37 protein-coding genes and 1 pseudogene are annotated in these 40,700 nt (G+C 45.8%); 16 read left to right on the top strand and 22 right to left on the bottom strand.

Annotated elements, in window-relative coordinates:
• Nucleotides 1-127: 127 nt before the first annotated feature.
• From K0778_RS18540 to K0778_RS18505, 8 genes are all read right to left on the bottom strand, one after another.
• Nucleotides 128-1,954, bottom strand: a complete 1,827-nt coding sequence (locus K0778_RS18540) for an AAA family ATPase (RefSeq protein ID WP_001239419.1) — start codon at nt 1,952-1,954, stop codon at nt 128-130.
• A gap of 563 nt (nt 1,955-2,517) precedes the next feature.
• Nucleotides 2,518-2,817 (bottom strand): helix-turn-helix transcriptional regulator, encoded by a 300-nt coding sequence (locus tag K0778_RS18535; RefSeq protein ID WP_001097216.1) that lies wholly within the window; start codon nt 2,815-2,817, stop codon nt 2,518-2,520.
• A 352-nt stretch (nt 2,818-3,169) separates the two neighbouring features.
• Nucleotides 3,170-4,096 (bottom strand): hypothetical protein, encoded by a 927-nt coding sequence (locus K0778_RS18530; protein WP_000262423.1) that lies wholly within the window; start codon nt 4,094-4,096, stop codon nt 3,170-3,172.
• Between the two features lie 11 nt (nt 4,097-4,107).
• Nucleotides 4,108-5,664 carry a TnsD family Tn7-like transposition protein gene (locus K0778_RS18525; protein WP_001324699.1) on the bottom strand — a complete coding sequence of 519 codons (1,557 nt, stop codon included), beginning with the start codon at nt 5,662-5,664 and terminating at the stop codon, nt 4,108-4,110.
• A 40-nt stretch (nt 5,665-5,704) separates the two neighbouring features.
• Nucleotides 5,705-7,153, bottom strand: coding sequence for an ATP-binding protein (locus K0778_RS18520; protein WP_001049180.1), 1,449 nt, complete (start codon nt 7,151-7,153; stop codon nt 5,705-5,707).
• Entirely contained in the window at nt 7,153-9,276 is a 2,124-nt protein-coding gene (locus K0778_RS18515; protein WP_000351437.1) for a transposase, read from the bottom strand. Before K0778_RS18515 ends, K0778_RS18520 begins: the two co-directional genes overlap by 1 nt.
• Nucleotides 9,263-10,105 (bottom strand): TnsA endonuclease N-terminal domain-containing protein, encoded by an 843-nt coding sequence (locus K0778_RS18510; RefSeq protein ID WP_000090707.1) that lies wholly within the window; start codon nt 10,103-10,105, stop codon nt 9,263-9,265. The genes K0778_RS18515 and K0778_RS18510 overlap by 14 nt, the downstream gene beginning before the upstream one ends.
• 142 nt (nt 10,106-10,247) lie before the next feature.
• Nucleotides 10,248-11,450: an NAD(P)/FAD-dependent oxidoreductase gene (locus tag K0778_RS18505; RefSeq protein ID WP_000439172.1), complete on the bottom strand. Its 1,203-nt coding sequence runs from the start codon at nt 11,448-11,450 to the stop codon at nt 10,248-10,250.
• A gap of 231 nt (nt 11,451-11,681) precedes the next feature.
• Here K0778_RS18505 and pitA point away from each other — a divergent pair, with 231 nt between their 5' ends.
• Nucleotides 11,682-13,181, top strand: a complete 1,500-nt coding sequence (gene pitA, locus K0778_RS18500) for an inorganic phosphate transporter PitA (RefSeq protein ID WP_000902780.1) — start codon at nt 11,682-11,684, stop codon at nt 13,179-13,181.
• A gap of 243 nt (nt 13,182-13,424) precedes the next feature.
• On the opposite strand, the gene uspB is transcribed toward pitA, so the two are convergent.
• Nucleotides 13,425-13,760, bottom strand: a complete 336-nt coding sequence (gene uspB, locus K0778_RS18495) for a universal stress protein UspB (RefSeq protein ID WP_000626187.1) — start codon at nt 13,758-13,760, stop codon at nt 13,425-13,427.
• A 390-nt stretch (nt 13,761-14,150) separates the two neighbouring features.
• On the opposite strand from uspB, the gene uspA reads away from it, so the two are divergent.
• Nucleotides 14,151-14,585 carry a universal stress protein UspA gene (gene uspA, locus K0778_RS18490; RefSeq protein WP_000323571.1) on the top strand — a complete coding sequence of 145 codons (435 nt, stop codon included), beginning with the start codon at nt 14,151-14,153 and terminating at the stop codon, nt 14,583-14,585.
• A gap of 66 nt (nt 14,586-14,651) precedes the next feature.
• Here uspA and K0778_RS18485 read toward each other — a convergent pair whose 3' ends face one another.
• Together K0778_RS18485 and K0778_RS27745 are read right to left on the bottom strand one after the other, a co-directional pair.
• Nucleotides 14,652-14,705, bottom strand: coding sequence for a hypothetical protein (locus K0778_RS18485; RefSeq protein WP_223200729.1), 54 nt, complete (start codon nt 14,703-14,705; stop codon nt 14,652-14,654).
• Nucleotides 14,683-14,736: a protein YriB gene (locus K0778_RS27745; protein WP_211180512.1), complete on the bottom strand. Its 54-nt coding sequence runs from the start codon at nt 14,734-14,736 to the stop codon at nt 14,683-14,685. The genes K0778_RS18485 and K0778_RS27745 overlap by 23 nt, the downstream gene beginning before the upstream one ends.
• Before the next feature lie 165 nt (nt 14,737-14,901).
• Between K0778_RS27745 and dtpB the strand changes: the two genes are divergently transcribed.
• Nucleotides 14,902-16,371, top strand: coding sequence for a dipeptide/tripeptide permease DtpB (gene dtpB, locus K0778_RS18480; protein ID WP_001098652.1), 1,470 nt, complete (start codon nt 14,902-14,904; stop codon nt 16,369-16,371).
• Between the two features lie 48 nt (nt 16,372-16,419).
• Here the strand turns inward: dtpB and rsmJ are convergent, their stop codons facing one another.
• A complete protein-coding gene (gene rsmJ, locus K0778_RS18475; RefSeq protein ID WP_000686620.1) occupies nt 16,420-17,172 on the bottom strand; it encodes a 16S rRNA (guanine(1516)-N(2))-methyltransferase RsmJ in 753 nt (250 codons plus the stop codon).
• Nucleotides 17,173-17,179: 7 nt separating this feature from the next.
• A complete protein-coding gene (gene prlC / locus K0778_RS18470) occupies nt 17,180-19,222 on the bottom strand; it encodes an oligopeptidase A (RefSeq protein WP_001298719.1) in 2,043 nt (680 codons plus the stop codon).
• Between the two features lie 202 nt (nt 19,223-19,424).
• Between prlC and rlmJ the strand changes: the two genes are divergently transcribed.
• Both rlmJ and gorA read left to right on the top strand, forming a co-directional pair.
• A complete protein-coding gene (gene rlmJ, locus K0778_RS18465; protein ID WP_001300574.1) occupies nt 19,425-20,267 on the top strand; it encodes a 23S rRNA (adenine(2030)-N(6))-methyltransferase in 843 nt (280 codons plus the stop codon).
• 71 nt (nt 20,268-20,338) lie between these two features.
• Entirely contained in the window at nt 20,339-21,691 is a 1,353-nt protein-coding gene (gorA, locus tag K0778_RS18460; protein ID WP_000160808.1) for a glutathione-disulfide reductase, read from the top strand.
• A gap of 53 nt (nt 21,692-21,744) precedes the next feature.
• On the opposite strand, the gene dinQ is transcribed toward gorA, so the two are convergent.
• Nucleotides 21,745-21,828 (bottom strand): damage-inducible type I toxin DinQ, encoded by an 84-nt coding sequence (dinQ, locus tag K0778_RS18455; RefSeq protein ID WP_001295215.1) that lies wholly within the window; start codon nt 21,826-21,828, stop codon nt 21,745-21,747.
• Between the two features lie 739 nt (nt 21,829-22,567).
• Here dinQ and arsR point away from each other — a divergent pair.
• From arsR to arsC, 3 genes are read left to right on the top strand one after another with little or no spacing between them, the layout of a single operon-like run.
• On the top strand, nt 22,568-22,921 hold the full coding sequence (gene arsR / locus K0778_RS18450) for an As(III)-sensing metalloregulatory transcriptional repressor ArsR (protein ID WP_000008957.1): 354 nt from the start codon (nt 22,568-22,570) through the stop codon (nt 22,919-22,921).
• A gap of 53 nt (nt 22,922-22,974) precedes the next feature.
• Nucleotides 22,975-24,264 carry an arsenite/antimonite:H(+) antiporter ArsB gene (gene arsB, locus K0778_RS18445; protein WP_000922639.1) on the top strand — a complete coding sequence of 430 codons (1,290 nt, stop codon included), beginning with the start codon at nt 22,975-22,977 and terminating at the stop codon, nt 24,262-24,264.
• A 12-nt stretch (nt 24,265-24,276) separates the two neighbouring features.
• Entirely contained in the window at nt 24,277-24,702 is a 426-nt protein-coding gene (gene arsC / locus K0778_RS18440; RefSeq protein ID WP_000065769.1) for a glutaredoxin-dependent arsenate reductase, read from the top strand.
• A 133-nt stretch (nt 24,703-24,835) separates the two neighbouring features.
• Here the strand turns inward: arsC and K0778_RS18435 are convergent, their stop codons facing one another.
• Nucleotides 24,836-25,132, bottom strand: coding sequence for a helix-turn-helix transcriptional regulator (locus K0778_RS18435; RefSeq protein ID WP_001175589.1), 297 nt, complete (start codon nt 25,130-25,132; stop codon nt 24,836-24,838).
• Nucleotides 25,133-25,238: 106 nt separating this feature from the next.
• Between K0778_RS18435 and K0778_RS18430 the strand changes: the two genes are divergently transcribed.
• From K0778_RS18430 to K0778_RS18415, 4 genes are all read left to right on the top strand, one after another.
• Nucleotides 25,239-26,240, top strand: coding sequence for a permease (locus K0778_RS18430; RefSeq protein WP_000100276.1), 1,002 nt, complete (start codon nt 25,239-25,241; stop codon nt 26,238-26,240).
• 579 nt (nt 26,241-26,819) lie between these two features.
• Nucleotides 26,820-28,043, top strand: a complete 1,224-nt coding sequence (locus tag K0778_RS18425; protein ID WP_063084490.1) for a hypothetical protein — start codon at nt 26,820-26,822, stop codon at nt 28,041-28,043.
• A gap of 246 nt (nt 28,044-28,289) precedes the next feature.
• On the top strand, nt 28,290-28,856 hold the full coding sequence (gene slp, locus K0778_RS18420) for an outer membrane lipoprotein Slp (RefSeq protein WP_001057453.1): 567 nt from the start codon (nt 28,290-28,292) through the stop codon (nt 28,854-28,856).
• Nucleotides 28,857-29,011: 155 nt separating this feature from the next.
• A complete protein-coding gene (locus K0778_RS18415) occupies nt 29,012-29,542 on the top strand; it encodes a LuxR C-terminal-related transcriptional regulator (protein WP_000478619.1) in 531 nt (176 codons plus the stop codon).
• A gap of 41 nt (nt 29,543-29,583) precedes the next feature.
• Here K0778_RS18415 and K0778_RS18410 read toward each other — a convergent pair whose 3' ends face one another.
• The 3 genes from K0778_RS18410 to hdeA form a co-directional block, all read right to left on the bottom strand.
• Complete coding sequence (locus K0778_RS18410) at nt 29,584-30,231, bottom strand: MgtC/SapB family protein (protein ID WP_001296814.1); 648 nt, start codon at nt 30,229-30,231, stop codon at nt 29,584-29,586.
• Nucleotides 30,232-30,294: 63 nt separating this feature from the next.
• Nucleotides 30,295-30,621: an acid-activated periplasmic chaperone HdeB gene (hdeB, locus tag K0778_RS18405; RefSeq protein ID WP_001298717.1), complete on the bottom strand. Its 327-nt coding sequence runs from the start codon at nt 30,619-30,621 to the stop codon at nt 30,295-30,297.
• A 115-nt stretch (nt 30,622-30,736) separates the two neighbouring features.
• Nucleotides 30,737-31,069, bottom strand: a complete 333-nt coding sequence (gene hdeA, locus K0778_RS18400; RefSeq protein WP_000756550.1) for an acid-activated periplasmic chaperone HdeA — start codon at nt 31,067-31,069, stop codon at nt 30,737-30,739.
• Between the two features lie 254 nt (nt 31,070-31,323).
• On the opposite strand from hdeA, the gene hdeD reads away from it, so the two are divergent.
• Nucleotides 31,324-31,896 carry an acid-resistance protein HdeD gene (gene hdeD, locus K0778_RS18395; RefSeq protein ID WP_000965672.1) on the top strand — a complete coding sequence of 191 codons (573 nt, stop codon included), beginning with the start codon at nt 31,324-31,326 and terminating at the stop codon, nt 31,894-31,896.
• A gap of 798 nt (nt 31,897-32,694) precedes the next feature.
• Nucleotides 32,695-33,222: an acid resistance transcriptional activator GadE gene (gene gadE / locus K0778_RS18390; protein ID WP_000576690.1), complete on the top strand. Its 528-nt coding sequence runs from the start codon at nt 32,695-32,697 to the stop codon at nt 33,220-33,222.
• On the opposite strand, the gene K0778_RS18385 is transcribed toward gadE, so the two are convergent.
• The gene (locus K0778_RS18385; RefSeq protein ID WP_001205329.1) at nt 33,223-33,501 is read right to left on the bottom strand and encodes a hypothetical protein; all 279 of its coding nucleotides are present in this window, start codon (nt 33,499-33,501) and stop codon (nt 33,223-33,225) included.
• Nucleotides 33,502-33,608: 107 nt separating this feature from the next.
• Here K0778_RS18385 and mdtE point away from each other — a divergent pair, with 107 nt between their 5' ends.
• On the top strand, nt 33,609-34,718 hold the full coding sequence (mdtE, locus tag K0778_RS18380; protein ID WP_001340474.1) for a multidrug transporter subunit MdtE: 1,110 nt from the start codon (nt 33,609-33,611) through the stop codon (nt 34,716-34,718).
• A gap of 24 nt (nt 34,719-34,742) precedes the next feature.
• A complete protein-coding gene (mdtF, locus tag K0778_RS18375; RefSeq protein WP_000024872.1) occupies nt 34,743-37,856 on the top strand; it encodes a multidrug efflux pump RND permease MdtF in 3,114 nt (1,037 codons plus the stop codon).
• A 362-nt stretch (nt 37,857-38,218) separates the two neighbouring features.
• Here the strand turns inward: mdtF and gadW are convergent, their stop codons facing one another.
• The 3 genes and pseudogenes from gadW to K0778_RS18360 all read right to left on the bottom strand — a co-directional run.
• Nucleotides 38,219-38,947: an acid resistance transcriptional activator GadW gene (gadW, locus tag K0778_RS18370; RefSeq protein WP_000149999.1), complete on the bottom strand. Its 729-nt coding sequence runs from the start codon at nt 38,945-38,947 to the stop codon at nt 38,219-38,221.
• 367 nt (nt 38,948-39,314) lie between these two features.
• Complete coding sequence (gene gadX / locus K0778_RS18365; protein WP_063084489.1) at nt 39,315-40,139, bottom strand: acid resistance transcriptional activator GadX; 825 nt, start codon at nt 40,137-40,139, stop codon at nt 39,315-39,317.
• Nucleotides 40,140-40,508: 369 nt separating this feature from the next.
• A pseudogene (locus tag K0778_RS18360) lies at nt 40,509-40,700 on the bottom strand (glutamate decarboxylase); the annotation flags it as partial.

Below are 40,700 nucleotides of genomic sequence, written 5' to 3'. Positions count from 1 at the left end.
GCGGCGTTTACTGGAAAACTCACTGTCGGCAAAAGTCAGTTGCTGGCTCATCCGGTTACTCATTCTGGGTTCAGGTTACAACACGATGATCTCACATCTCGGACTTATTCGCACCTTCCTTAATACATTATCTCGTCATGGATACAATGTCGCTCAGGATCTCAACCAGCTCGCTTCTCTCCTGCGTTCCGTCATGATAGGTTGATCTTGAGATGATTCTTTCTGATGTCATCTGAGGCCAGAATTTATCTAGTACATTATCGGGTTTCATTCCCACAGCCCGGCCGATTATTTTTTTAGCGTCACAGGTGTCCGTAAACGTGACGGCTACACCAGTAATTTCCTCGATAAGATCCGGGCACAGATAGTTTTCTATCTCACGTTTGCGCGTAGCGAAAAATACCTTACCGGCCTCCTCTACTTCTTTTTTACGCTTCTGGATGGACAGAACCTGTGCAGGGTCTCCCCCAATATCGGAGTCCAGAAATACGCACCAGGGAAGCCCCAGATCTTTGGCCAGATTCAATGTAACCCAGTGTTTGACGCTACCACACCCTCCTATGAGGACTGGCACTATTTTCACGTCCTCCAGAGAGGCTGGCAGCGCACCTGACTGTTTTAATGAACTGGCCGCATGCCTCAGGAAAGTAACATCCGACTTTCCCTCTACCAGAACAATCCCCTGCGCCCTTTCCATACCGGTCTCTGGCAGCACCCCCAGGCTTTCAGTGGCTTCCTTCAGCACTGCGTCATCCGGCATTTTTACTACGGGTTCACCCGCCTCATTTCGGGTAACATAACGTACGCCTTCGACAGGGATTAATCCGGCCAGCGCCGGGACATGGGTGGTGACGATAATCTGACGGTGCGGCTGGCCTGCCAGTGCCAGTAACGCTTTCATCAGCATCATCTGATAGTTCGGATGCTGTGACGTTTCAGGCTCCTCTATGGCATAAATCACATTTCTGGGCGTCCCCGCGACATTCTTTTCAGCCTCAGCCCGAAAAAAATTCAACAGGATAAGCCTCCTTATCCCGCTGCCGCGCTTATTGATGGGGATGCCATTTTCCCCGTCCAGGGTGAAATTGAAGGTCCACTTGGGTTTCTCCTTAAATCGTGGAGTCAGTTCACTGGCGAGTTCGGGGGCCATTTCACGTAATTTATCCAGCGTTCTCTGTGCGACATCCAGGACGCTGTCCTGAATCTCATTTTCCAGCGCTGTAATTTTGTCCTGCAGCGCAGCCTGAGCGTCTTTTACGGCCTGCTGTAAGGGGTTTTTAGCTTCGGAATCCCCGTCGCTGCTTTCCCTGTCGGCTTTGAAAATCGCATACGTGGGCAGCAAATCGAGGATCTTACCCCATAATGATTTTGTGTCGGTTCCGAACTCTTTATCGACATCCAGCATAATTTCCGAACAGGTATAGGGGGCTGCGGCTTCCCTGATGGCCTGACGCCATAACGATGCAGTGCGTTTATCCGCCACATTTTTTTCAACTTCTTTTCCCACCGCCTTGAGCTCAGAAATTTTCATGCCCAGTAAATTTCTCAGGGGCTCCTCATCCGGGTGGATGCAGCGGATGCAGGTCTGCTCCGGTTTTCCTGAGGTCGTTGCTTTAAACGTTTTGACGATTTCAAAATTGCCGTCCTCATTCAGCAGATGTTCTGAGGCGAGCGTGGTCTGCACCCTGTCGTCGATCATGATAAAATCGGGCAGGTCATCAAATTCACAGGCTATTTCAAAACGGCCGTCCCCTTCTCTTAGGCTGAAACAGTTCATGTCATTCTTGTCAGCCTTCATTCCTTCTGTTTCAAAAAAAATAGCCAGCGCTTCCAGAAGCGTTGATTTCCCAAAGTCATTACGACCGACAATACCCGTCATGCTTTCATCAATAATGATTTCAGTAGAGTTTCTGTAGCCTCTGAAGTTTTTCAGTTTTAATTTTCTGAGCCGCATATGAAGTCCTGTGTGTAAGAAAGCGTTTTGCTGCAACCTGAATACAAAATATATTTTCAAATGCCTGCCAACAAGCAGGGATAACCGTTATTCAGAATATCTTAACGACATTTCGGGATTATGATCTGGTCGCGCTTTCAGAACTTTACTGCCCCTCAAAACACCGGAAACTAACTTGTGGTTGGTTACATGGCAAAGTTAAAACTCCAGAATCACGGGTAATGATTTCAATGCTTATTATATTTTTTGGAATTGACTCATGAGCTTTATAATTTAAATGATAATAATAACCATTCTTTTATGCGTAATATTTGCTACTGACACTGATGAATTTAAAAGAAGATAGATTTTCATTTACGGATTATTTCCTAAATTCATCGATAATGTGATCGACATAAAATTTTCACTGAAGAATGAAGAGATAATTTAAGGCCGAGCGAAATAGCTCAAAATGGTGTATTTAACATAACAGAAGAAATGAAAGGCTCTATCGCAACCTGATACTTCAGGCCGCTAAGGGGTTAATCTTGTTGAAGAAAAATTAGACCGGGAAGCGCCAGGCGTCACCATTTCTCCCGCCTGGCTGGAAGTGAAGAATAATTGTGCATAGCTCCGTATTCGGGCTTTGCATCTGACAATGGTTCCCTGGATGAAAGTACGATCTCCACTCCAAGGACGCTGAACACCCTAAACAAACGCTCAAAACCCGCACTTGCAGGGTTGGCCTCTAGTCGGGCATAAGTTTGCTGTGTTATACCCAAACGTTCAGAAACATCTTTTTGCGTCAGTCCATTGGCTTTGCGAAAGCCGATTAAAACAGGACGTAACTGATTCAAAGTCTTCAAAGCGTATTGAGTGTTCATAAGTGACCTTCCGTATCGACGAGTTAACAAGCATAACGCAGGGATTTACAGCATATAGGCTGTAATGCTCATTAACAGACTATAGGCTGTAATACGAATCCTGCCAAGATGCGGCATCTTTCAAATACAAGGCCGTATTGGGTAAGCAGTACACCGTTATATAGCACCCCTTGCCCCTTTGCTGGAGAGGGACCCACGTGATCGCAGGTCTTTTAGACGTTGTTGCTAACCGGCATCATACACAGGTGGTAACCCCCAGGGAAACTCTATGAGTGATAATTTATTCCTGCCCCAGTCAAAATATAAAACCTTATCTAACTAGCTTTCTTAGTATTTTATAAATGAAGTGAAATTAGCGAAGAAGTTTTACATTGTAAAGTGAGCAAAAATATTTACCATTCAACTGGCAAAATTTACAATCTGCAGCCCTTAGCCTGAGAAAATGCACATTAACAGAATAATCATCAAGTCCGATAGAGGCATAACTTACGTCCTCAAAAATATCAGAAATAAATGAGTTGAAATTACAAAAATTAACTTCACTTAACATCTTGAACACCGCAGAAATATATCTATCATGCATTATCTTGACTTCGATAACCTTAGATAAACTTGAATGCGACTTACATTTGAAGAGATCAAAGAGAAAGTAAATCAGCATATTTTTATTGTCCGAAATCCATTTTAAAATTTTATTACGTGCACATGGTAATATATACACTGGATTTTTGAAAGGGTTTGAAACGTCAACCACAAGGGAACAATAACCATGAGGATTTATTCCACTTATAATTAAGTCACTAAGTCCTTTCACTGCATTCAAATAGTTATCAAAACAAACCTCATATAAACTGGTACTATGAACTGCACATTTAGATTCAAACAACCATCTATGACGCAGATAACCAATGCCTTTAGAGTGTATATCTTCAACAATACATTTGTGACAGTAACGAATGTTTGAGATGTTTACCAATGGATATGAATTAGTTATGTGAAAATTTTTCCGACAGGCATCTTCAACAGCGTTAAAATACCCGTAAACACCAGAAGATAACGACACTATATTGGAAGTTAGTATATAACCATTTCTAGTGGCAAGAATGTCATATATATCCTGCAAGCTATGCAATTTGTACATATCAATCAGTTCGAAACGAGGAAAGGCATCGTACCTTAGTGCGCCATGCTTTGATATTATGTTCCTGCAATTGGATAAGTTATACATTATCTGTGAACGCAGAAGAAAACTGTGCCACAATTCATTTTCGTAAACCATATAACTCCCTCTTATTTAATTAGTTCCATTTTTCTGAGAAGTATCATTGTCATTGGTAGTTTATCTCTGTATTTCAAAAGCCAGCCATGCCCTCCCAGTAAAGCATCTAGACTTGTAAGTGACATCGAGTACTGCCCCTGAGATAAAACATCATTTATTAATGATGATGAGATAATATCTCTCTCGCTCCAGTCTACTCTTTTATTTTTATAGCATCGTATTGTTTTAGGAAGACAGGAATTAAGCCAGTCACATTCATGTTTATTTAGCCAATAGAAACTTGCATAACAACTTTCTTTGACTAACTTTCGTGTTATAGAAACGGATTGATTATGTATAAATCTTAATATTTTCTGCTTATGACGCCGTCTTAAAGAATCTTTTTTACATTTTTTACGCCATGAGCATAAACCGTAACAAGATGAAATTACAGAGGATACAGCTCCTTCCGATAATGAGTTTTTCTCAGCTATGGATGCCAGACTAAACCCCCTTACAGCCATAGACTTGATAAGCAATTCAGTGAATATATTAATTTTTGTGTTTCGCTTAAACGCCCTCAGGTATTTTTTATAAATAAGTGTTTTAATGTAACATCTGCTGCGACTAAATTCCTTCCCAAGGTTGCTAACACTAGTATTATTTTCAACTATATGAAAACTGTATTTCTTATGACTTTTAAAGATTTCTTTCTTTTTATTAGTACGACTTCCTGCATACGTTGGCCAGCAAGTATTTAACAAACAATAACAAAGCAAAAGATGCTTTGTGGGATGCTGACAACATTTGTCTTTGAGTATAGGCTCCCAGTAATGATAATCAGTTAGGGATGTTGGTATAAGTCCCGATGAACCCTCCCCAAATAACTGGCACTTAGCATAAACATGTGCGTAGAATACATTTTTCTTTAAATTTCCATCCAATGATAATAAATTCAACTTTTTAAGTACATCCATGTAATTGGGGTGTGTAATATCTTTTCTTCTGATTATATTTAGGGACTCATAACAAAACTTAGCAAAATCGAAGTCTATCTCATTGCTAAGTTGTTCTGTATACGAAACAGGAGGCATCAGTCCAATACGTATGTGCGGTGAAGAAGGGACATGGATGCTTTCAAGCGCTACCGGATGCCGATGGCAGGTTGTAACCCCATGAAGCTGATGCGCCAGATGCCAATAAGTAACACCATAATGAAAAGTATCTTCACGAGCGCAAACCGGGCAAAACTTCAATAGTGTGCGCTGCCCTAGTGAAAAATTACTAAGGCGGCACAATCGATTAAGCCTGGCAGGGGTCGTGTTGAAATCCATAATTTCATTACGACTGATTGGTAGTGCCCAGGCAAAAAGAGGGAGTAAAGTCTGTTCATGCCAGAGCTGATCTGCACTTTCGGATGTATGAAGAGAAATAGCCTTTAATCCTGAATTGAGAATTGGATGGACGTTCATATCAGGTTTGTTGAAAATGATCGTTAACAGAGAAGATGGGGACATACCGTACACGGTAGTTGTCCGACAAAACCGGCTGAACAAGGATTCATCAGGCAAAACAGGCAACATTCTCATTTCCCACACCTCTCTTTGACCGTTACGAACTGTTACCTCATTACAATTTATTAAGTGGATCTATATTTATAAGCCCGCAACGCTGAAGAGCATCGTAGGTATTTTTCTTTTCAGCTGTTCTGTTGATAACAAGATCGTGGTCAAGAGACAGTATTTTCTCGTCGAAATTGCGCAAAACCTCGTCTATTTTTCCTACGAATTCCTTGTGCTGTGGCCTGTCTATATCCCCAGGGATCAAAGACTTTAGGGACTTCTCTGCCATGATTTTAGCCGAAGCATCACCCTCATTAGATGCAGAGAGCCATTTAGCTTCCTCATCTTCAGTCGCGGCCCCCGGGAGTGGAGTATCCTTATATTCCTCCGTATGACTCACGAGTACCGGTACAGAGGCCGACAAGACTGCGCCAGTGATGATTTCATTGCCGCTACCGATAACCTTTAATTGTGCCCCCCGATAAATCATCTGAGCCAATCCAATATTGCCTTTAGATAAAATGAATAATTTTTCGTTTAACTCATCATTTAATGGAGTTTCAACATTTGTCCATTGTAATGGCCATAAATAATGAATAAACGATTGCCAGTCTTGTGAATCGTATCTAACATTCTTAATTTTCATGTAACCACCAGACTCTGCCCGCCTGGCAATTCTCATTTTCTTTGTCAGCGTCTCGTCAAAAGGATGATTTCCACAAAAAACCATAGATACCCCCATGGAATCTACAATTTCATGTAAAAAATCAATCAACTTACTCTCACCCCCGGTTCTTGAAAATTTAAGCCTCTGCATTTCATCAATAACAAGGATACCCAAAAATGATGATTTAATTCTTTGTGCAATCTGGCGAGCCAGAGCACCATTTCTAATCTCAGGTGTAGTTCGTTCAATACCAATTGCATCATCTAATTTTTGTAAAATCTCTTCACAAAGGTCTCTCACACTTGAATTGTATGGACAATTAATCTTTACCCATACAATTTGCTTACTGAAGCCGGGAAAAACTCCTTTATAGCTGCTGTGTTCTATAATCTGAGGGAAATGATCCATGACTTGCTCAATCATGGTAGTTTTTCCAGAACCACTCATTCCAACTATCGTAATAGTTTCAGCCTGGGATTTAAAATATCCACTTTCTGGCTCAATATCAGGACGCTCATTTCCATAGTAATGAAGATATTGAATTGTTCCGCTTTTTAAAGGATTACGAGCTGCATAGCTTTCCCTAAGTGCCCGTAAGATCATCTTATAAGCCTGGATAAGATTGGTTTGAGGGCAACGGAATTTCTTTATACGTTCGACATACTGCTCTCTAACATTCGCCGGGGCAGTCCAGCGGATTTTTTCGTCAATTTCGGGGAAATAACTCATTTCCAGAAGTACTTCATCTTCCGTAAGCGCTTCAGGAAGTGCTTCAATTAAGGGATTGCCACGATACTCAGGTAACTCCTGTTCTTTATATATCGCTGAAACGCGCCGTATAAGATTCATTATTCTGCGTCCTCAGTCTTCTTCTTACCTTTTAACCATCTTTGTTTCTCCTCCCGGCCAGGCAAAAGCAGAACATTACTGGATGAAGGAAGTAGGGGTTCAGATCTTCCATTAGCAACATGAGTTCGCCCTAATGAATCAAGTTCATTTTTCCTGTTCTTTTTAATATCTTTACCATGTACCCGGCGAGATTCGTATATTTCATTTAATCTTTCGTTACCTTTCCTGTTAAATTCATCTTTATTATTGATATTGCTGAGCGAATCCAGAGTAAATAAATTAATTTCTTTTTGAGTATCTACCCAATCAGCCATTACATCTGTATCAAGATGAGCTTTCCCTTTAAATACATCTCTTTTCTTAAGTAGGTAATGTTTTTTGAAAATGCTATTTTTGTCAAATCTTACATATATATAATCTACGCAATTGTCATCTATTCTTGCTTCACAAGTGGTTCTTCCAAATACTCTGACACCTGATGCAATTTCAGGATCACATTCATAAAAAAGATTATTGTACTGAATCCCACCGGCGGTAATGTTAGCGTTCACAGGGATTAACAATCGTGCGATCACTTCGTCGGCCCCAACGGCTCTTGCGCTGAATCTCCCGTGCTTTAAGCTTATCATCCAACTATTTTTTGGTGATATTACGAGATCATTTTCAATCAGTAAGGGATTGATATAAGCCAGTTCCTCATACGTTCTCTGATTATGTGCAAGTATCTCCCGAATCAGTAAAGACGTGACCTCCTGAATCGTTAAACAAGCCCTGGATTGCGGTGTTGGCTCTCCTTTAACAATCTTTCCCCTTCGTGTTGTTCCAATAAGCCTATGAATAACCTCATCATTCAGAATGCCGAAACAGCGTTCAACAATGCTTTTTCTGTCGCCTCTACCGACTGGCGCAAACTCAAGTTTTGTCAGGGGGGTCATCTCTTCCTGAGGTTTAAGACCAATCATCTCCCCGTTGTCACACATCAATGTTAATGGAATGTGAGAACAAGGCCAATCATCATCAGTAATAGAGATTCCAAATAATCTACAATATTCTTTTTTTGGCATAAAGCAATTTGCTAACGCTTGTCGGGCGGCTCGCCATGAAGCATGGTATAAAGAAACATGAAGGCCAACAATCATTCTTGTTGCACGATCCACCACTGTATAAATAGTAGGACGCCCAATGACTTTTCGTCTGTTTAAACTCGAAATAAGATGTACATCAGCGACAGTTGAGTCTATTTCGAAAACATCACCCGGCAAAACAGTTGTATTAGCCACACTACCTAAAAGCGCCCGCATTTTGAGGTCTATTTCTTTTTTCGTGTTCTTCTTATTTATCGAGAAATCTTTAGTGAAGAGTTTTTTATTCCAGTATGAAAATTGTTTTAAAGAAGGAACATATGGAGCTCTATTTTCTAGGTTTGCTGTTTTAATTTCATCCCTAAAATACAAATCAATATGTCTCTCTAATGTTTTCTTTATCGTATCTCCGTTAACTTTATAATGATACGTAATGAGAGATTTTCTAATATTATTTATATCTCTTTCATTAAGAATGAAAACACGTGATCGTTCATTAGGTAATGCTCTGTTTTTTTTGGAATTCCCAAGTTTAATTTCATGTTTGATTCTACTTTTCCCAGCGGCGCCACAGTTCGAGAATGCGGGTAGCAATGCATAAATATCCTGCCCATGTCGCCAATACAACGCCAGAAGCGTTCTGATAGTATATTGTGATATTTTTTTATTTCTTGAGTAATCCATTAAAAGGTGCGACTTTTTATGTAATGCATAGTCGAACAGAAACATTCTGTCATCTACAAGATCTTTAATGATATTGTAATTTTCATCTCGCCTTCCTCTGTCTTTATCTGTTAATTCTTTCTCATCTACTAACATATATGAAGGATATATATAATCTTTACAAGTTATGCTATTTGATTCAATATAATATTTAAACATTGAAAATGAGAAAGGGATTGGCTTACCCGTTCTTTCTGATTTTATTTTAAACAAAATTAACAAATCGACCTTTCTGTCAAAATCCAAAACACGGTAAAGTCCCTCTGCAAGCAAATCAGTGCCTTGAGAGAGCCAGACTGAATTCCTAATAATATCCATTTGCGTTCAGTCCTATATAGTGGTCATTGGAAATTATCTTTATCAGACCGGTTTCGAGTATTGGATATGATAAATCAACATTTATCATTTTTAATCCAATCATTGCCTGCAATAACATCATCGCTTCTTGTGCATCTACCCCAAAGATTGATGAAATCATTGCACGTAGTCCTACTATGGGATAAACATCTGGTTTAAGCTTCCATAGGATTTTATCAAGAGGATATTTATCATAAAATTCAGAACCATCTCTTAATACAGAAGTAGCCCAGCAAATGTTTTTACCGACGACGTTATTGAGTTCCGAGCCAACATAAATTTGAAACTCAACATCAATCAACTGCCAAAACATCCTCTCTATTTCAAGTTTTTGGGCTTCGCGTTCAGGTATGCTCTCGTTATGTTTTACTGCTATAGCTTTGTATCGAAGTCCGCCTTCAGGAGTTCTCAAGGTCAGTAAAAAATCGGTTGTCATAACATTCAGAACTTCGACAGGTACTCCTCTTACTCCCCTCACCATAGGATGTTGAAAATGTAGATGATTTGCTATTTGTTGGGTAAGCCGGAGAGGAAAGAGTGGGAATTGTTCCCGGATATCAATCACCGAGTCATTAAACTCAGCCAGATAGAAAAAGTTACTTTCGACAGAAGAAAGGAGATGATGGTTTCGAAACGTCTTAAGGCCAAAGACTATCGAACGGTTTCCACGGGATTTAACGTCCTGAGCTCTAAGCCAGGGCTGATAACTTTGGCCATAGCCCACTCCTATGCCGTCACCTAGCGCATTTTCATAATCCAAATAGGATTTGAGACGCCTACCCCTAGCCATGATCGTACCCTAAAAACGACATTGATACGTACCTATATGTGCATTTTATAGTCTCCAACCCTATAACCACACATTCAGTAAGTATACAACATTAGCGTCGTTTTTTGAGAATGGTTACAACTTTAGTGCTTTGTGTACAACTTTATTGTCCTCGGACAGCAATCAAATCCTGCGCACAAGCCCACGCACTCGACCACGCCCACTGGAAGTTATAGCCCCCCAGCCAGCCGGTGACGTCCATCACTTCGCCGATGAAGTACAGCCCAGGCACTTTGCGCGCTTCCATCGTCCGTGAAGAGAGTTCGTTGGTGTCCACGCCGCCGAGCGTCACTTCGGCAGTGCGATAGCCTTCAGTGCCGTTGGGTTGTACGCGCCAGTCGGTCAATGTGCTAATCAGTGCCTGTTGGTCACGCACGTTGAGCTGTTTTAGCGAAACATCCGGGATTTGCCCGAGTTGCTGTAAGCGTTCAACCAACCGCTTCGGTAGATGAACCGCCAGTGTGTTTTTCAGGCTTTGATTCGGATGTGCGTTACGCTGCTCATTCAGGAAGGTTTCGAGGTCCACATCCGGTAGCAGATTGATGCTGACAAATTCCCCCGGTTGCCAGTAGCTTGAAATCTGCAACACCGCCGGTCCAGACAAGCCGCGGTGGGTGAAGAGTAAGTTCTCACGGAAAACGGTGCCGTTTTCAGCGGTAATCACGGAAGGCACCGCCACGCCCGCCAGCACCTGTAACTCTTCGAGCAACGGTTTATGCAGAGTGAATGGCACCAGACCCGCGCGGGTCGGCAGCACGTTGAGGCCAAATTGTTCGGCAATCTTATAACCAAACGGCGACGCGCCCAGCCCCGGCATTGACAGCCCACCAGTCGCGATGACCAGCTTTTCGCAACCGACAGTCATGCCGTTCAGATCAAGCGTGAAGCCTGTTTCATCCTTCGCCACACTCAGCACTTCGCTACGCAATCTGAAGGTCACATTGCCCTTCTCGCACTCATCCACCAGCATGTCGACAATCTGCTGCGCGGAGTCATCGCAGAAGAGTTGCCCTAACGTTTTCTCGTGCCAGGCGATGCCGTGTTTATTGACCAGATCAATGAAATCCCACTGGGTAAAACGTGCGAGTGCAGACTTACAAAAATGCGGATTCTGGCTCAGATAAGCGCCTGGTTCGACATAAAGGTTGGTAAAGTTGCAGCGCCCACCGCCAGACATAAGGATTTTGCGCCCTGGTTTTTTACCATTATCGATCAGCAGAACCCGGCGTCCTGCCTGACCTGCCAGCGCAGAACAGAACATACCCGCCGCACCAGCGCCTATAATAATGGCATCAAACCTTTCCACGTTGCGCTCCTCTTAGAAAAAACGGGCGTGAATTGTAAAGATTCCTCAGTGGTCGCACCAGCATCAATATTACTAAAAGGAAGTATTTGCCTGAATTATATAAGATAATTATTTTTTGAGTGAAATCCATACAGGGGGCAAATCAAAAAAAGTCTATATTTCACTTTGCCCGCGCCGCGAAAGTCACTGATAATGCGCCGCGTTCATGTCCTCAAAATGGCGTAACGTCCTATGCTACATTTGTTTGCTGGCCTGGATTTGCATACCGGGCTGTTATTATTGCTTGCACTGGCTTTTGTGCTGTTCTACGAAGCCATCAATGGTTTCCATGACACAGCCAACGCCGTGGCAACCGTTATCTATACCCGCGCGATGCGTTCTCAGCTCGCCGTGGTTATGGCGGCGGTATTCAACTTTTTGGGTGTTTTGCTGGGTGGTCTGAGTGTTGCCTATGCCATTGTGCATATGCTGCCGACGGATCTGCTGCTTAATATGGGATCGTCTCATGGCCTTGCCATGGTGTTCTCTATGTTGCTGGCGGCGATTATCTGGAACCTGGGTACCTGGTACTTTGGTTTACCTGCATCCAGCTCTCATACGCTGATTGGCGCGATCATCGGGATTGGTTTAACCAATGCGTTGATGACCGGGACGTCAGTGGTGGATGCACTCAATATCCCGAAAGTATTAAGTATTTTCGGTTCTCTGATCGTTTCCCCTATTGTCGGCCTGGTGTTTGCTGGCGGTCTGATTTTCTTGCTGCGTCGCTACTGGAGCGGCACCAAGAAACGCGCCCGTATCCACCTGACCCCAGCGGAGCGTGAAAAGAAAGACGGCAAGAAAAAGCCGCCGTTCTGGACGCGTATTGCGCTGATCCTTTCCGCTATCGGCGTGGCGTTTTCGCACGGCGCGAACGATGGTCAGAAAGGCATTGGTCTGGTTATGTTGGTATTGATTGGCGTCGCGCCAGCAGGCTTCGTGGTGAACATGAATGCCACTGGCTACGAAATCACCCGTACCCGTGATGCCATCAACAACGTCGAAGCTTACTTTGAGCAGCATCCTGCGCTGCTCAAACAGGCTACCGGTGCTGATCAGTTAGTACCGGCTCCGGAAGCTGGCGCAACGCAACCTGCGGAGTTCCACTGCCATCCGTCGAATACCATTAACGCGCTCAACCGCCTGAAAGGTATGTTGACCACCGATGTGGAAAGCTACGACAAGCTGTCGCTTGATCAACGTAGCCAGATGCGCCGCATTATGCTGTGCGTTTCTGACACTATCGACAAAGTGGTGAAGATGCCTGGCGTGAGTGCTGACGATCAGCGCCTGTTGAAGAAACTGAAGTCCGACATGCTTAGCACCATCGAGTATGCACCGGTGTGGATCATCATGGCGGTCGCGCTGGCGTTAGGTATCGGTACGATGATTGGCTGGCGCCGTGTGGCAACGACTATCGGTGAGAAAATCGGTAAGAAAGGCATGACCTACGCTCAGGGGATGTCTGCCCAGATGACGGCGGCAGTGTCTATCGGCCTGGCGAGTTATACCGGGATGCCGGTTTCCACTACTCACGTACTCTCCTCTTCTGTCGCGGGGACGATGGTGGTAGATGGTGGCGGCTTACAGCGTAAAACCGTGACCAGCATTCTGATGGCCTGGGTGTTTACCCTTCCGGCTGCGGTACTGCTTTCCGGCGGGCTGTACTGGCTCTCCTTGCAGTTCCTGTAATCGTACGCACCAAAACGAGCGGGTCAGCTGGCCCGCTTCAGATTGTGACATAGTGCGCTTTGTTCATGCCGGATGCGGCGTGAACGCCTTATCCGGCCTACAAAAACATGCAAATTCAATAGATTGCAGAGATTATGTAGGCCTGATAAGCGTAGCGCATCAGGCAATTTTGCGTTTGTAATCAGTCTCGAGCGGGTCAGTTTACTGGCCCGCTTTTTTTATGCGTTATTATTGCTGAAGTGCTTAATGCCAAATCATCAATGCAATCAGGCTGACCACCACCAGACCACACAATGCGCTGGTCAGAATAAACTGCCGACGCACCCGCTCACAGCGGCGAATAAATTCATCATCGTGATGATCGCGATAACGTTGGGCATAGATATACCAAACGAGACGCACCTGTTTGTTGGGTTGGCCATGTGAGGTAAAAAAGCCCCCTCCATCAACATATTGATAGAGCAATGGATCGCAGTTACGCAGTACCACTAACAACGCGCGTAGTGATGAGAAATAGCGCGCCATGTTAACAATGCAAACGACACATAAAGCCCAAAATAATGCGACGGTGCTTATCATACCTCCTCCCCGGCGACCTGCCCGCGGAGTTCCACCCCGGGGCTACCGCTCCCGATACGCTGCCAATCAGTTAACACCAGGTCCTGGAGAAACCGCTTTTGTGGTGACCAACATACGAGCGGCTCTATAGATAGTGTAGGAGATCAGGTTGTTTTTTTTCCAGAAGGTTAACCACTATCAATATATTCATGTCGAAAATTTGTTTATCTAACGAGTAAGCAAGGCGGATTGACGGATCATCCGGGTCGCTATAAGGTAAGGATGGTCTTAACACTGAATCTTTACGGCTGGGTTAGCCCCGCGCACGTAGTTCGCAGGACGCGGGTGACGTAACGGCACAAGAAACGCTAGCTGGCCAGTCATCGACAACTTTATGGAAGGAGTAACACTATGGCTTATAAACACATTCTCATCGCGGTCGACCTCTCCCCGGAAAGCAAAGTTCTGGTAGAGAAAGCAGTCTCTATGGCTCGCCCCTACAATGCGAAAGTTTCTCTGATCCACGTAGATGTAAACTACTCTGACCTATACACCGGGCTTATTGATGTGAATCTGGGTGATATGCAGAAACGCATCTCTGAAGAGACACATCATGCACTGACCGAGCTTTCCACTAATGCAGGCTACCCAATCACTGAAACCCTGAGCGGCAGCGGCGACCTGGGCCAGGTTCTGGTCGATGCAATCAAGAAATACGATATGGATTTGGTGGTTTGTGGTCACCACCAGGACTTCTGGAGCAAACTGATGTCTTCCGCACGTCAGCTGATCAACACCGTTCACGTTGATATGCTGATTGTTCCGCTGCGCGACGAAGAAGAATAATCTTCCCTCTACGACGTGTTCCTGAACGCCCGCATATGCGGGCGTTTTGCTTTTTGGCGCGCCTTGTTACCTGATCAGCGTAAACACCTTATCTGGCCTACGGTCTGCGTACGCAATCAAAATCCCCAGCCAATACAACATTTAACACCATCATATTTTCCATCATTAGTGTGATCATCTGGTTATTTTCTTTTGTAATAGTGTATTAATCTATTCACCGCATCAATATTAAGAATCTCTGACAGATGTAAACTTTTTCGCGCGTTATCCCTTACGCGTTCATACTTTTCAGGATGGTATTGGAAGGTTAATAAATATGAATACAACAACACCCATGGGGATGCTGCAGCAACCTCGCCCATTTTTCATGATCTTTTTTGTCGAGTTATGGGAGCGATTCGGCTACTACGGCGTGCAGGGCGTACTGGCGGTTTTCTTCGTTAAACAGCTTGGATTCTCGCAAGAGCAGGCTTTTGTCACTTTTGGTGCTTTTGCTGCGCTGGTCTATGGCCTCATTTCCATTGGCGGCTATGTCGGCGACCACCTGCTGGGGACCAAACGCACCATTGTTCTTGGAGCACTTGTGCTGGCGATTGGCTACTTCATGACCGGCATGTCGCTACTTAAGCCTGACCTGATTTTCATCGCCCTGGGGACTATCGCTGTCGGTAACGGCCTGTTTAAAGCTAACCCAGCCAGCTTGCTTTCGAAGTGCTATCCGCCGAAAGATCCGCGGCTTGATGGCGCATTCACCCTGTTCTATATGTCGATCAACATCGGCTCGTTGATAGCGTTATCGCTGGCCCCTGTGATCGCTGATAGATTCGGTTATTCAGTCACCTACAACCTGTGCGGGGCGGGGTTAATTATCGCATTACTGGTTTACATCGCCTGTCGTGGAATGGTGAAAGACATTGGTTCTGAACCCGACTTCCGGCCAATGAGCTTCAGCAAACTGTTGTACGTGTTACTTGGCAGCGTGGTGATGATCTTCGTATGCGCATGGCTGATGCACAACGTAGAAGTCGCCAATCTGGTGCTGATTGTTCTCTCCATCGTCGTCACCATCATCTTCTTTCGTCAGGCATTCAAGCTGGATAAAACCGGGCGCAATAAAATGTTTGTCGCCTTTGTCCTGATGCTCGAAGCGGTGGTGTTTTACATTCTCTACGCCCAGATGCCAACATCGCTGAACTTCTTTGCCATCAACAACGTGCATCATGAAATTCTCGGTTTTTCCATCAACCCGGTCAGCTTCCAGGCGCTTAACCCGTTCTGGGTGGTACTCGCCAGCCCAATACTGGCAGGCATTTACACGCATCTGGGTAACAAAGGCAAAGACCTCTCGATGCCGATGAAATTTACTCTCGGCATGTTTATGTGCTCACTGGGCTTTTTGACGGCGGCAGCTGCGGGAATGTGGTTTGCGGATGCACAAGGGCTGACATCGCCATGGTTTATCGTGCTGGTGTACTTATTCCAGAGCTTAGGTGAACTGTTTATTAGCGCCCTTGGCCTGGCGATGATTGCTGCCCTGGTGCCGCAGCATTTGATGGGCTTTATTCTCGGGATGTGGTTCCTGACGCAGGCTGCCGCGTTCTTGCTGGGCGGCTATGTGGCAACATTTACCGCGGTGCCGGACAACATTACCGATCCGCTTGAGACGTTGCCCGTCTATACCAACGTGTTTGGTAAGATTGGTCTGGTCACGCTGGGCGTTGCAGTAGTGATGCTGTTGATGGTGCCGTGGCTGAAACGCATGATTGCGACGCCGGAAAGCCATTAATTATTCTTGCAGAAAGCAGGGTAGCGTTATCGCTACCCTGTTTTAGTTTTACACTGGCGTACCTGCATAGATATCAAAGCGATGCCCTTTAGTGACTACCGCGTTTGGCGTGGCGACATTCGCCAGCGGTGGCGCGTAGTCCGGGCGCTTTACCACCACGCGTTTGGTCGCCAGCAAGCGTGCAGGCTCCAGTAATCCATCGGCATCAAGATCCGGTCCCACCAGCGACTGAAAGACACGCATCTCTTTTTTCACTAGCGCGCTTTTCTGCTTATGCGGGAACATCGGGTCGAGATAAACCACCTGCGGGCGCGGGGTAATATCAGTCAGCGCCGTCAGGCTGGAGGCGTGAATTAACTGCAACCGCTCCTGCAACCAGCCGCCGATTTCCGCATCCGCATAACCACGCGCCAGGCCGTCGTCGAGTAGCGCGGCAACCACTGGATTACGCTCCAGCATCCGCACGCGGCAGCCGACTGAAGCCAGTACAAAGGCATCGCGCCCAAGTCCTGCAGTGGCATCCACCACATCCGGCAAATAATCGCCTTTAATGCCCACCGCTTTCGCCACCGCCTCACCGCGACCACCGCCGAATTTGCGTCGGTGCGCCATCGCTCCGCCAACAAAATCAACAAAGATGCCGCCAAGTTTTGGCTCATCACGCTTGCGCAATTCCAGATGTTCCGGCGTTAACACCAGCGCCATCAGGTTGTCTTCATCGTGCTCCAGCCCCCAGCGGGCCGCCAGAACAGATAAGGCACCGTCTCCGGTGCCTGTTTCATCAATTAAGCAGATTTTCACTGAATGATCAGCCCTTAATGCCGTAATGCTCCAGCATCGCATCCAGCTGCGGTTCACGACCACGGAAGCGTTTGAACAGATCCATCGGCTCTTCTGAACCGCCACGGCTCAGAATGTTGTCGAGGAACGACTGCCCGGTTTCACGGTTGAAAATGCCCTCTTCCTCAAAGCGCGAGAAAGCATCTGCCGCCAGTACGTCAGCCCACAGGTAGCTGTAGTAACCTGCGGCATAACCACCGGCGAAAATATGGCTGAAAGCGTGCGGGAAACGGCCCCAGGACGGAGATGGCACCACGGCAACCAGTTTCTTGATTTCTGCCAGAGTTTCGAGGATTTTTGCCCCCTGATCCGGGCGGAACTCGGCATGAAGGCGGAAATCAAACAGGCCGAACTCCAGCTGACGCAGAATAAACAGCGCCGCCTGGTAGTTCTTCGCCGCCAGCATTTTATCCAGCAACTCTTTCGGCAGCGGTTCGCCGGTTTCATAGTGACCAGAGATAAACGCCAGCGCCTCCGGCTCCCAGCACCAGTTTTCCATAAACTGACTCGGCAGTTCGACCGCATCCCACGGCACACCGCTGATACCGGAAACACCAGCGGTTTCGATGCGGGTCAGCATATGGTGCAGGCCGTGACCGAACTCGTGGAAGAGGGTGATCACTTCGTCGTGAGTGAACAGCGCCGGTTTACCATTTACCGGGCGGTTGAAGTTACAAGTCAAATACGCGACCGGTTTTTGCAAAGAACCATCAGCTTTACGCATCTGGCCTACGCAGTCATCCATCCACGCCCCGCCGCGCTTGTTTTCACGGGCATACAGATCGAGGTAGAAGCTACCGCGCAGTTCGTTATTTTCGTCATACAGTTCGAAGAAACGTACATCCGGATGCCAGACATCAACATCTTTACGCTCTTTAGCGGTGATGCCGTAAATACGCTTAACCACTTCAAACAGGCCGTTAACCGCTTTGTTTTCCGGGAAGTACGGACGCAGCTGTTCGTCACTGATGCTGTAGAGGTGCTGTTTTTGTTTTTCGCTGTAGTAAGCGATATCCCACGGCTGCAACTCATCGACGCCAAATTCGGCTTTGGCAAAGGCACGCAATTGCGCCAGCTCTTTTTCGCCTTGTGGACGCGCGCGTTTTGCCAGATCGGTTAAGAAATCCAGCACCTGCTGCGGGTTTTCTGCCATTTTAGTGGCAAGGGATTTAAAGGCGTAGTTTTCAAAGCCCAGCAGTTGCGCCAGTTCGTGACGCAGCGCGAGGATCTCTTCCATCACCTTGCTGTTATCCCATTTACCGGCGTTTGGGCCTTGATCGGAGGCGCGGGTGCTGTAAGCGCGATACATCTCTTCACGCAGAGCCTGGTTGTCGCAGTAGGTCATTACCGGCAAGTAGCTTGGGATATCCAGCGTCAGCAAATAACCTTCCAGCTCTTTCGCTTCGGCCTGGGCTTTTGCCGCAGCCAGCGCGCTTTCTGGCATCCCCGCCAGCTCCGCTTCGTCGGTAACGAGTTTGGTCCAGCCCATTGTCGCATCGAGGACGTTGTTGCTGTACTGGTTGCCCAGTTCAGAAAGACGGGTCGCAATTTCGCCGTAACGCTGCTGTTTCTCTTTCGGCAGACCTATGCCAGAGAGTTCAAAGTCGCGCAGTGCGTTATCAACCGCTTTCTTCTGCGCCGTGTTCAGCGTGGCGTAATGATCGCCATCGCGCAGGTCGCGATACGCTTTATACAGCCCTTCATGTTGCCCTACCCAGGTGCTGTATTCCGACAGCAGCGGCAGGGTTTGTTCGTAGGCTTCACGCAGTTCCGGGCTATTTTTCACCGAGTTCAGGTGGCTGACCGGGGAGAAGATACGCCCCAACACATCGTCCACTTCCGCCAGCGGCTGGCAGAGATTTTCCCAGGTGTACGGTGCCCCTTGCGCTACTACGCGCTCCACGTTTTCGCGGCAGTCGTTCAATGCCTTAGTCACGGCTGGAACGACATGTTCCGGGAGAATTTTAGAAAACGGAGGCAATTCAAAGGGAGTCAGTAACGGATTCGTCATTCGCGCAGTCCTGGTTAAAGAGGTTAAGGAAGCGCTCAACAGGCGCTTTACATAATGTGTGTAGCATGGGGTTAAGTGTAGTGAATTTCAATGAGAAACGTTACGCTTTCGCGGCGGCGGCCTCTTTTCGGTATACTGTCCTGATACGCTTTTGTGCGCCCCGAATACGGGCCGATTTTTACTTACCGGAACACCTTTACCCATGCTCAGTTATCGCCACAGCTTTCACGCTGGCAACCACGCCGACGTCCTTAAACATACCGTTCAGAGCCTGATCATCGAGTCGCTGAAAGAGAAAGATAAACCGTTTCTCTATCTCGACACCCACGCAGGGGCCGGGCGTTATCAGTTAGGCAGCGAACATGCCGAGCGTACCGGCGAATATCTCGAAGGCATCGCCCGTATCTGGCAGCAGGACGATTTGCCCGCAGAACTGGAGGCGTACATCAATGTGGTAAAACACTTCAACCGTAGCGGTCAGTTGCGTTACTACCCCGGTTCGCCGTTGATTGCTCGCCTGCTACTGCGTGAACAGGACAGCCTGCAACTGACCGAACTGCACCCGAGCGATTACCCGTTGTTGCGTTCTGAATTTCAGAAAGATAGCCGTGCGCGTGTCGAAAAAGCCGACGGTTTCCAGCAGCTTAAGGCCAAACTGCCGCCGGTTTCCCGCCGTGGTTTAATCCTTATCGACCCGCCGTATGAAATGAAAACTGACTATCAAGCGGTGGTCAGCGGGATAGCAGAAGGTTACAAACGTTTCGCCACTGGTATTTACGCACTGTGGTATCCGGTGGTGCTGCGTCAGCAAATTAAGCGCATGATCCACGATCTGGAAGCGACCGGTATTCGCAAAATTCTGCAAATTGAACTGGCGGTACTGCCAGACAGCGATCGCCGTGGCATGACCGCTTCCGGCATGATTGTGATTAACCCGCCGTGGAAACTGGAACAACAGATGAATAACGTGCTGCCGTGGCTGCACAGCAAACTGGTTCCGGCAGGCACCGGGCACGCCACCGTAAGCTGGATCGTGCCGGAGTAATTGCAGCCATTGCTGGCACCTATTACGTCTCGCGCTACAATCGCGGTAATCAACGATAAGGACACTTTGTCATGACTAAACACTATGATTACATCGCCATCGGCGGCGGCAGCGGCGGTATCGCCTCCATCAACCGCGCGGCTATGTACGGCCAGAAATGTGCGCTGATTGAAGCCAAAGAGCTGGGCGGCACCTGCGTAAATGTTGGCTGTGTGCCGAAAAAAGTGATGTGGCACGCGGCGCAAATCCGTGAAGCGATCCATATGTACGGCCCGGATTATGGTTTTGATACCACTATCAATAAATTCAACTGGGAAACGTTGATCGCCAGCCGTACCGCCTATATCGACCGTATTCATACTTCCTATGAAAACGTGCTCGGTAAAAATAACGTTGATGTAATCAAAGGCTTTGCCCGCTTCGTTGATGCCAAAACGCTGGAGGTAAACGGCGAAACCATCACGGCCGATCATATTCTGATCGCCACAGGCGGTCGTCCGAGCCACCCGGATATTCCGGGCGTGGAATACGGTATTGATTCTGATGGCTTCTTCGCCCTTCCTGCTTTGCCAGAGCGCGTGGCGGTTGTTGGCGCGGGTTACATCGCCGTTGAGCTGGCGGGCGTGATTAACGGCCTCGGCGCGAAAACGCATCTGTTTGTGCGTAAACATGCGCCGCTGCGCAGCTTCGACCCGATGATTTCCGAAACGCTGGTCGAAGTGATGAACGCCGAAGGCCCGCAGCTGCACACCAACGCCATCCCGAAAGCGGTAGTGAAAAATGCCGATGGTAGCCTGACGCTGGAGCTGGAAGATGGTCGCAGTGAAACGGTGGATTGCCTGATTTGGGCGATTGGTCGCGAGCCTGCCAATGACAACATCAACCTGGAAGCCGCTGGCGTTAAAACTAACGAAAAAGGCTATATCGTCGTCGATAAATATCAAAACACCAATATTGAAGGTATTTACGCGGTGGGCGATAACACGGGTGCAGTGGAGCTGACACCGGTGGCAGTTGCAGCGGGTCGCCGTCTCTCTGAACGCCTGTTTAATAACAAGCCGGATGAGCATCTGGATTACAGCAACATTCCGACCGTGGTCTTCAGCCATCCGCCGATTGGTACTGTTGGTTTAACGGAACCGCAGGCGCGCGAGCAGTATGGCGACGATCAGGTGAAAGTGTATAAATCCTCTTTCACCGCGATGTATACCGCCGTCACCACTCACCGCCAGCCGTGCCGCATGAAGCTGGTGTGCGTTGGATCGGAAGAGAAGATTGTCGGTATTCACGGCATTGGCTTTGGTATGGACGAAATGTTGCAGGGCTTCGCGGTGGCGCTGAAGATGGGGGCAACCAAAAAAGACTTCGACAATACCGTCGCCATTCACCCAACGGCGGCAGAAGAGTTCGTGACAATGCGTTAAATGTTAAAGGGCTAAGAGTAGTGTGCTCTTAGCCCTTAATTACGTTTCCGCTATCAGTTCAGAAGCTGAAGCAGAAAGCGGATCAGTTCCAGCAGCGCAATTAACGCCCCAAGAACGATGATTGCTTTATCAATCACCCGTTTTCTCCATGCGATGGAGTGAGAATGCATCCGCTTACTCATCCACTGCCTGTCACGGCGCATGCCCTATTGTTAGATAATGGCATTCTCACTCCGGCCAGAGCATCAGTTAACGGCACCACCCGTACTTCTGACCAGGACTTTGAAAGCGTTTATGCGCATTACCAGAGTGAAAATGCCTCAGAGCTAACTGGATAATCATACAGTACATTCAGGTTATAAAACCAGCATGTCCTTGCAATAGTTTCAGTATGGTATTAGCATTGATGCGTTAGATAATGGCATTCTCACTCCAGCCAGTGCCACCAACTCAGGGCTGGAAAGTAAAAAACCGACGCAAAGTCGGTTTTTTTACATCCGGATTCGGACAAGGCTTAATATGACGATGACCCAGTGAAAGTATATAAATCGTCATTGCGATATATACCGAAGTGCCCCCTCCGCCAGCTGAAGAAATCGCTAATTCTTGCAATGTTAGCCACTGGCTAATAGTATTGAGCTGTTAGATAAGAACTCTCTCACTCCAGCCAGAGCCACCAACTCAGGGCTGGAAAGTAAAAAACCGACGCAAAGTCGGTTTTTTTACGTCCTGATTCAGACCTCCTTTCAAATGAATAGCCAACTCAAAATTCACACCTATTACCTTCCTCTGCACTTACACATTCGTTAAGTCATATATGTTTTTGACTTATCCGCTTCGAAGAGAGACACTACCTGCAACAATCAGGAGCGCAATATGTCATTTCTGTTACCCATCCAATTGTTCAAAATTCTTGCTGATGAAACCCGTCTGGGCATCGTTTTACTGCTCAGCGAACTGGGAGAGTTATGCGTCTGCGATCTCTGCACTGCTCTCGACCAGTCGCAGCCCAAGATCTCCCGCCACCTGGCATTGCTGCGTGAAAGCGGGCTATTGCTGGACCGCAAGCAAGGTAAGTGGGTTCATTACCGCTTATCACCGCATATTCCAGCATGGGCGGCGAAAATTATTGATGAGGCCTGGCGATGTGAACAGGAAAAGGTTCAGGCGATTGTCCGCAACCTGGCTCGACAAAACTGTTCCGGGGACAGTAAGAACATTTGCAGTTAAAAATTTAGCTAAACACATATGAATTTTCAGATGTGTTTTATCCGGGAGGCATTATGTTACTGGCAGGCGCTATCTTTGTCCTGACCATCGTATTGGTTATCTGGCAGCCGAAAGGTTTAGGCATCGGCTGGAGTGCAACGCTCGGCGCAGTACTGGCGTTAGTTACGGGCGTGGTCCATCCGGGTGATATTCCGGTGGTGTGGAATATCGTCTGGAACGCGACGGCTGCGTTTATCGCCGTCATTATCATCAGCCTGCTGCTGGATGAGTCCGGCTTTTTTGAATGGGCGGCGCTGCACGTCTCACGCTGGGGTAATGGTCGTGGTCGCTTGCTGTTTACCTGGATTGTCCTGCTCGGTGCTGCCGTTGCCGCCCTGTTTGCCAATGATGGCGCGGCGCTTATTTTGACACCGATTGTCATCGCCATGCTGCTGGCTTTAGGGTTCAGTAAAGGCACTACGCTGGCGTTCGTGATGGCGGCCGGATTCATTGCCGATACCGCCAGCCTGCCGCTTATTGTCTCCAACCTGGTGAATATCGTTTCCGCTGATTTCTTTGGCCTCGGCTTTCGCGAATACGCCTCGGTGATGGTGCCGGTGGATATCGCCGCGATTGTTGCCACGCTGGTGATGTTACATCTCTATTTTCGCAAAGATATTCCGCAGAACTACGATATGGCGCTGCTGAAATCTCCCGCAGAAGCGATCAAAGATCCTGCTACGTTCAAAACTGGCTGGGTTGTTTTACTGCTTCTGCTGGTGGGATTTTTCGTCCTGGAACCGCTCGGCATTCCGGTGAGCGCCATTGCAGCTGTGGGCGCGCTGATATTATTTGTCGTCGCTAAACGCGGTCATGCGATTAATACGGGTAAAGTCCTGCGCGGAGCCCCCTGGCAGATTGTCATCTTCTCGCTCGGCATGTATCTGGTGGTTTATGGCCTGCGCAATGCCGGATTAACGGAATATCTTTCTGGCGTACTCAACGTGCTGGCGGATAACGGCCTGTGGGCCGCGACGCTCGGCACCGGATTCCTCACCGCCTTCCTCTCTTCTATTATGAACAATATGCCGACGGTACTGGTTGGCGCGTTGTCCATTGATGGCAGCACGGCATCTGGCGTTATCAAAGAAGCGATGGTTTATGCCAATGTGATTGGCTGCGATTTGGGACCGAAAATTACCCCAATTGGTAGCCTGGCTACGCTACTCTGGCTGCACGTACTTTCGCAGAAGAATATGACTATCAGCTGGGGATATTACTTCCGTACAGGGATTATCATGACCCTGCCTGTGCTGTTTGTGACGCTGGCTGCGCTGGCGCTACGTCTCTCTTTCACTTTGTAATGAGATACTGATATGAGCAACATTACCATTTATCACAACCCGGCCTGCGGCACGTCGCGTAATACGCTGGAGATGATCCGCAACAGCGGCACAGAACCGACCATTATCCATTATCTGGAAACTCCGCCAACGCGCGATGAACTGGTCAAACTCATTGCCGATATGGGGATTTCCGTACGCGCGCTGCTGCGTAAAAACGTCGAACCGTATGAGGAGCTGGGCCTTGCGGAAGATAAATTTACTGACGATCGGTTAATCGACTTTATGCTTCAGCACCCGATTCTGATTAATCGCCCGATTGTGGTGACGCCGCTGGGAACTCGCCTGTGCCGCCCTTCAGAAGTGGTGCTGGAAATTCTGCCAGATGCGCAAAAAGGCGCATTCTCCAAGGAAGATGGCGAGAAAGTGGTTGATGAAGCGGGTAAGCGCCTGAAATAAAGCGGCGATATCCACTGCCGATAGTTGGTAAAGTGCGCTTTGTTTATGTCGGATGCGACGCTAACGCGTCTTATCCGACCTACAAAACCGTGCAAATTCAATATATGGCATGAAATATGTAGAGCGTAGCGCATCAGGCAATTTTGCTATTTACGCAGCACTCCTCGCGTAAGAATTCAATTATCGCTTCCAGCATTGCGTATTGCGAAACACACATCAGCGTCCGACTCTCACGGTTTTGTTTGACCAGTCCTACCGATACCAGTGCTGATATATGGTGGCTGAGTGTGGAGCCAGGTATCCCAAGCTGCTTTTGCAACTCACCGACCGGCAACCCTTGTTCCCCGGCTTTGACAAGATGTTTAAATATGAACAAACGGGTCGGGTGACCTAGCTCTTTCAGCGCTTTAGCGACTTCTTCCAACTGCATATGACACCCCTCTGTCTGGTTGATATTTCGATAATACCAGAAATATCTTGATCTGAATTTCATTTCGATTATTCTGGAAATATAGATTTATCCAATGAGGTTACGTATGAGTAGTTGGCTTGCGATGCTGCAAGATGCCGCAGAGATGTTTGTGTTTCTCGCCGTCGAGCTTTCGTTGCTGTTTATAGTGATTAGTGCCGGTGTCAGCCTGATAAGACAAAAGGTGCCAGACCATAAAATCCAGCAGATGATGGGGGCCAGAAAAGGGAGAGGCTATCTCCTGGCTGCTCTGTTGGGAGCCGTTACCCCGTTCTGTAGTTGCTCGACAATACCCATGTTACGTGGATTGTTGTCAGCGAAAGCCGGGTTTGGTCCGACTCTCACTTTTTTATTTGTTTCACCATTACTTAATCCCATTATCGTCGGACTAATGTGGATGACCTTTGGTTGGAAAGTCACCTTGTTGTACGCGATTATCGCAGCCGGCGTCTCCGTTCTTGCCAGTATTATCCTGGATTCTCTGGGGTTTGAACGTCATATCATTGCCAGTAAAAGCTCATCAGCAAATTGTTGTGCTCCAGCAAAAACTTCGCCGGGAACGACATATACGCCCATAAAAGTGAGTTGTTGTAGTCCAGCGGCTAAAGCCATTGAGAACCCCGTAGTTACCTGTTGCAGTACCAAAGCTGTAGTAAGTATTAATCCCATAAAACTAGCCACCAAAGATGCGTTGCAACAGTTTAAAGATGTACTGCCATATCTTTTGTTAGGAGTATTAATAGGATCTTTTATTTATGGCTTTATTCCCTCAGCGTGGATTGCCGCTCATGCAGGAGCAGATAATCCCTTCGCCATCCCATTAAGCGCCGTTGTCGGTATTCCGCTGTATATCCGGGCTGAGGCAGTTATCCCTCTGGCATCTGTTCTGATGACAAAAGGAATGGGTCTGGGAGCATTAATGGCATTAATCATCGGCAGTGCCGGCGCAAGCCTGACGGAAGTGATATTACTTAAATCAATGTTCAGAATGCCGATGATAGCTGCATTCCTGACGGTTATATTAGGTATGGCTATCTTGATGGGCTATTTGACTCAATTGCTATTTTAAATAGATGCCAGCAGTAAACTATAAGATGCATAGTTAGTGCCATATCCTTCTAAGTAGAAAATCATAGACAGGATAATCCTTAAAAATCACAAATGATTTAACTAATGCATTGAGAATGATGACGGCTCGGTCAACAAGTCATCAACAGACAATAACCACGTAATCATGCTTCTCTGACATTTTATCGGAGAAGCAATGACTCTTTGTCTCAGTACCCTCCTCCTTTTTAAAAGGCAGATTTCAGTCGCTAATACAACACATTTTTAAATACACTTTAACCTGGTTCATTATTACACATCTAAAACATCACAAAAATATTACTTCACACACTATCGGAGAACAAAATAACTTTTTAAAATGAGCGCTTTTTGATAGTTGTTAACGTTTTCCTTTACGATACTATCACTGCCTTTTTTTATACACAAATATTACCGGGTGGAAATGAAAGGGAATTTAAAGGTAATTATATCAGGAAGATATAACGCATTATATTTATTGTGTGTAGAAGAAAATCCATTCCTGTTCTAATTATCCAATTTAAAAACCTTAGCATAAAACAGATGATGAATAAGGAATGTTATGTCAATTGACTTTACCCCAGGTATAATAAATACATATCACGGCGATATTTATAACTGCACAACAAATACCGATAATGTTAAAACGCCAGACACACCGAAGTGGCCTTGTGATAATTGGGAAGAACAACAACCCATTAATTCCACATTCTCTGGAGAAGGATACAATCCTGAACAATTTGATTTAGCGCAACAACAACTCCAACAAATTAATGCATGCCACACGAACACCACATATACAAATGCAGACTACTCAAAAGTTGTGGTTCAACTTGTAAGTCTTATTAATAACATTGAAACGATAAGTTCGACACCACTTACGCAACAGACACAATCAATACTTAATCAGATTCATAACATTAGATACGAAAAGGATAAGGATTCTGTATGTCAAATCATTGTTGTCGTTAATCCAGAACCCAACAATCCAATCATAACTAAAATTCTCGTAGAAGAAGGAATACCCGAAATATTCAGTGTCCAAACCGTTTCTTCCGATAATAAAAATTTTGCTGGGCAACGAGCTGACTTACCAACTGATATAAGAGACATTCAAAGCTTGTACTTAAAAATGGCGAAGCTGTATATTGAGCACAGTGAAAATGAAAATAGGATGGAAGCCCTTGCTGGATGCGACTTTATTGATTTCAACATGACAGGGCAAGATATGTCCAGGCTAGTCCTAACCTTATCAAATTTTTATTTTGAAGATCTACTTAATATAAATTTCACTGACGCAAATTTATTTAACACTATTTTTTCACACAAGGAAAATCCCATCCCCAAACTACATAAATATGAACAGCATCTTGACAAACAAATCAATGGCTTGTTTTCTACATTGTTAACTATTAATGACAACTCTTTACGCGCGAAAGCGGAAATTGCTTCGAGAATAATTGATTTCTTAGAGGCAAAGGTAGTGAATCTTTCATTTGATGACATATTAAAATATAAGCAAGAGTTCAAAAAAATATGTTATAAACAACTTCAAGAGTTTACAACACCCTCTCTATACAATAAAATTCAAAAATGGGCAACAATGTCTAAAAATGAATTCATAGCATTTCATTACGAGACACTTCAACCCGAAAAGATTTCATACCCCTTTTATTTAAAGAGAGATCTGCCTAATGAAAAAGATATAAATTATGGGGTGGAAATAGAAATACCATCTGGCAACAGAATTCGCTTATCAAATCATTATCAGAATATAATGCCATAATATTGATTATTAGCACTTTATAATCATTGAATAAAAATAGATTTTATGTAATTTTAAAACAAAGGGTTATATTATTGGGCGATGGATACTCATACCACGCCCCAAAATAACGGAATTGAACTAAACAGAAGGGATATAAACATCAGACAGGTTTACGTTACTATCAGGCATATCACCTCAGAATCAGATGAAAACTATAAAGAAATATCTATTATGGTTTTAATATTTGTTGATAAGGATAGTAACATGAACATGACAAAAGGTGCACTCATCCTCAGCCTTTCATTTTTGCTTGCCGCATGTAGTTCAATTCCGCAAAATATCAAAGGCAATAACCAACCTGATATTCAAAAAAGTTTTGTTGCTGTTCATAACCAGCCGGGGTTATATGTTGGTCAACAAGCGCGCTTTGGTGGGAAGGTTATCAACGTTATCAATGGCAAAACGGATACGTTGTTAGAAATCGCTGTATTACCGTTGGATAGCTATGCGAAGCCTGATATTGAAGCCAACTATCAGGGCCGACTGCTCGCCAGACAAAGCGGCTTCCTTGATCCAGTGAACTATCGTAATCACTTTGTTACCATCCTCGGTACCATTCAGGGTGAACAACCAGGCTTTATCAATAAAGTCCCGTATAACTTCCTGGAAGTGAATATGCAGGGCATCCAGGTGTGGCATTTGAGAGAAGTGGTTAATACCACCTATAACCTGTGGGATTACGGCTATGGTGCATTCTGGCCGGAACCGGGCTGGGGTGCGCCTTACTACACCAATGCGGTGAGTCAGGTAACACCTGAGCTGGTCAAATAACACCACCGAAAGATGCAGATGCTTTCTCAGCATCTGCATCATGTATTACATAAAATTAATATACAGTAAGCTAACTATTATTATTATAAGCCCTGTCCTGTTAATTACCTTTGGCAAACTGATTATAAAGTTAATGTCCGCACCAGGAGTCGGTTATGTTTCTTATAATTACCAGGGATACGATGTTCTTCACCGCGATGAAAAACATTCTGAGTAAAGGTAATGTCGTTCATATACAGAACGAAGAAGAGATCGACGTAATGTTGCATCAGAATGCCTTCGTCATTATTGATACATTAATGAATAATGTATTTCATTCTAATTTTCTCACTCAAATTGAACGATTAAAACCTGTCCATGTCATTATTTTCTCCCCCTTTAATATTAAACGCTGCCTGGGGAAAGTGCCGGTGACCTTTGTTCCGCGGACTATCACTATCATTGATTTTGTCGCACTCATCAATGGCAGTTACTGCTCTGTGCCTGAAGCGGCTGTGTCACTTTCGCGCAAGCAACATCAGGTTCTGAGCTGCATTGCGAATCAAATGACAACGGAAGATATTCTGGAGAAACTGAAAATATCGCTAAAAACGTTCTACTGCCATAAACACAATATCATGATGATCCTCAATCTTAAGCGGATCAATGAGCTGGTACGCCATCAGCATATTGATTATCTGGTGTGAATTTCAGGCTTACGGTGAGTCTGGCTACGCTGCCACACAGATTAGCTAATTGAAACGCCTTTCACCCCTGCCATACCTTTTAATAATCGCAACAGGTCTTCTATCGACGTTGTGGCATGAAGCTGGATATCAATGGCGACCACTTCATGATCTTCATTTTCCTGCAACGAAACTAAATCAGTTTTTATTTTTTGCTGCTTAAACCAGTCGAGCATTGATACCGTATTACCGTTCACTAATGTCAGCTGTAAATGGTAATTTTTGTTCATCAGGCGGAAGGTTAATTGATGGAAGACTTCCAGCACCAACAAGGTCATCACTGAACCATAAATACCCAGTTCGTACATACCGCTGCCAATAACCATACCTATGGCGGCGGTCACCCAGATATCCGCTGCCGTCGTCAGACCTACAATATTTTGGTTACGAACGAGAATGTTACCTGCACCGATAAACCCGACGCCCGTCACCACCTGAGCAGCAATACGGCTGGGGTCGAGTCCGACGTGATCTAAAGACAGCACATCAGCAAAACCATATTTCGAAACAATCATAAACAGGGCGCTTCCCATGCCAATTAATACATGTGTGCGTAACCCTGCTCCTTTGCCGCGCATTTGCCTTTCCATGCCAATAGCGCCACAGGCAATTGCCGCGAGTATAAGACGTATAATAAATTCTGCTGTCATATAAAAATGCAAAAAGGAGCAGCAAGATGGCTCAACTTGCTACTCCTTTTTACTTGTACCTCATTAATTCGGCAAGTCATTAGATGCTTGATTTTTGAAGGTATACAAATTTTTCTGCGGGTTTTTCTTACAGTATTCGATCACTTTAGGAATTTGAGTGAGATCGGTTTCATTTAAAGTAACGGTATCGCCACCTTTATATACTGTTTCTTCATGCAGCATCCACCATGCAACCGGGGTCATTGCTTTTGGATTCAGATCAATAAATTCCTGGCAGGTCATATCTTTAGCGGATTCATTGGCTGCCAGCGCAGATTGTGCGTTCACCAGTGACAAAGCCGCTACAGCGCCCATAAAAATAAACGCTTTACGGAGAGATGAAATATTCATTTTGTAACCCATTCAATATAGAGATTATATATGAACAGGAGGAATAGCTGCTTTTAAAGAAGATATTCCGGCCTGTTCAATATGCAAGGAAGTACGATGTAACGCATTCCCGGAATTACATATCTTTCTTAATTTTGTCCCATTCGCCTTTAACTTTATCTTTAAAGTTGGCTTGTTTATCCTGAGTACAAGCCTGAACGATAGCTGGGGTTACGGTTGCAATACCCTGAACATCTAAAACCGCATCTTCTGGTTTATCTTTGTTGTTCAGCGCTTCAGCAAAACCAACTGCAGTTGGCTGGAAGGATTCGTCCACAGCCAGGAAATCTTCACAGGTCCAGGAGTTGACCGGTTTTTTGTTATCAGCTGCTTTTTGCGCATCCGCTGCATTGCTCACAACTGGCAGAAGAAGCAGACCACCAAGAATAACGCCTAATACTTTTTTCATCGTAATATCCTCAACTATAAAGTGAAAGAGCCGTCACGAATCAATTTCGACACTGAGGTTATAACCTGGTTTTCTGTATATGTCATGTTGATGGAAAATATCAAAATCAGATATTTTTATTTCAATACAATGAGTTACAGATGCATCAGATACTGCAATTAGGAAATTTTTATTAAATCGACTGCATTCTTAGACGCGTTTTTGGCATAGATTGATAGCAGGGGATTTTCTTCTTAATTTTATAGGGTGGTTCTATGTTATATATAGATAAGGCAACAATTTTGAAGTTTGATCTGGAGATGCTTAAAAAACATCGCAGAGCAATCCAGTTTATTGCCGTGCTGCTGTTTATCGTCGGGTTGCTGTGTATCAGTTTCCCGTTCGTCTCTGGCGATATTTTAAGCACAGTAGTGGGTGCATTATTAATCTGCTCGGGTATTGCGCTTATTGTCGGGTTATTCAGCAACCGCAGTCATAATTTCTGGCCGGTATTATCCGGTTTCCTCGTCGCAGTCGCCTATTTATTGATCGGCTATTTCTTCATCCGCGCACCGGAGCTGGGCATTTTTGCCATTGCGGCATTTATTGCCGGTTTGTTCTGTGTTGCAGGGGTTATTCGCCTGATGAGTTGGTATCGTCAGCGTTCAATGAAAGGCAGCTGGCTACAGCTCGTTATTGGTGTGCTGGATATCGTCATTGCCTGGATATTCCTTGGTGCAACGCCGATGGTGTCTGTAACGCTGGTTTCCACACTGGTGGGAATTGAACTGATATTTAGCGCCGCCAGCCTGTTCAGCTTCGCCAGTTTGTTCGTTAAGCAGCAATAATTACCCCGGTTGTCACCCGGATCATAGTCACTTTATGTGACTATGATCCGATTAATACTCTCTCCGCTACGCAGTGTTGTAGATCAATTGCGCACTATCATTGAAATAATAACCTGCTAGTGATTATTTCAACCTACTGAATTTCATCTAATTTTTTTCACTCCATGGCAAATTAGCCATTTCAAACATTATCATGGCTGATATTTTCCGTAGTCAGGTTTAATGTTTTAAAAGTGCTGTGGGAAAGTGAACAAAGAGTTCCGTAAGCGTTGATGCTATGGGCGGTTAAATAAGTAATCCGGGTTCATTTTTTTGCAACTGGCGTTGATTACATTGCATAAATATCCGTGTCTCCAGACGCTATATAAAAACCTGAAGACATGAATGCGTTATTTACTCAGGTAATTTCAATGCGTTAAAAGAAAGCTGGCAATCCAATTGCCAGCTTAAGTCGAAACAAGGAGACTCGATATTTAAATCGGATTACATTTTAACTTTAGTAATATTCTTCAGAGATCACAAACTGGTTATTGATAACTTATTCTTGGGCAGTAATCCGCAAACGTTAACTTTTTGTTTGCTATTTACAAGCTGATAACAACCAGGAATCTTACTTAGGATCAATATATGGAGTGCGTGATGGATAAATCTGAAGTATTGATTAGTGTTAATAGACGTATTAGTTCACGAAGGGTAAAGTTCTTATAGGCGTTTACTATATTGAACAACGATTCGGACAAGGATGTAAATAATGAAAAGGATGACATATTCGAAACGATAACGGCTAAGGAGCAAGTTATGATTTTTCTCATGACGAAAGATTCTTTTCTTTTACAGGGCTTTTGGCAGTTGAAAGATAATCACGAAATGATAAAAATCAATTCCCTGTCAGAGATCAAAAAAGTAGGCAATAAACCCTTCAAGGTTATCATTGATACCTATCACAATCATATCCTTGATGAAGAAGCGATTAAATTTCTGGAGAAATTAGATGCCGAGAGAATTATTGTTTTGGCACCTTATCACATCAGTAAACTAAAAGCTAAAGCGCCTATTTATTTTGTTAGCCGCAAAGAAAGTATCAAAAATCTTCTTGAGATTACTTATGGTAAACACTTGCCCCATAAGAATTCACAATTATGTTTTTCACATAATCAGTTCAAAATTATGCAACTGATTCTGAAAAATAAAAATGAAAGCAATATCACGTCGACGCTCAATATTTCGCAACAAACATTAAAGATTCAGAAATTCAACATTATGTACAAGCTGAAACTAAGACGTATGAGCGACATCGTCACCCTGGGTATCACATCTTATTTTTAGTCAGGACATAAGCAACTGAAATTGATGGCTGGCATGACGAGGGATGCAGATGCTGATTTCATTACCCCCGGTGATTACTAAAGGAGAGGCTAAAACGACTTTATTCCCCTGGTATGTGTATCCACCAGTAGAACCCTTCGTTGCCCGAATGCTGGCAGGAACTGTTGGCAGAACGGCAACATTTTTTTTGTCGTTGACCTCACCATGTCGATCACTGTGCCTGTATCCCACCTTACTGGCTGACAACCCCACTATGCCGCTGGTCTGTAAATCCCTCATATCTCTCCTCGCGCGCAATTTAAAGAACCGTTATTTCTCAAGAATTTTCAGGGACTAAAATGAACAGAAGAAGAAAGCTGTTAATACCGTTGTTATTCTGCGGCGCGATGCTCACCGCCTGCGATGACAAATCGGCGGAAAACGCCGCCGCCATGACGCCTGAGGTCGGTGTCGTCACACTCTCCCCCGGTTCGGTCAATGTGTTGAGCGAATTGCCCGGTAGAACCGTTCCTTATGAAGTTGCCGAGATACGTCCCCAGGTGGGCGGTATTATCATTAAACGCAACTTTATCGAAGGCGATAAAGTGAACCAGGGCGATTCGCTGTATCAGATTGATCCTGCACCTTTACAGGCCGAGCTAAACTCCGCCAAAGGCTCGCTGGCGAAAGCGCTCTCTACCGCCAGCAATGCCCGCATCACCTTTAACCGCCAGGCATCGTTGCTGAAGACCAACTACGTTAGCCGTCAGGATTACGACACCGCGCGCACCCAGTTGAATGAAGCAGAAGCCAATGTCACCGTCGCCAAAGCGGCTGTTGAACAGGCGACGATCAATCTGCAATACGCGAATGTCACCTCGCCGATTACGGGCGTCAGCGGGAAATCGTCGGTGACCGTCGGCGCACTCGTTACCGCTAATCAGGCAGATTCGCTGGTTACCGTACAACGTCTGGACCCGATTTATGTCGATCTCACGCAGTCGGTGCAAGATTTCTTACGCATGAAAGAAGAGGTCGCCAGTGGGCAAATCAAACAGGTTCAGGGCAGTACGCCAGTACAGCTCAATCTGGAAAATGGTAAACGCTACAGCCAGACCGGCACGCTGAAATTCTCCGACCCGACAGTGGATGAAACCACGGGCTCCGTGACGTTACGGGCGATTTTCCCCAACCCAAATGGTGACTTGCTGCCTGGCATGTACGTCACGGCATTAGTGGATGAAGGTAGCCGCCAGAATGTATTACTGGTGCCGCAGGAAGGCGTCACCCACAACGCCCAGGGTAAAGCAACGGCGCTCATTCTGGATAAAGACGATGTCGTGCAGCTACGCGAAATTGAAGCCAGCAAAGCCATCGGCGACCAGTGGGTCGTCACCTCTGGCTTGCAGGCTGGCGATCGGGTGATCGTTTCCGGTTTGCAACGCATTCGTCCGGGTATCAAAGCACGAGCAATTTCCTCCAGCCAGGAAAACGCCAGCACCGAATCGAAACAATAACGTTGCAGGCTTAAGGGGATTTTCATGGCTAACTATTTTATTGATCGCCCGGTTTTTGCCTGGGTACTTGCCATTATTATGATGCTTGCAGGTGGTCTGGCGATCATGAACTTACCGGTTGCGCAGTATCCGCAGATTGCGCCACCGACCATTACCGTCAGCGCTACCTATCCAGGTGCCGATGCGCAAACGGTAGAAGACTCGGTCACTCAGGTGATTGAGCAAAATATGAATGGGCTTGATGGCCTGATGTACATGTCTTCAACCAGTGATGCGGCGGGCAATGCCTCTATCACTCTGACCTTCGAGACTGGGACATCTCCTGATATCGCACAGGTTCAAGTGCAAAATAAACTGCAACTCGCTATGCCTTCATTACCTGAAGCAGTGCAGCAGCAGGGGATTAGCGTCGATAAGTCGAGCAGTAATATCCTGATGGTAGCGGCGTTTATTTCTGATAACGGCAGCCTCAACCAGTACGATATCGCGGACTATGTAGCGTCTAATATCAAAGACCCGCTAAGCCGTACCGCGGGCGTTGGTAGCGTACAACTCTTTGGTTCCGAGTATGCCATGCGTATCTGGCTGGACCCGCAAAAACTCAATAAATATAACCTGGTACCTTCCGATGTTATTTCCCAGATTAAGGTGCAAAACAACCAGATTTCCGGTGGTCAACTGGGTGGCATGCCACAGGCGGCAGACCAGCAGCTAAACGCCTCGATCATTGTGCAGACGCGTCTGCAAACGCCGGAAGAATTTGGCAAAATCCTGTTGAAAGTTCAGCAAGATGGTTCGCAAGTGCTGCTGCGTGATGTCGCTCGCGTCGAACTTGGGGCGGAAGATTATTCCACCGTGGCGCGCTATAACGGCAAACCTGCTGCCGGGATCGCCATCAAACTGGCTGCCGGAGCAAACGCCCTGGATACCTCGCGGGCAGTCAAAGAGGAACTGAACCGCTTATCAGCCTATTTCCCGGCAAGTCTGAAGACGGTTTATCCTTACGACACCACGCCGTTTATCGAAATTTCTATTCAGGAAGTTTTCAAAACACTGGTTGAGGCTATCATCCTAGTCTTCCTGGTCATGTATCTGTTTTTGCAGAATTTCCGTGCCACAATCATCCCGACGATTGCCGTACCGGTGGTTATTCTCGGGACGTTTGCGATCTTGTCGGCGGTCGGTTTCACCATCAACACGTTGACTATGTTCGGGATGGTGCTGGCGATAGGGTTACTGGTGGATGACGCCATCGTGGTGGTGGAGAACGTCGAGCGTGTCATTGCGGAAGATAAGCTACCGCCGAAGGAAGCGACGCATAAATCGATGGGGCAGATCCAACGTGCGCTGGTCGGTATTGCCGTTGTTCTTTCCGCAGTGTTTATGCCGATGGCCTTTATGAGCGGTGCAACCGGGGAGATCTACCGCCAGTTCTCCATCACGCTGATCTCCTCCATGCTGCTTTCAGTATTTGTGGCAATGAGCCTGACCCCTGCCCTGTGCGCCACCATTCTGAAAGCCGCGCCGGAAGGCGGTCACAAACCTAACGCCCTGTTCGCACGCTTCAACACGCTGTTTGAAAAATCAACTCAACACTATACCGATAGCACCCGCTCGCTGTTGCGTTGTACCGGTCGCTACATGGTGGTCTACCTGCTGATTTGCGCCGGGATGGCGGTGCTGTTCCTGCGCACGCCGACCTCTTTCTTACCAGAAGAGGATCAGGGGGTATTTATGACCACCGCGCAGTTACCTTCCGGTGCCACCATGGTTAACACCACGAAAGTGCTGCAACAGGTGACGGATTATTATCTGACTAAAGAGAAAGATAATGTCCAGTCGGTGTTTACCGTTGGCGGCTTTGGCTTCAGCGGTCAGGGGCAAAACAACGGCCTGGCGTTTATCAGTCTCAAGCCGTGGTCTGAACGTGTCGGTGAGGAAAACTCGGTTACCGCGATCATTCAGCGGGCAATGATTGCGTTAAGCAGTATCAATAAAGCCGTCGTCTTCCCGTTCAACTTACCCGCGGTGGCTGAACTGGGTACCGCGTCAGGTTTTGATATGGAACTGCTGGACAACGGTAACCTGGGGCACGAAAAACTAACCCAGGCGCGAAACGAGCTGTTATCACTGGCAGCGCAATCACCGAATCAGGTCACCGGGGTACGCCCGAACGGCCTGGAAGATACGCCGATGTTCAAAGTGAACGTCAACGCTGCGAAAGCTGAAGCGATGGGCGTGGCGCTGTCTGATATCAACCAGACAATTTCCACCGCCTTCGGCAGCAGCTACGTGAACGACTTCCTCAACCAGGGGCGGGTGAAAAAAGTGTATGTCCAGGCAGGCACGCCGTTCCGTATGTTGCCGGATAACATCAACCAATGGTATGTACGCAACGCCTCTGGCACGATGGCACCGCTTTCTGCCTACTCGTCTACCGAATGGACCTATGGTTCACCGCGACTGGAACGCTACAACGGCATCCCGTCAATGGAGATTTTAGGTGAAGCGGCGGCCGGGAAAAGTACCGGTGACGCCATGAAATTTATGGCAGACCTGGTCGCTAAACTTCCGGCAGGCGTCGGCTACTCATGGACCGGACTATCGTATCAGGAAGCGTTATCCTCAAATCAGGCTCCTGCGCTGTATGCGATTTCACTGGTCGTGGTGTTCCTCGCCCTCGCCGCACTCTATGAGAGCTGGTCAATTCCGTTCTCGGTGATGTTGGTTGTTCCGTTAGGCGTCGTTGGCGCATTACTGGCCACCGATCTGCGCGGCTTAAGTAATGACGTCTACTTCCAGGTTGGTTTGCTGACCACCATCGGGCTTTCCGCCAAAAACGCCATCCTGATTGTCGAATTTGCCGTTGAGATGATGCAGAAAGAAGGGAAAACGCCGATAGAGGCAATCATCGAAGCGGCGCGGATGCGTTTACGCCCAATCCTGATGACCTCTCTGGCCTTTATTCTCGGCGTGCTGCCGCTGGTTATCAGTCATGGTGCCGGTTCTGGCGCGCAAAACGCGGTAGGTACCGGCGTGATGGGCGGGATGTTTGCCGCAACAGTGCTGGCAATTTACTTCGTTCCGGTCTTTTTCGTTGTAGTGGAACATCTCTTTGCCCGCTTTAAAAAAGCGTAACGTGTAAATGAGAGTAAGGTTGAACGTGAAGGTTCAGTCTTACTCTTTCCTGCTAACCATTCACCACTCAACAACCAGCTAACCGTCAGGAATACCAGGCTTAGTACACAGCACTGAAAGTAGAAACCACTCCAGCCATTCGTCATCAATTTGAACAACACAATACTGACCCACATTCCCGTAATCGTATGAATTGTCAGCTTAATAATCCCAAACATGCCGAGTCTTTTCCTCCTGAAAATACCGATACCGCCTGGCAAACTGCGAAAGAGAACTAGCCGGTAGCCCGGCAGAAATCATCAGGGAAGAGTTTCACATGAAGCAGGTGTGAGATCCTGACCAATATTCAAATGCGAAATATGTCAGGAAAAGGTACCTGGCGAATGTTGCGCAAACTGATGTGGCGTTACACCATAATATTGTCGAAATGTGTTTATAAAGTACGATGTACTGCTATAGCCACATTTTTCCGCAATAGTATGCAGAGGAATTTGACGTAACTCGAGTAATCGTCTGGCCATCGACATCCTGGAGGCGAGTAATATTTTACTGAAACAGGTATTTTCATCCTGCAACTTTTTTTTGATTAGACTCTCGCTGGTATACATTCTTTCCGCGATATCGCGCAGATACCAACGTTTGGCGATATCAAAGCTAATAAGGCGTTCAACTTTTCCTGAAACAGTGCTGATGCTATTGAAAAGTAAGGGGATCAGTTCTTTCTTATGAGAAAACATCGATAAACAGGAAAGGTAGAGCATATTGCTCAGTATCGGTGAATTTACCCCGGATTCATTGAAGCTATCAAAAATCGCCGTCACCAGCGGCATGGGGGGTGACTGGTTAATTAACAAACGGTCTTTGCTGTGTAACCCTAAATTGCGTGGTAGCTGACGAATATTTTGTAAGTAATGGCAAACTGTCAGCTCATCGATATCCAGTCGTCGCGTATCCGGTGAACAAAACGCAAAATCGTCTGCCAAATTTTTCTCCAGCAGCAGAATACTCTCGTTATGCAGCGATATTTTTTGCTGTTCATGATAAATATCGAATGAACGACGAATGAGGATCACCGAGCAGACATGAGTCATGATTATCCCTTATATTTCATACTGCGATTATTTCAATTTCAGTATACTAATGAAATGATGCCAGACTGTTTCTTAGCGCAAAAACTGCCAGATTTGGTAGGACCAAAATTTATCCACAAAGTAGTTTTGCATAACAGTTAATTGATAATAAGTAAATGCAGCACGAATATATTTTCGCACAGCGTATAGCTTATGTTTATAAAAAAATGGCTGATCTTATTTCCAGTAAAAGTTATATTTAACTTACTGAGAGCACAAAGTTTCCCGTGCCAACAGGGAGTGTTATAACGGTTTATTAGTCTGGAGACGGCAGACTATCCTCTTCCCGGTCCCCTATGCCGGGTTTTTTTTATGTCTGAGTAAAACTCTATAATCTTATTCCTTCCGCAGAACGGTCAGTGCCGTAAAAATTCCCTTGCGCAACAATACTTGCCGCCGAGTCACGGTTCGACAATCTCTGCGCCGATCGCTCCTGATACTCTGTGGGCGTCATCCCATAATAATTTCGAAAGACGTAAATGAAATACGACACGCTGTGATATCCACAGGATACTGCAACTCGCTTAATTGAAAAACCATGTATAACAATAAGTTGCAAAGCACGTTGCATTCTACACTCAGTAAGCAACTGTGAATATGATGTCTCTTCTTCGCGCAATTTTTTCTTTAACAGACTTGGACTCATCAACAGCTCGCTGGCGATTCGGGCTAGTGTCCACTCATGGGCGATATTATTATTGATAACCGTACAAACTCGTGTTCGCATGTTCGGTTGTAAAACGTTCAGAAGCAGCGGTATAAAGTGCTCATCCTCAAGAAAAACAGATAACAACGCAAAGATTAATGCTCTTTTACGTAGCATTTCTGCATAGCGAAGATTCTTATTCTGCGATAGTTGCGCAACTTCCTGAAAAACAGGAATATCTCTACTACAGTGATGAACGAGTAATGAAGAAACTTTTTTATGTGCATGAAGATTTAATGCCTCCTCCTTGAGCATCGGGAGAAATAATGAAAGCGTGTCCCTTGACACGAATACAAAATTTTCAACACACTTATCTACTCGAATTTGGCTTGCATCCGCAAAAACCAGGTCACCGCCATTAAAATAGCGATATTCACCATTAACCATGGTGAGAATATATTTATGTCTTGCGTACGCAATTAGACAATTCCCATATAATGATTGCATAGTTGACTTAATATTACATAAACATATTACTGTTAATTAATGTAGCACGCCGCCCTCTTAAGTCAAATTGATTGATAAATAAATTTAAACGAAGCGGGAGAACAGGATGATAATGTGTGATGTTCTACGGGCAGGATGACTGGATTTATAATACAAAAACGTGTTTAAGAACGCAGGGAAATTAATAGTAAGCAAATAATCCCTTTTCGTGACATTAAAGGTAATCGCTACATTTAATAAACATTCATATAACATATATCTTATCAACACGATGAATAGACAGCCAATATATTATTGCGATTAATAAGCAACCGAATGCCCAGCTGTTTTTTTAAAGGCTGGGCATTCGGTTTTTACAACGTTATGTTATCAGGTGTGTTTAAAGCTGTTCTGCTGGGCAATACCCTGCAGTTTCGGGTGATCGCTGAGATATTTCAGGGAGGCTTTGTAGTCTTCCAGCAACAGTTCAGCAAAGTCCATTTCGAAGCCGCGACGACACATAATGCGCATCACCACGATGTCGGTGGCTTCACCGCCGAGAGTGAAGGCCGGAACCTGCCA

The organism is Escherichia sp. XD33 (assembly GCF_019375075.1).
GTDB classification, from domain to species: domain Bacteria; phylum Pseudomonadota; class Gammaproteobacteria; order Enterobacterales; family Enterobacteriaceae; genus Enterobacter; species Enterobacter flexneri_A.
Note: the sequence above shows the minus strand (reverse complement) of the source record. Positions and strands in the feature narration are given on the sequence as shown.

Bases quoted from the DNA above. Each gene is read 5' to 3' on its own strand.
- K0778_RS18435 (WP_001175589.1), bottom strand. From the start codon at position 25,132: ATGCAGTTGGAAGAAGTCGCTAAAGCGCTGAAAGAGCTAGGTCACCCG.
- K0778_RS18415 (WP_000478619.1), top strand. From the start codon at position 29,012: ATGTTTCTTATAATTACCAGGGATACGATGTTCTTCACCGCGATGAAA.
- uspB (WP_000626187.1), bottom strand. From the start codon at position 13,760: ATGATAAGCACCGTCGCATTATTTTGGGCTTTATGTGTCGTTTGCATT.
- K0778_RS18520 (WP_001049180.1), bottom strand. From the start codon at position 7,153: ATGAATCTTATACGGCGCGTTTCAGCGATATATAAAGAACAGGAGTTA.
- arsC (WP_000065769.1), top strand. From the start codon at position 24,277: ATGAGCAACATTACCATTTATCACAACCCGGCCTGCGGCACGTCGCGT.
- gadE (WP_000576690.1), top strand. From the start codon at position 32,695: ATGATTTTTCTCATGACGAAAGATTCTTTTCTTTTACAGGGCTTTTGG.
- hdeD (WP_000965672.1), top strand. From the start codon at position 31,324: ATGTTATATATAGATAAGGCAACAATTTTGAAGTTTGATCTGGAGATG.
- K0778_RS18385 (WP_001205329.1), bottom strand. From the start codon at position 33,501: ATGAGGGATTTACAGACCAGCGGCATAGTGGGGTTGTCAGCCAGTAAG.
- uspA (WP_000323571.1), top strand. From the start codon at position 14,151: ATGGCTTATAAACACATTCTCATCGCGGTCGACCTCTCCCCGGAAAGC.
- K0778_RS18410 (WP_001296814.1), bottom strand. From the start codon at position 30,231: ATGACAGCAGAATTTATTATACGTCTTATACTCGCGGCAATTGCCTGT.
- hdeB (WP_001298717.1), bottom strand. From the start codon at position 30,621: ATGAATATTTCATCTCTCCGTAAAGCGTTTATTTTTATGGGCGCTGTA.
- mdtF (WP_000024872.1), top strand. From the start codon at position 34,743: ATGGCTAACTATTTTATTGATCGCCCGGTTTTTGCCTGGGTACTTGCC.
- dtpB (WP_001098652.1), top strand. From the start codon at position 14,902: ATGAATACAACAACACCCATGGGGATGCTGCAGCAACCTCGCCCATTT.
- K0778_RS18425 (WP_063084490.1), top strand. From the start codon at position 26,820: ATGTCAATTGACTTTACCCCAGGTATAATAAATACATATCACGGCGAT.
- rlmJ (WP_001300574.1), top strand. From the start codon at position 19,425: ATGCTCAGTTATCGCCACAGCTTTCACGCTGGCAACCACGCCGACGTC.
- prlC (WP_001298719.1), bottom strand. From the start codon at position 19,222: ATGACGAATCCGTTACTGACTCCCTTTGAATTGCCTCCGTTTTCTAAA.
- arsR (WP_000008957.1), top strand. From the start codon at position 22,568: ATGTCATTTCTGTTACCCATCCAATTGTTCAAAATTCTTGCTGATGAA.
- K0778_RS18525 (WP_001324699.1), bottom strand. From the start codon at position 5,664: ATGAGAATGTTGCCTGTTTTGCCTGATGAATCCTTGTTCAGCCGGTTT.
- arsB (WP_000922639.1), top strand. From the start codon at position 22,975: ATGTTACTGGCAGGCGCTATCTTTGTCCTGACCATCGTATTGGTTATC.
- K0778_RS18535 (WP_001097216.1), bottom strand. From the start codon at position 2,817: ATGAACACTCAATACGCTTTGAAGACTTTGAATCAGTTACGTCCTGTT.
- K0778_RS18540 (WP_001239419.1), bottom strand. From the start codon at position 1,954: ATGCGGCTCAGAAAATTAAAACTGAAAAACTTCAGAGGCTACAGAAAC.
- gorA (WP_000160808.1), top strand. From the start codon at position 20,339: ATGACTAAACACTATGATTACATCGCCATCGGCGGCGGCAGCGGCGGT.
- hdeA (WP_000756550.1), bottom strand. From the start codon at position 31,069: ATGAAAAAAGTATTAGGCGTTATTCTTGGTGGTCTGCTTCTTCTGCCA.
- K0778_RS18515 (WP_000351437.1), bottom strand. From the start codon at position 9,276: ATGGATATTATTAGGAATTCAGTCTGGCTCTCTCAAGGCACTGATTTG.
- K0778_RS18530 (WP_000262423.1), bottom strand. From the start codon at position 4,096: ATGGTTTACGAAAATGAATTGTGGCACAGTTTTCTTCTGCGTTCACAG.
- mdtE (WP_001340474.1), top strand. From the start codon at position 33,609: ATGCTCACCGCCTGCGATGACAAATCGGCGGAAAACGCCGCCGCCATG.
- slp (WP_001057453.1), top strand. From the start codon at position 28,290: ATGAACATGACAAAAGGTGCACTCATCCTCAGCCTTTCATTTTTGCTT.
- gadW (WP_000149999.1), bottom strand. From the start codon at position 38,947: ATGACTCATGTCTGCTCGGTGATCCTCATTCGTCGTTCATTCGATATT.
- gadX (WP_063084489.1), bottom strand. From the start codon at position 40,139: ATGCAATCATTATATGGGAATTGTCTAATTGCGTACGCAAGACATAAA.
- pitA (WP_000902780.1), top strand. From the start codon at position 11,682: ATGCTACATTTGTTTGCTGGCCTGGATTTGCATACCGGGCTGTTATTA.
- K0778_RS18510 (WP_000090707.1), bottom strand. From the start codon at position 10,105: ATGGCTAGGGGTAGGCGTCTCAAATCCTATTTGGATTATGAAAATGCG.
- K0778_RS18430 (WP_000100276.1), top strand. From the start codon at position 25,239: ATGAGTAGTTGGCTTGCGATGCTGCAAGATGCCGCAGAGATGTTTGTG.